Annotated in this window: 53 protein-coding genes (1 of these 53 running past the window's edge); 29 read left to right on the top strand and 24 right to left on the bottom strand. The window is 69.5% G+C overall.

The genetic code is table 11. The annotated features are described in order from the left end of the window. The 6 genes from nrfD to FL344_RS12745 all read left to right on the top strand — a co-directional run. A protein-coding gene (gene nrfD, locus FL344_RS12770; protein ID WP_141618713.1) for an NrfD/PsrC family molybdoenzyme membrane anchor subunit crosses the window boundary here: on the top strand, nt 1-1,122 show its 3' portion. The gene continues 357 nt to the left of window position 1, outside the view; 1,122 of the gene's 1,479 nt are visible here — the last part of the coding sequence; its start codon lies beyond the left edge, outside the window; the stop codon is at nt 1,120-1,122. Continuing rightward, nucleotides 1,119-1,643, top strand: a complete 525-nt coding sequence (locus FL344_RS12765) for a DUF3341 domain-containing protein (RefSeq protein WP_011555509.1) — start codon at nt 1,119-1,121, stop codon at nt 1,641-1,643. Before nrfD ends, FL344_RS12765 begins: the two co-directional genes overlap by 4 nt. Beyond that, on the top strand, nt 1,640-2,209 hold the full coding sequence (locus FL344_RS12760) for a cytochrome c (protein ID WP_141591094.1): 570 nt from the start codon (nt 1,640-1,642) through the stop codon (nt 2,207-2,209). The genes FL344_RS12765 and FL344_RS12760 overlap by 4 nt, the downstream gene beginning before the upstream one ends. Further along, the gene (locus FL344_RS12755; RefSeq protein ID WP_141618712.1) at nt 2,206-3,402 is read left to right on the top strand and encodes a hypothetical protein; all 1,197 of its coding nucleotides are present in this window, start codon (nt 2,206-2,208) and stop codon (nt 3,400-3,402) included. The genes FL344_RS12760 and FL344_RS12755 overlap by 4 nt, the downstream gene beginning before the upstream one ends. Nucleotides 3,403-3,529: 127 nt before the next feature. Next, nucleotides 3,530-4,603 carry an oxidoreductase gene (locus FL344_RS12750; RefSeq protein WP_141618711.1) on the top strand — a complete coding sequence of 358 codons (1,074 nt, stop codon included), beginning with the start codon at nt 3,530-3,532 and terminating at the stop codon, nt 4,601-4,603. 77 nt (nt 4,604-4,680) lie between these two features. Then, nucleotides 4,681-5,976, top strand: coding sequence for a YecA family protein (locus tag FL344_RS12745; RefSeq protein WP_228564987.1), 1,296 nt, complete (start codon nt 4,681-4,683; stop codon nt 5,974-5,976). 12 nt (nt 5,977-5,988) lie between these two features. Here the strand turns inward: FL344_RS12745 and FL344_RS38495 are convergent, their stop codons facing one another. From FL344_RS38495 to FL344_RS12725, 5 genes are all read right to left on the bottom strand, one after another. Beyond that, entirely contained in the window at nt 5,989-6,288 is a 300-nt protein-coding gene (locus FL344_RS38495; protein ID WP_141618709.1) for a hypothetical protein, read from the bottom strand. Between the two features lie 21 nt (nt 6,289-6,309). Beyond that, a complete protein-coding gene (locus FL344_RS12740; protein ID WP_141255272.1) occupies nt 6,310-7,089 on the bottom strand; it encodes a crotonase/enoyl-CoA hydratase family protein in 780 nt (259 codons plus the stop codon). 23 nt (nt 7,090-7,112) lie between these two features. Then, nucleotides 7,113-8,006 carry an alpha/beta fold hydrolase gene (locus FL344_RS12735; protein ID WP_228564986.1) on the bottom strand — a complete coding sequence of 298 codons (894 nt, stop codon included), beginning with the start codon at nt 8,004-8,006 and terminating at the stop codon, nt 7,113-7,115. Continuing rightward, nucleotides 8,003-8,626 carry a TetR/AcrR family transcriptional regulator gene (locus tag FL344_RS12730; protein ID WP_141618708.1) on the bottom strand — a complete coding sequence of 208 codons (624 nt, stop codon included), beginning with the start codon at nt 8,624-8,626 and terminating at the stop codon, nt 8,003-8,005. The genes FL344_RS12735 and FL344_RS12730 overlap by 4 nt, the downstream gene beginning before the upstream one ends. A 99-nt stretch (nt 8,627-8,725) precedes the next feature. Beyond that, nucleotides 8,726-9,310, bottom strand: a complete 585-nt coding sequence (locus FL344_RS12725) for a hemolysin III family protein (RefSeq protein ID WP_255508191.1) — start codon at nt 9,308-9,310, stop codon at nt 8,726-8,728. 234 nt (nt 9,311-9,544) lie between these two features. Between FL344_RS12725 and FL344_RS12720 the strand changes: the two genes are divergently transcribed. From FL344_RS12720 to FL344_RS12710, 3 genes are all read left to right on the top strand, one after another. Further along, entirely contained in the window at nt 9,545-10,186 is a 642-nt protein-coding gene (locus tag FL344_RS12720; RefSeq protein ID WP_225909458.1) for a TetR/AcrR family transcriptional regulator, read from the top strand. Between the two features lie 84 nt (nt 10,187-10,270). Next, nucleotides 10,271-11,677: a TrkH family potassium uptake protein gene (locus tag FL344_RS12715; RefSeq protein WP_228564985.1), complete on the top strand. Its 1,407-nt coding sequence runs from the start codon at nt 10,271-10,273 to the stop codon at nt 11,675-11,677. A gap of 9 nt (nt 11,678-11,686) precedes the next feature. Then, nucleotides 11,687-12,343, top strand: a complete 657-nt coding sequence (locus tag FL344_RS12710; RefSeq protein WP_141591112.1) for a TrkA family potassium uptake protein — start codon at nt 11,687-11,689, stop codon at nt 12,341-12,343. A 51-nt stretch (nt 12,344-12,394) separates the two neighbouring features. On the opposite strand, the gene FL344_RS12705 is transcribed toward FL344_RS12710, so the two are convergent. Continuing rightward, on the bottom strand, nt 12,395-13,108 hold the full coding sequence (locus FL344_RS12705) for a sulfite exporter TauE/SafE family protein (RefSeq protein WP_141618706.1): 714 nt from the start codon (nt 13,106-13,108) through the stop codon (nt 12,395-12,397). 49 nt (nt 13,109-13,157) lie between these two features. Here FL344_RS12705 and FL344_RS12700 point away from each other — a divergent pair, with 49 nt between their 5' ends. The 8 genes from FL344_RS12700 to FL344_RS12665 all read left to right on the top strand — a co-directional run bounded on the left by FL344_RS12700 (nt 13,158) and on the right by FL344_RS12665 (nt 23,234). Continuing rightward, entirely contained in the window at nt 13,158-15,692 is a 2,535-nt protein-coding gene (locus FL344_RS12700) for a heavy metal translocating P-type ATPase (protein ID WP_141618705.1), read from the top strand. Further along, a complete protein-coding gene (locus tag FL344_RS12695) occupies nt 15,689-15,880 on the top strand; it encodes a cytochrome oxidase (protein ID WP_141591119.1) in 192 nt (63 codons plus the stop codon). Before FL344_RS12700 ends, FL344_RS12695 begins: the two co-directional genes overlap by 4 nt. Nucleotides 15,881-15,884: 4 nt before the next feature. Next, nucleotides 15,885-18,266, top strand: coding sequence for a cytochrome-c oxidase, cbb3-type subunit I (gene ccoN, locus FL344_RS12690; protein ID WP_141618704.1), 2,382 nt, complete (start codon nt 15,885-15,887; stop codon nt 18,264-18,266). After that, nucleotides 18,266-18,448 carry a cbb3-type cytochrome c oxidase subunit 3 gene (locus tag FL344_RS12685; RefSeq protein ID WP_141591124.1) on the top strand — a complete coding sequence of 61 codons (183 nt, stop codon included), beginning with the start codon at nt 18,266-18,268 and terminating at the stop codon, nt 18,446-18,448. The genes ccoN and FL344_RS12685 overlap by 1 nt, the downstream gene beginning before the upstream one ends. Then, nucleotides 18,438-18,989 (top strand): c-type cytochrome, encoded by a 552-nt coding sequence (locus FL344_RS12680; protein ID WP_141618703.1) that lies wholly within the window; start codon nt 18,438-18,440, stop codon nt 18,987-18,989. Before FL344_RS12685 ends, FL344_RS12680 begins: the two co-directional genes overlap by 11 nt. A gap of 20 nt (nt 18,990-19,009) precedes the next feature. After that, on the top strand, nt 19,010-20,431 hold the full coding sequence (gene ccoG / locus FL344_RS12675) for a cytochrome c oxidase accessory protein CcoG (protein WP_141618702.1): 1,422 nt from the start codon (nt 19,010-19,012) through the stop codon (nt 20,429-20,431). Between the two features lie 839 nt (nt 20,432-21,270). Then, nucleotides 21,271-22,644, top strand: a complete 1,374-nt coding sequence (gene hemN / locus FL344_RS12670; protein ID WP_141618701.1) for an oxygen-independent coproporphyrinogen III oxidase — start codon at nt 21,271-21,273, stop codon at nt 22,642-22,644. Nucleotides 22,645-22,655: 11 nt separating this feature from the next. Continuing rightward, complete coding sequence (locus FL344_RS12665) at nt 22,656-23,234, top strand: hemerythrin domain-containing protein (RefSeq protein WP_194858421.1); 579 nt, start codon at nt 22,656-22,658, stop codon at nt 23,232-23,234. Between the two features lie 73 nt (nt 23,235-23,307). On the opposite strand, the gene FL344_RS12660 is transcribed toward FL344_RS12665, so the two are convergent. Next, nucleotides 23,308-23,976: a DUF4476 domain-containing protein gene (locus FL344_RS12660; protein ID WP_228564984.1), complete on the bottom strand. Its 669-nt coding sequence runs from the start codon at nt 23,974-23,976 to the stop codon at nt 23,308-23,310. 193 nt (nt 23,977-24,169) lie between these two features. After that, entirely contained in the window at nt 24,170-24,778 is a 609-nt protein-coding gene (locus FL344_RS12655) for a 2,3-diphosphoglycerate-dependent phosphoglycerate mutase (protein ID WP_141618699.1), read from the bottom strand. Between the two features lie 169 nt (nt 24,779-24,947). Here FL344_RS12655 and FL344_RS12650 point away from each other — a divergent pair, with 169 nt between their 5' ends. Continuing rightward, nucleotides 24,948-26,216: a crosslink repair DNA glycosylase YcaQ family protein gene (locus FL344_RS12650; protein ID WP_141618698.1), complete on the top strand. Its 1,269-nt coding sequence runs from the start codon at nt 24,948-24,950 to the stop codon at nt 26,214-26,216. 9 nt (nt 26,217-26,225) lie between these two features. Here FL344_RS12650 and FL344_RS12645 read toward each other — a convergent pair whose 3' ends face one another. Both FL344_RS12645 and FL344_RS12640 read right to left on the bottom strand, forming a co-directional pair. Then, nucleotides 26,226-26,705, bottom strand: coding sequence for a VOC family protein (locus tag FL344_RS12645; RefSeq protein ID WP_141618697.1), 480 nt, complete (start codon nt 26,703-26,705; stop codon nt 26,226-26,228). A 70-nt stretch (nt 26,706-26,775) separates the two neighbouring features. Then, on the bottom strand, nt 26,776-27,237 hold the full coding sequence (locus FL344_RS12640) for a YaiI/YqxD family protein (RefSeq protein ID WP_141591139.1): 462 nt from the start codon (nt 27,235-27,237) through the stop codon (nt 26,776-26,778). Nucleotides 27,238-27,604: 367 nt separating this feature from the next. On the opposite strand from FL344_RS12640, the gene FL344_RS12635 reads away from it, so the two are divergent. Beyond that, on the top strand, nt 27,605-28,177 hold the full coding sequence (locus tag FL344_RS12635) for a hypothetical protein (RefSeq protein WP_141591187.1): 573 nt from the start codon (nt 27,605-27,607) through the stop codon (nt 28,175-28,177). Nucleotides 28,178-28,230: 53 nt separating this feature from the next. Continuing rightward, a complete protein-coding gene (locus tag FL344_RS12630; protein ID WP_141618695.1) occupies nt 28,231-28,629 on the top strand; it encodes a GFA family protein in 399 nt (132 codons plus the stop codon). Nucleotides 28,630-28,663: 34 nt separating this feature from the next. Here FL344_RS12630 and FL344_RS12625 read toward each other — a convergent pair whose 3' ends face one another. The 3 genes from FL344_RS12625 to FL344_RS12615 all read right to left on the bottom strand — a co-directional run bounded on the left by FL344_RS12625 (nt 28,664) and on the right by FL344_RS12615 (nt 31,563). Further along, nucleotides 28,664-29,716 (bottom strand): lipase secretion chaperone, encoded by a 1,053-nt coding sequence (locus tag FL344_RS12625; protein ID WP_141618694.1) that lies wholly within the window; start codon nt 29,714-29,716, stop codon nt 28,664-28,666. Nucleotides 29,717-29,739: 23 nt separating this feature from the next. Then, entirely contained in the window at nt 29,740-30,666 is a 927-nt protein-coding gene (locus FL344_RS12620; RefSeq protein WP_194863089.1) for a triacylglycerol lipase, read from the bottom strand. A gap of 258 nt (nt 30,667-30,924) precedes the next feature. Beyond that, nucleotides 30,925-31,563, bottom strand: coding sequence for a hypothetical protein (locus FL344_RS12615; protein WP_141618692.1), 639 nt, complete (start codon nt 31,561-31,563; stop codon nt 30,925-30,927). Between the two features lie 235 nt (nt 31,564-31,798). On the opposite strand from FL344_RS12615, the gene FL344_RS12610 reads away from it, so the two are divergent. Continuing rightward, nucleotides 31,799-32,161: a DoxX family protein gene (locus tag FL344_RS12610; RefSeq protein ID WP_141591189.1), complete on the top strand. Its 363-nt coding sequence runs from the start codon at nt 31,799-31,801 to the stop codon at nt 32,159-32,161. A 173-nt stretch (nt 32,162-32,334) separates the two neighbouring features. Here FL344_RS12610 and FL344_RS12605 read toward each other — a convergent pair whose 3' ends face one another. Continuing rightward, nucleotides 32,335-33,375, bottom strand: coding sequence for a serine hydrolase (locus FL344_RS12605; protein ID WP_228564982.1), 1,041 nt, complete (start codon nt 33,373-33,375; stop codon nt 32,335-32,337). Between the two features lie 173 nt (nt 33,376-33,548). On the opposite strand from FL344_RS12605, the gene FL344_RS12600 reads away from it, so the two are divergent. Then, nucleotides 33,549-33,917 carry a hypothetical protein gene (locus FL344_RS12600; protein WP_141591150.1) on the top strand — a complete coding sequence of 123 codons (369 nt, stop codon included), beginning with the start codon at nt 33,549-33,551 and terminating at the stop codon, nt 33,915-33,917. 11 nt (nt 33,918-33,928) lie between these two features. Here FL344_RS12600 and FL344_RS12595 read toward each other — a convergent pair whose 3' ends face one another. Continuing rightward, nucleotides 33,929-34,843, bottom strand: a complete 915-nt coding sequence (locus FL344_RS12595; RefSeq protein ID WP_141618690.1) for a serine/threonine-protein kinase — start codon at nt 34,841-34,843, stop codon at nt 33,929-33,931. 134 nt (nt 34,844-34,977) lie between these two features. Here FL344_RS12595 and FL344_RS12590 point away from each other — a divergent pair, with 134 nt between their 5' ends. Continuing rightward, the gene (locus FL344_RS12590; protein WP_141618689.1) at nt 34,978-35,898 is read left to right on the top strand and encodes an RluA family pseudouridine synthase; all 921 of its coding nucleotides are present in this window, start codon (nt 34,978-34,980) and stop codon (nt 35,896-35,898) included. Nucleotides 35,899-35,910: 12 nt separating this feature from the next. Here the strand turns inward: FL344_RS12590 and FL344_RS12585 are convergent, their stop codons facing one another. Together FL344_RS12585 and FL344_RS12580 are read right to left on the bottom strand one after the other, a co-directional pair. After that, nucleotides 35,911-37,341, bottom strand: a complete 1,431-nt coding sequence (locus FL344_RS12585) for a hypothetical protein (protein ID WP_141618688.1) — start codon at nt 37,339-37,341, stop codon at nt 35,911-35,913. A 62-nt stretch (nt 37,342-37,403) separates the two neighbouring features. Continuing rightward, nucleotides 37,404-38,414 carry a ChaN family lipoprotein gene (locus FL344_RS12580; RefSeq protein WP_141618736.1) on the bottom strand — a complete coding sequence of 337 codons (1,011 nt, stop codon included), beginning with the start codon at nt 38,412-38,414 and terminating at the stop codon, nt 37,404-37,406. A gap of 218 nt (nt 38,415-38,632) precedes the next feature. Between FL344_RS12580 and FL344_RS12575 the strand changes: the two genes are divergently transcribed. Next, nucleotides 38,633-40,255 carry a hypothetical protein gene (locus FL344_RS12575; protein ID WP_228564981.1) on the top strand — a complete coding sequence of 541 codons (1,623 nt, stop codon included), beginning with the start codon at nt 38,633-38,635 and terminating at the stop codon, nt 40,253-40,255. 51 nt (nt 40,256-40,306) lie between these two features. On the opposite strand, the gene FL344_RS12570 is transcribed toward FL344_RS12575, so the two are convergent. The 3 genes from FL344_RS12570 to FL344_RS12560 all read right to left on the bottom strand — a co-directional run bounded on the left by FL344_RS12570 (nt 40,307) and on the right by FL344_RS12560 (nt 43,663). After that, entirely contained in the window at nt 40,307-40,813 is a 507-nt protein-coding gene (locus FL344_RS12570) for a hypothetical protein (RefSeq protein WP_194858423.1), read from the bottom strand. Between the two features lie 143 nt (nt 40,814-40,956). Next, nucleotides 40,957-41,577: a hypothetical protein gene (locus tag FL344_RS12565; protein ID WP_141618687.1), complete on the bottom strand. Its 621-nt coding sequence runs from the start codon at nt 41,575-41,577 to the stop codon at nt 40,957-40,959. A 70-nt stretch (nt 41,578-41,647) separates the two neighbouring features. After that, nucleotides 41,648-43,663, bottom strand: a complete 2,016-nt coding sequence (locus tag FL344_RS12560) for a YgiQ family radical SAM protein (RefSeq protein ID WP_141618686.1) — start codon at nt 43,661-43,663, stop codon at nt 41,648-41,650. A 333-nt stretch (nt 43,664-43,996) separates the two neighbouring features. Between FL344_RS12560 and FL344_RS12555 the strand changes: the two genes are divergently transcribed. After that, entirely contained in the window at nt 43,997-47,641 is a 3,645-nt protein-coding gene (locus FL344_RS12555) for an AAA family ATPase (RefSeq protein WP_141618685.1), read from the top strand. A gap of 172 nt (nt 47,642-47,813) precedes the next feature. Here the strand turns inward: FL344_RS12555 and FL344_RS12550 are convergent, their stop codons facing one another. Both FL344_RS12550 and FL344_RS12545 read right to left on the bottom strand, forming a co-directional pair. After that, nucleotides 47,814-48,509, bottom strand: a complete 696-nt coding sequence (locus FL344_RS12550; protein WP_141618684.1) for a response regulator — start codon at nt 48,507-48,509, stop codon at nt 47,814-47,816. A gap of 136 nt (nt 48,510-48,645) precedes the next feature. Next, on the bottom strand, nt 48,646-49,062 hold the full coding sequence (locus tag FL344_RS12545) for an EamA family transporter (protein ID WP_141618683.1): 417 nt from the start codon (nt 49,060-49,062) through the stop codon (nt 48,646-48,648). 185 nt (nt 49,063-49,247) lie between these two features. Between FL344_RS12545 and FL344_RS12540 the strand changes: the two genes are divergently transcribed. The 4 genes from FL344_RS12540 to FL344_RS12525 all read left to right on the top strand — a co-directional run bounded on the left by FL344_RS12540 (nt 49,248) and on the right by FL344_RS12525 (nt 53,230). Beyond that, on the top strand, nt 49,248-50,693 hold the full coding sequence (locus tag FL344_RS12540; RefSeq protein ID WP_141618682.1) for an ABC transporter substrate-binding protein/permease: 1,446 nt from the start codon (nt 49,248-49,250) through the stop codon (nt 50,691-50,693). Next, nucleotides 50,690-51,454: an amino acid ABC transporter ATP-binding protein gene (locus tag FL344_RS12535; protein WP_141591172.1), complete on the top strand. Its 765-nt coding sequence runs from the start codon at nt 50,690-50,692 to the stop codon at nt 51,452-51,454. Before FL344_RS12540 ends, FL344_RS12535 begins: the two co-directional genes overlap by 4 nt. Nucleotides 51,455-51,559: 105 nt before the next feature. After that, the gene (locus FL344_RS12530) at nt 51,560-52,327 is read left to right on the top strand and encodes an alpha/beta fold hydrolase (protein WP_141591174.1); all 768 of its coding nucleotides are present in this window, start codon (nt 51,560-51,562) and stop codon (nt 52,325-52,327) included. An 18-nt stretch (nt 52,328-52,345) separates the two neighbouring features. Further along, complete coding sequence (locus FL344_RS12525) at nt 52,346-53,230, top strand: SGNH family hydrolase (protein WP_141618681.1); 885 nt, start codon at nt 52,346-52,348, stop codon at nt 53,228-53,230. Between the two features lie 19 nt (nt 53,231-53,249). On the opposite strand, the gene FL344_RS12520 is transcribed toward FL344_RS12525, so the two are convergent. Together FL344_RS12520 and FL344_RS12515 are read right to left on the bottom strand one after the other, a co-directional pair. Then, nucleotides 53,250-54,422, bottom strand: coding sequence for a tetratricopeptide repeat protein (locus FL344_RS12520; RefSeq protein ID WP_141618680.1), 1,173 nt, complete (start codon nt 54,420-54,422; stop codon nt 53,250-53,252). A 40-nt stretch (nt 54,423-54,462) separates the two neighbouring features. Next, a partial coding sequence (locus FL344_RS12515; RefSeq protein WP_141618679.1) for a Circumsporozoite protein occupies nt 54,463-55,331 on the bottom strand: 869 nt, incomplete at its 5' end.

Here is a 55,331-nt window from a genome sequence, read left to right as displayed (position 1 = left end):
CTGTTCGCCGTGATGTGCGCGGCGCTCTTCCCCCTCATCCACATGGGCCGGCCGTGGCTGGCCTTCTGGGTGATGCCGTATCCGAACGACCGCGGCAGCCTGTGGGTGAACTTCCGCTCGCCGCTCTTGTGGGACGTGTTCGCCATCTCCACGTACTTCACCGTGTCGGCGGTGTTCTGGTACGTGGGCCTGATTCCGGACCTGGCCACCGTGCGCGACAGGGCGAAGGCGGGGATTCGCAAGGCCGTCTTCAAGGTGATGTCGCTGGGGTGGACGGGCTCGAACCGGACGTGGAGCCGCTACGAGACGGTGTACCTGCTGCTGGCGGGTCTGGCGACGCCGCTGGTGCTCAGCGTGCACACCATCGTCTCCATGGACTTCGCCACGTCGGTCATCCCCGGCTGGCACACCACCATCTTCCCGCCGTACTTCGTCGCGGGCGCGGTGTTCAGCGGCTTCGCCATGGTGCTGACGCTGATGATCATCACCCGCGTGGTGCTGGGCTACGAGCACCTCATCACCCTGCGCCACCTGGAGAACATGACGAAAATCATCATCGTCACGGGTGGCCTGGTGTCGCTGGCGTACGCGACGGAGTTCTTCATCGCCTGGTACTCGGGCAACCCCTACGAGCGCTTCGCCTTCATGAACCGCGCCTTCGGTCCCTACGCCTGGGCGTACTGGATCATGGTGACGTGCAACGTGGTGTCGCCGCACCTCTTCTGGTTCAAGAAGATTCGCACCTCGCCCGCAGCCATCTTCGTCCTGTCGCTGGTCATCAACGTGGGCATGTGGTTCGAGCGCTTCGTCATCATCGTCACCAGCCTCCACCGCGACTTCCTGCCGTCGAGCTGGGCCATGTACACGCCGACGATGGTGGAGGTGGGGACCTTCATCGGCACCTTCGGTCTCTTCTTCACGCTGTTCCTGCTCTTCGTCCGCGTGCTGCCCATCATCTCCATCGGCGAGGTGAAGAGCGTGCTGGGCTTCGCGCGTGACGGCCATGCGGCGCAGCCACACCCGCCCGCGAAGCCCGTCGCCGAGGAGCCGCACCCCGTGGCCCACCGGCCCGCGTCGCCGGTGCCGCTGGCCATCGCCACCCGAAAGGATGCACCTGTATGAGTGCCCCGGTTCTCATCGGCTACTTCGACAGTGAGGCGCAGGTGCTCGACGCCACCCGGGCGGTGCGGGAGGCGGGCTTCGTCCTCCACGACGTGTACACGCCGTATGCGGTGCACGGGCTGGATGACGCCATGGGCCTCAAGCCCAGCCGCCTCACCTGGGTGTGCTTCGGCGCGGGCCTGCTGGGCTGCACGCTGGCGCTGTCGCTCCAGTACTACACCAGCGTCGTGAGCTGGCCGCTCAACGTGGGCGGCAAGCCCTTCAACTCCTTCCCCGCGTTCATCCCGGTGACCTTCGAGCTGACGGTGCTGTTCGCGGCGCTGGCGACGGTGGCGGCCTTCCTGGCGCGGGCGAAGCTCTTCCCCGGGAGCCGCCGCTCGGTGCTCCCGCGTGTCACGGATGACCGGTTCGCCATCGCGGTGACGCCGCGCGAGGCCCCCTCGGAGCTGGACGCGGCCGAGGACCTGATGCGCCGCCACGGCGCGGTGGCGACGGACCTGCTGGAGGAGGTGGCGTCGTGAGAAGGCTGCACCTGGGCGTGGTGGTCCTGAGTCTGACCGTCGCGGGCTGCGAGCAGGACGAGACGCGGCCCAACTTCGAATACGCGCCGGACATGGTGTCGTCCGTGCCGTTTGACACCTTCGCGGCCAACCCCGTCACCGTGGACGGCAAGACGTTGCTGGCGCCGGTGAAGGGGACGGTGCCGCGTGGGTATCAGCCGCTGCACCTGGCCGCGGGCGCCGAGGAGGCGGCGCGCGCGGGGCGGGAGCTCCAGAATCCGTACCCGGCCTCTCCGGAGGTCCTGGCGCGGGGCAAGGTGACCTTCTCGCGCTACTGCGGGCCGTGCCACGGCCCGGAGGGCCTGGGAGACGGGCTCGTCACCGCCCGCTTCCCCATGCCGCCGTCGCTGCTGGCGGAGCGCGCGAAGCAGCTCCCCGACGGGCAGGTGTTCCACATCATCACCCATGGGCAGGGGCTGATGCCGGCCCATGGCTCGCAGGTGGCTCCAGAGGACCGGTGGAAGATCGTCCACTATGTCCGGACCTTGCAGGACCCCGCGCGGACGGCGCGGAAGGACGTGCCATGAGCGCTTCGACGCATGAGGCCGCCGCTGTTTCGACCAGTGGCTTCGAGGTTCCTCCCGCCGTGCACCGCGCGGCGCAGGTGTTGGCCGGCGTGGGCCTGGGCATCCTGGTGGCGGGGTTGGCCATCGCGCGTGAGCGTGCCCTGACGAGCCTGCTCACCAGCGGCTTCTACTTCCTCTGCCTGGGCCTGGGCGGCGCGGTGTTCCTGGCGCTGATGTACGTGGCCAACGCGGGCTGGTTCACCGTGTTCAAGCGCATCCCCGAGGCCTTCGCGGCCTACGTGCCCTGGGGGGCCGTGACGATTCTGGCGTTGCTGCCCTTCGTGTCCACGCTGTATCCGTGGGCGAAGCCAGGTGTCATGGAGACGGACCACCTGCTGCACGAGAAGGCAGCCTTCCTCAACGTGCCCTTCTTCGCGGTCCGCATGGTGGTGATGCTGGCGCTGTGGGTGGGCTTCACGTGGATGCTGCGGCGCATCTCCCTGCGGCAGGACGCGGAGCGCTCCCTGGAGCTGGCCGGGCGCAACGTGACGGTGTCGGCGGTGTTCCTGGTGCTCTTCTCGCTGACCTTCTGTCTGGCCGCGTTCGACTGGTTGATGACCCTGGAGCCGCACTGGTTCAGCACCATCTACGCGCTCTACAACATCGCGGGCCTGCTCAGTTCCACGGTGTGCGCCATCACCGTGACGGCGATCCTGCTCCACCGCGCGGGCGCGCTGCCGCAGCTCAACACCAGCCACCTTCACGATTTGGGCAAGCTGATGTTCGGCTTCGCCACGCTGTGGGCCTATTTGTGGTTCTCGCAGTTCCTGCTCATCTGGTACGCGAACATCCCTGAGGAGACGGTCTACTTCGTCACCCGGCTGCACGGCACCTGGGCGGTGGCGTTCTACGTGAACGTGGCGCTCAACTGGGCGCTGCCCTTCGTGCTGCTGCTGCCGAGGCCCGCGAAGCGCAATCCGTCGCACCTGCTGCGGGTGGCCGCCATCCTCCTGGTAGGCCGCTGGCTGGACCTGTACCTGATGGTGGTGCCTGGCGGTCAGCCTGACGGTGTCGCCCTGGGAGTGTTCGAGCTCGCCGGCTTCGTGGGAATGGCGGCGCTCTTCACATTGGCGGTGACGCGCACCGTGCGCTCCACGCCCATGGTGCCGGTGGGTGACCCGTACCTGGTGGAGAGCCTGCACCACCACACCTGAGCCTGTTCCAGAGAAAGGGAGCGGTGGAAGCCTCGGCGCCGAGGCCTCCCCGGAAGCCCGCTCCCGACCGCGACGCCGCCCGTCCTCCTCGGCGGGCGGCGTTGCCCTTTCCAGGGTAGGGTGCGACATGGCCTTCTCCCCTCCTGGACGAGCCCCCCTCCGAGTGGCCTTGCTGGGCTACGGCATCGCGGGCAGGTCCATCCACGCTCCGCTGATTCAAGGTGTGGACGGGCTGGTGCTCCAGGTCGTCGCCTCGCGCCAGGAAGCGGCGGTGCGGTCCACGCTGCCACACGTCACCCTCTGCGGCTCCCACGAGGACGGAGCCACACATGCCGACGTGGACCTGGTTGTCATCGCCACGGCGAATGACCGACACGCCCCGCTGGCCGAGGCCGCGCTCCGGGCGGGAAAGCACGTCGTCGTCGACAAGCCCTTCACCATCACCCTGGCCGAGGCCCGCGCGTTGCGGGCCCTGGCGGAGTCGCGTGGCCTGCTGCTCTCGGTGTTCCACAACCGGCGTTGGGACACCGACTTCCTGGCGTTGAAGGCGCTGCTGGCGGAAGGCACCCTGGGCCACGTTGCTCACGTCGAGTCGCGCTTCGACCGGTTCCGCCCGGAGGTCCGCACCCAGTGGCGGGAACAGATGGTTCCGGGCGCGGGCGTGTGGTTCGACCTGGGGCCGCACCTCGTCGATCAGGCGCTGCAACTGTTTGGACTGCCGGAGTCGGTGTCCGGTACGCGTGAGGTCTTGCGCGAGGGCGCCTTCGTCGATGACTGGTTCCAGTACACACTCGTCTATCCACGGCGGCAGGTGGTGCTCCAAGCCTCCATGCTCATCGCGGCCCTGATGCCTCGCTTCGCCGTACATGGCTCACGGGGCTCGTGGCTCACTTTGGGCAGGGAGCCGCAGGTGCCACGTCTGGTGATGGGTGAGTCTCCAGAAGGCGCGGAGTGGGGCGAGGCCCCGGCGCCTGGACGGGATGGCGCGCCTACCGTCGCTTCGGCAGGGGACTACCGCCAGTACTATGCGGGCATCCGGGATGCCCTGCTGGGAGGGGCGCCCAACCCCGTGACGCCCATCCAGGCTGTGGCCGTCCAGGCCGTGCTGGAGGCGGGCATCCGGGCGCAAGAGCGTGGCGGCGCACAGGGCCTGGACCTCTCGGAGGCGGAGCGTGCCGCCTTCGACGCAGGCGCTGCTTGATTCCCGCCCGGTGGGATGCCTACTCCTAGCCCCGTCGTGGACTCTCCTTGTCGCCTGCGCGACCCCCTGAGGACCTCTTGAGCTCGAAGAAGCCCGGCCGAAACGACCCGTGTCCCTGTGGCAGTGGCAAGAAGTACAAGGTCTGCCATGCCGCCGAGGACCGGGCACGCGCCGCGCCGCCCGCCGCCCCCGCCTCGTCTGCCAGGGCCGACCTCGAGGCGGCGATGGAAGTGCTGGGCGACCCCGATGTGTCCAAGCTGTCCGGTGCCCTGGAGCGGCTGGCGGAGTTGCTGACGGACTGGGGACCGGCGCCGGGCCTGCGCTTCGATGTGAAGGCCTTCTCCGAGCACGTGGGGAATGAACTGGCCCGCCTTTCGGAGAACACGGAGCAGGACGCCGCCAGCGCCCGTCGCGAGCTGTTGGTGGGAACGGTGCGCGCGCTCGGCACGCCTGCATTCCTGGAGGCGCTCGGCGCCGCGCTGATGTCCAAGATGTCCACGCCCGGCCTGTCCGCGGAGGACCGGCGCGCCATCGGCGTGGGTACACTGCTGGCCTCCGCGTCCAAGCGGATGGGCAAGGCCCGGCCGGAGGACATCCCCGTCCTGGACGTCGTCTTCGACGTGCAATTCCGCGAGTGGAGCGCCAGGCACAAGGAGCTGTCCCAGAAGTACGAGGCGCTGGTGAAGGGGCTCGAGGAGGAGTCCCTCTCCGACGAGGCGAAGGCCGCGCTCCAACAGGCTCGCGGCGGCGACGTGGGCGCGCTGCTCAAGTACGTGCAAGAGGACCCGGAGCTGGCCGAGCGCATCGCTCGCGAGGCCAAGGAGCGCGCCGCCCGCGTGGAGGCGTGGCTGCGGGCCTCGACGACGCCGGCCGTCTTCTCGCCCGAAGAGGAGCTGTGGCTCACGTGCGCGCTCTGGGACCCGATGCAGGCGCTGAAGGCCCTGCCCACGGGCACGGAGCCCTCGGTGCGCCGGGACGCGGTGACGGCGCTGATGCGCGCGGTGAAGGGCGCGCTCGACGAGGACTTCCTCGTGGGGCTGCTCGACCGGTTGCGGGAGAAGGCGAAGGATGCGGCCGCGGATGACGCCACCCGCACGGCGTACATGGATGCCGCCATCGCCTTCGAGGCGGAGCCCGCGCGGATGACGCTCGCCGCGCTGCTCACGGCACGGAAGGAAGCAGAGGGGCGCTCGCCCGAGGAGATGGTGGCGCTGGCCGACCTCAAGGCGCTCACCGCGTGGACGCCGGAGGCCTTCGAGCCCTACCGCGCGCTGCTGCTGAGCATGGGCCTGCCTGCCGCCGCCGCGCGCATCGAGCGCTGCCAGTCATGGCTCAAGGAGCATCCGGTGACGCTGCGCACCGAGCAGGCCTGAGCCGGGGCTGCATCAGGACGCATCGGGTCGATGACGGCGCGGGGCGTCCACGGGGCGCACGTTGTTCAGGCCGAGCATGTTGAATGAGCCCCAGCGCATGGCCGCCGCACGGGTGGGCGACGACGACGAGCGGCCAAGGCCTCGGTAGTCGAAGGCCAAGGTCTCGAAGCCGTTCCGGGCCGGTCGCGCCCGGGACGCGGATGCGTCCGCGAGGGGCGCTGTGGCGGCAAAGAGGCTCGCGCAGCGCGAGAATCCGTCGGACGCGCGGAGCGAGGTGGGCTCCCCGTGATGGGGCTCTGGATGCGCTGGCATGCTCCGGGTCTCCTGAGACAGTCATCGGCCTCGGAAGGTCGCGGGCCGGCGTTCGAAGTGGGCGGAGAGCGCCTCCTGCACGTCCTCGGTCGTCGCGAGCTGCTGGATGGCCGGCAGGAGCTTTGCCGCCGCGGCGCGCTCCCCTTCGAGGACCGCCGTCCGCGCGCTCTCGATGGTCGCCTTGATAGCGAGGGGCGGCTTCGACGCGATGCGGGCCGCGAGGCCCATCGCCGTCTCCATCAGCGCCTCGCGCGAGACGACACGCTGCACGAGCCCCAACCGGTGCGCTTCACGCGCGTCGAGCGCATCGCCCGTCAGCAGGTACTGCATCGCGTTGCCCCAACCCATGGTCCGCACCCACCGGGCCGTGCCCCCGCCGAAGGGGAAGATGCCTCGGTCGATTTCAATCTGCTCGAAGGTGGCGTCCTCGGAAGCCACCGTGATGTCGGCCGCGAGCATCAGTTCGATGCCGAGCGTGAGGCACTTGCCATGCACCGCGATGATGAGCGGCTTCGTTCTCGCGGGGCCATGCGTGGCCCACGGGTCGATGCCCGCCGCGCTGAACAGCGTCTGGGCGTCACCCAGCCTGGGAAACACATCCATGAGGTCCAGCCCCGCCGTGAACACGGTGCCGTGAGCGAAGAGCACGCACACCCGGACGTTCTCGTCGGCCTCGGCCCGCCCCAGCGCACCCGAGAGTTGCTCGATGAGCGCGATGTTCATCGCGTTCCGCTTCTCAGGGCGGTTCAGTCCAATCTTCCGCACGAACCCTTCGGTCTCTTCCGTGATGAAGTTGCTCATGAGTCCCTCATTGGGTGGTGGAGTCACTTCGTCTGTTCGAGCCAATCCGCCGCCTCCATCCAGACCGCCTCGGGCGTGCTGGAGCGGAACCAGCCGAAGTGGCCGATGCGCTTCATGCCGAGCTCCGCGGGCGTGCGGTGCAGGTGCTCGCGCGTCGCGTTCGGGTAGTAGTCGAGCAACGCACGCGCTGCGGCCTCCGGCGCGATGGCGTCGTCGGAGAAGCTGTAGAGCCGTATGCGTGCCCGGACCCGGTCGTTGTATGGCCTCAGCGGCCCGCCGTTGTCATCGGAGACGTAGTGTGGGTTGCGGCACCAGCGCGCCCACTGCTTCGCGATGCCTCCTGGCAGGTCTTCCGAGCCCACGGCGCGGCCAGGGAAGTAGCCCAGCAGCGCGACGGAGACGGGCAGCGCGACGTACCAGATGGCGGCCAAAGCCAGCCTCTGGCGGAGCGGCCAGTGCCGCCACCAGCCGTGCTGTGAGCCAATCATCAGCACGGACTGGATGCGCGAGGCGTTCTCCGCCAGCCCCAGCATCTGACCGCCCGCCGAGTGGCCCACGACGGCCAGCCGGTGCGAGGGGAACCGCGCCGTCACCCAGTCCAGCACAGCGGGCGTGTCCAGCTCGCCCCAGTCCTGGAAGCGGGCCTGGTTGCGCAGGGACGCGTCGACGACCGAGTCCCCCATGGTCCGGTAGTCATACGTGACGACCGTGAAGCCTCGGCCCGAGAGGAACCGGGCGAAGGCGTCGTAGTACCTGCGCGGCACGGCCGTCGCGGGATTGATCTGGACGACCACGCCATTGTCCTGGAGCCCCGGGTACACCGTCGCGGCCAGTGGGAGCCCATCTCGGGCGGGAATCCGGACGACCTCCGGTGAGGCGGTCGCGACGGGAGAGGGCAGGGCGTCATCCTGCATCATGGCACCTTCCTGGAGGGGGCTGTCTCCGGACGCAGGCATCGCCAGGCGGCATCTGCGAGGACCTTCTCGATGCCGGCCTTGAGCTCCACGTGACCGTTGGCCCAGGCGCGCAGCAATTCCTGGGCGGGGCCGAGCATCAGCGGCATGTAGACGGCCGGAGGCAGTGGCAGCAGCTCGCCCGCCTGGGCATGGGCCTTCATCCGGCTGAAGCCTTCCCGGATGAAGTCGCCCGTCGCGGTTTGGATTTCCTGTTCGGCCGCGGCCACGGCTTCCTCACGGCGCATGCGCAGGAGATAGCGGGCGGCCTCCGGGTGCTCCCGGGACCAGGCGATGTGGTGGGTGACGATGGTGCGCACGAAGGCTTCCGCGTCGTGCTTCCGCTCCAGCCGCCCCCGCAACGACTCCTGATGGAGGCGCAGGCAGTCGATGTAGAGCGCCACCGCGATGCCTTCCTTCGCACCGAAGTGGTGGTAGACGCTGCCCACGCTGGCGCCGCTGACCTTGCGGATGTCCTCGATGGTCGTCGCCGCCCAGCCCAGCCGGGAGAAGCAATCCAGCGCGGCATCCAGGATGGCACGACGGCTCTGTTCGCCAGTCGCGCTGCGACGTTTACGCTCCATGACTAGAATCTGATTCTAGAGCTAGATTCTAGTCAAGCGGCCGGCCGGGCCGGCCCATGTTGTCTGGAGGTCAGAACGCTGACCCTGGCATTCCTGTGTCTACAGGGTCGCGGCGCGGACGAGCCGCAGGACGACCGTGAAGTGGAGCCCCGCACCGACGAGCGTCAGGGCGTGGAACAGCTCGTGGTAGCCAAAGACGCCGGGCCGGAGGTTCGGCCGCTTCAGGGCATAGGCGAGGGCGCCCGCCGTGTAGGCGACGCCCCCCGCGAGGATGAGCGCCAGGTTGCTGCCCGTGAGGGCTTGCCGTGCTTCATCGAAGTACGGCACCAGCGTCCAGCCGACCGCGACGGCCAACGCCGCCGTCACCACCTTGGGCGCCTGTATCCAGAACAGCGACTGCAGGACTCCAGCGAGCGCGCCTGCCCAGATGAGGAGCAGCAGGCGGTTGCCCGCGGCCCCGGAGATGCCCAGCAGCGCGACGGGCGTATAGGTGCCCGCGATGAGGATGAAGATGGAGGCGTGGTCCATGCGCCGCATCCACGTCCTCCCTCGCGTGGACCAGTTCACCCGGTGGTAGGTCGCGCTGACCGAGAACAACACCACCAGGCTGACGGCGAACACGGCGGCGGCCGCCGCGGCCCGGTCGGTCGGGGCCATCAAGACGAGCACCAGGCCCGCTCCCAGCGCACCCGTGGCGGCGAACTGATGCAGGACCCCCCGCAGTTTCGGCTTCTCCGCGGCCTGGGCGCTCAGGACCGGCCCCCCGATTCGAGGACGGCGAGGACGTTGAGCTCGGCTGTGTCGGACAAGACGGCTCGGCGAGAGACGGGATACATGAGGGGCTCCAACTCCACCGGAGAGTTACCAGTTGGTAGGTTCCGGTTGGGTAACTTACTGTTGGGTAGGTTAGAGGTCAACGTGGCGACGAAGAAGCGACTCTCGGGTGCCGACCGCCGGGTCCAGTTGATGGCGGTGGGGCGAGGCGTGTTTGCCTCGAAGGGTTACGAGGCGACCTCCATTGAGGAGGTGGCCCATCAGGCGGGCGTGTCGAAGCCCATCGTCTACGAACACTTCGGCGCGAAGGAGGGGCTCTACGCGGCCATCGTGGACCGGGAGATGGATGACCTGGTGACGCGCGTGTCGGAGAGCATCGCCTCGGGCACGCCCCGCGAACGGTTCGAGCGGGCGGTGCTGGCCTTCATGACGTACGCCAAGGAGGAGCCCGCGGGCTTCGCGGTGATGACGCGCGATTCACCGCTGGCGGCTGGACGGCGAGGCCTGACGCGCGTCATCGACGATCTCGCGCTGCGCGTCTCGGACATCTTCAAGAGCGAGTTCGAGCACGCTGGCTACAACCCCAAGGTCGCGCCCATCTATGCGAACGCGCTGGTGGGCATGGTGACGCAGGTGGGGCAGTGGTGGGCGGAGGATGGGCGCTCCTTCTCGATTGACCACGTCGCGCGCCACGTCGCGGCGCTCGGGTGGATGGGATTGCGGCACCTGCCGAAGGAACCGGCTGCTTCGAACGGGCGGCGTGGCGCGAAGCGACGCGGCGGTTGAGCCCCGCGGCGCGCCTCCGAGGCCCGGTTCGAGCATGGGAAACTGGTGGAACGCCCCGACTTGGTGGATGGTCTCCCCAGCTCCGTGGACTCCTTCCTTCGTTCACCCCTCCGCTGGCTCTGGCTGCGCTGGTTCTCCATCTCACCGGCGACGCTGCTGGCGCTCTCCTTCGCGGTCCTCATCGCGGTGGGGACGGCGGGGTTGCTCTGGCTCCCGGCGTTGTATACGGGCCCGCGCCTGGGCTTTCTCGACGCGCTCTTCACCATGACGAGCGCGGTGTGTGTGACGGGGCTCTCCGTGGTGAACGCCGCGACGGCCTTCACCCGCTGGGGGCAACTGTGGTTGCTCGTCTTCATCCAGTTGGGGGGCCTGGGGCTGGTCACCCTCACCACGCTCGTCATCGGCGCGTTGGGCCGGCGGCTCTCCCTCCGCAGCGAGGTCATCGTCGGTGCGCCCATGGACTACACGCACCGGCAGAACGTGGTGTCGCTGACGCTGCGGGTCGCGCGCTTCACCTTCGGGGTGGAGGCGCTGGGGGCGTTGTTGCTGTGGCTGCTGTGGCTGCCGCGCTTCGGCTGGAAGGAGGCGGCCTGGCACGCCGTCTTCCATTCGGTCAGCGCCTTCTGCAACGCCGGGTTCTCGACGTTCAGTGATTCGCTGGTGGGCTTCAACCGGGAGCCCCTCACGCTCCTCGTCATCTCCTTCCTCATCATCATGGGGAGCCTGGGCTATCTGTCGAGCGAGGAGGCGCTGCGTTGGTGGCGCAGCCGCGACCAGCGCTCCCGGCGGATGAGTGTGCACACCTTCGCGGCGCTGCTCGTCACCGGGGTGTTGCTGGTGGGCGGCACCGTGCTCTTCGCGCTCTTCGAGTGGCGGGGAACGCTGGCGCCCCTGGGCTACGTGGACCGGGTGGCCAACGCCTGGTTCATGTCCGCCACGGCGCGCACGGCGGGCTTCAACAGCGTGAGCTACTCCGAGGTGAGCAACGCGAGCGGCTTCTTCACCATCCTGCTGATGGTGGTGGGGGGCAGTCCTGGCTCCACGGCCGGGGGCTTGAAGACGACGACGCTGGCGGTGCTGGGCGCGCTCGCCTTCACGCGCATCCGGGGCCGCCGGCACGCCGAGTTGCATGGGCGCGCCATCCCGGAGGGGACCATCGAACGCACGGTGTCGCTGGCCCTCATCGCCTTCGGGGTGATGACGGCGGCCGTCTTCGTGCTCTCCTTCACGGAGGGGCGCGGAGCGGAGTCGGTGCAGGCCGCGCGCGCCAGCTTCCTGCCCGTCTTCTTCGAGGTGGTCAGCGCCTTCTGCACGGTGGGGCTGACCATGGATATGTCGCCCAGCCTGAGCGTGGCGGGCAAGCTGCTAATCATCGGGCTGATGTTCGTGGGACGGCTGGGGCCGCTGTCCTTCTTCGCCGCCCTCAGCCTCCGAGCCCGGACGCACCTGCGGCACGTGCGCCCCGCGCAAGAGGACCTCATCGTTGGTTAAGGAGCACGGATGAAGCGCATCATCGTGGTGGGTCTGGGCAACTTCGGCTCGGTCATCGCCGCGCGCCTACATGAGCAGGGGCATGACGTCATCGCCATCGACCCGCGCCCGACGGTGGTTGACGCCCTGGGCGCGCGCGTATCCAAGGCCATGGTGGGAGACGCCACGCAGCGCCAGGTGTTGGAGGAAGTGGGCGCGCGGGGGGCGGACGCCGCCATCATCTCCACGGGAGAGGACCTTTCGGCCAGCATCCTCGCGCTGCTCGCCCTGCGGGACACGGGCATCCAGGACATCTACGTGAAGGTCCGGTCGGATGACCATGCGCGCATCGCCAACGCGCTGGGGGCCACCGAGAGCATCTTCCCCGAGCGGGAGAGCGCCCTCGGGCTGGCCAGCCGCATCACCAGTGGCCGGCTCCTTCAGTACGTGCAGCTGGGAACGGAGTTCGGTCTTCAGGAGATGCCAGTGCCGGAGGCATGGTATGGCAAGAGCCTGCGCGTGCTCGCCCTGCCGCAGCGCTACCGCGTGCACGTGGTGGCCGTGCATGACGTGCTCCAGGACCGCATGCTCCCGGTGCCGGACCCGGACCGGCTGCTCACCCCTTCCGACGCGTTGCTCGTCGCGGGCGAGCCCTCCGCGCTCGAGGCCGTAGCCGCGCTGCGCTGAGCTCGTGGCGCGGACGGCTCGGTACTTTCGCCCGGAACGCCCGCGCCCTTCTCAGTGACAACTGGCTCCGCCGGCGTTCACGCTCACGGCGCGGTAGACGAGCACCGCCGCCGCCGCCAGCGGCACCGCCCGTTGGAGCAGCAGGGACATCCACTTCGGGCGGTGCTTCCACAGCGCCGCTTGAAGCTGCGCCCCCAGCAGGGCGGGCAGGCCGCCAAGCGCGAACGCGGCGAGCACCAGCGCTCCGCCTCCGAACGAACCGCTCGCCAGCGCCACCGCGAAGACGCCATAGAGGAGGCCACAGGGCAGCAGCGGTGTGACCGCACCCATTGCGCTCGCGCGGCCCGTCCACGAAAACTTTGCGCCCCAGCGCGTGACATGGCGCGCGAGGTTCGCCATGCCCGGCAGCGGGCGCAGGCGCTTGCCCAGCTCCAGCGCGGACGCGACCAGCGCCAGCGCCATCAGCCAGGGAAGGTAGGGGCGGGTGGAGACCGCCAGCGCCTGGGTGACGCCTCCACCCAGCATGCCCAGGGCGCCGCCCACGAGGGCATACGCGCCCAGGCGCGCTCCCTGGTAGGCGACGACGGCCCGGCGGCGCTCGGGGCCTGGCACGCTGGGGAGACCCGCGCAGGCCAGCGGTCCGCACATGAGGAGGCAATGCACGCTCCCTGTGAGCCCCACCACGAAGGCGCCCAGGGCGCCGGCGATGACGGTGGGTTCGGAGGTGTGCAGCAGCGAGGCGAGTGCGGCCGGTTCGGGCGACATGAACGCGGTGCATCGCAACAGGCATGCCGTTCGCAAGGTGACATCGTGAATGCCTGCCCCCACGACATCGGAGCCTGCTCCGGCCGCCTGTCTTCACTGCGGCAGCCCCGTTCCTCCTGGGGGCGCGGCGCGCGACTTCTGCTGTGTGGGGTGCGAGGCCGTGCACGGCCTGCTCGTGGAGCAGGGGCTCACGCGCTACTACCAGCTCGCGCAAGGAAAGACGGCGCCCGCGCCTGAGCCGCGCAAGGAACGCGCGTTCGCGTGGCTGGAGCCGCTCATGAGCCGCGCGGAGGCGACTCCTGGCCCCTTGTGCGCGCTCGAACTGGACGTGCAGGGCATCCACTGCGCCGCATGCGTGTGGCTGATGAACGAGCTGTTCCGCCGGCAGCCGGGCGGGGCGGGGCTGACGGTGGACCCGGCCCTGGGCAAGGTGCGGATGCTGTGGCGGCGCGGCGCCTTCGACGTGGCGGAGTTCCTCCGCGGCGTGGAGGGCTTTGGCTACCTCTTCGGACCCAGCCGCAAGCGCCCGGAGCGCACGAGCCTGGACCTGCCCATCCGCCTGGGCATCTGCGCCGCGCTGTCGATGAACGTGATGCTGTTCTCGGTGAGCTTCTACGTGGGGCTCACGCCGGAGGATGGCGATGTCTTCCGTCTCTTCACACGGCTGAGTCTGTGGCTGTCGTCCGCGGTCGTGGTGGTGGGCGGCTGGCCCTTCTTCCGCTCCGCGCTTCAGGGCTTGCGCCGCGGCGTGCTGCACCTGGACCTGCCCATTGCCCTGGGCATCCTGCTGGTGTTCGGCATGTCGCTGGCGCAGGCACGCGGAGGGCGCGGCGACCTGGCGTACTTCGACACGCTCAACACCTTCGTCACGCTGATGCTGGTGGGCCGGTGGCTCCAGCAACGTGTGTTGGAGCGCAACCGGCGCTTCCTGCTGGATGACGACGGGGCGGAGGGGCTCTTCGTGCGCAGGGAAGAGGGCGCACGCCTCGCCACCGTGCGCGCCGCCGAGGTGGCCGACGGCGACGTGCTGGTGATTGCGCCGGGGGACCTGGTGCCAGTGGACGCGGTGCTGCTCGATTCGGGGGCCCGCGTGTCCACGGATTGGATTACGGGCGAGCCCGGCGAGCGCGCGGTGGGGCAGGGCGGCGCGTTGCCCGCGGGCGCGTTCAACGCCGGGCGCGAGGCCGTGCGTGTCCAGGCGAAGCAGGCGTTCACCGACTCGCCGCTGGTGGCGTTGCTCCGCCGGGCGCCCACGGACGCGCGGGGCCCCGCGCTACACACCCGCTTCTGGGACCGCGTGTCGCGCCGCTGGGTCGTCACGGTGCTCTTCGTCTCCGCGTTGGGGCTCGCGCTGTGGTGGCCCGCCGGGCCGGACAAGGCATTGGAGGTGGCGGTGGCGCTGCTGGTGGTGACGTGCCCGTGCGCCATCGGCATCGCCACGCCGCTGGCCTACGAGTTGGTCCAGGCGCGCCTGCGCCGCGGCGGCTTCTTCATCCGGAGCACGGACCTGCTGGACCGGCTGCCGCGCGTGCGAAAGGTGCTCTTCGACAAGACGGGGACGCTGACGCTGGGGCGGCTGGAGCTGGTGGACCGCGCCGCGGTGGCGGGGTTGACGCCCGCGTCGCGCGACATCGCCTTCGACCTGGTGTCGCGCAGCAACCACCCCGCCAGTCGCTGCCTCGCTGCCGCGCTGGCTCGGGAAGGCGCGCGCTTCGACTCGGAGGCGCGTGTGTCGGAGCTCGCGGGCCAGGGGCTCGAGCTGAATCGAGAAGGCGTGCGCTGGCGGCTGGGCCGCGCGGACTGGGCCACCGAGGCGCGTGGGGTGGAGACAGGGCAGCCGGACCGCGAGCCTACGGATGGCGCGTCGCGTGCATGGGGCAGCCCCGCGAGCCGCCACTCCAGGCCGAGTGGGCGTGTGGAGGTCCTCCTCTCCGGTTCGGGCCTCGCCGCGGGCCCGGTGCTGACCCGTGACGGCGTGCCAGTGGCCTTCTTCCAGCTCCGGGAGTCGGTACGTCCCGACGCGCGCCGTGAGGTCCAGGCGCTCCAGGGAGAGGGCCGCGAGGTGTGGCTCATCTCCGGGGACAGCCAGGGCCGCGTGAGTGACATGGCCGCCGCGCTGGGCATCCCCACCCAGCGCACCCTGAGTGGCCAGCGTCCCGAGGACAAGGCGGAGGCCGTCGCGAAGCTGGACGCGGCGGACACGCTGTACCTGGGTGACGGCGTCAACGACAGCCTCGCCTTCGAGCGAGCCCTCTGCGCGGGTACACCCGCCATCGACCGGCCGGTGATGCCCGGCAAGAGCGACTTCTTCCTCCTGGGCGAAGGTCTGGGCGCCATCCGCGAGGCACTGCGGTTGTCGGCCCGGTTGCGCCAGGTGGTGCGCCGGCTGCTGGTCCTGGCGGTGAGCTACAACGTGGTGGCCGTCGCCGTGTGCCTCGCGGGTTGGATGACGCCCCTGCGCGCCGCCGTGGCCATGCCCGCCACCAGTCTGGCCACCGTGCTCCTTACGGTGTGGTGGCTGTCCGCCTCACGCGAGCGCGCTGCCGCCTCGCCCACGCCGCCGCTTCGGGAGGTGCCGGCATGAACGTCCTCATCCTCCAGGTCTTCGTGAGCCTGATGCTCGTCGCCAGTTCGGTGCTGCTGTTCGTCTACAGCGTGCGCCACCGCGACCACGAGCACGCCGATCGGCTCTCGCTCTTCCCGCTCGAAGACGACAGCGCCCGTCCGGCGCCTGGCGCCCCCGAGCCCCCGTCCTCCGCTTCCCAGGAGTGAAGCCGTGCATCAGCAACGAATCATCTATGACGACACCACGGTCCGGCGCTTCATCATCGCGTCGGTGCTGTTCGGCATCGTGGGAATGGCCGTAGGGGCGCTGGCGGCCAGTCAGCTCGCCTGGTGGCAGGCGAACCTGGGCATCCCCTACACGACCTACTCCCGCCTGCGCCCGCTGCACACGAACGCGGTCATCTTCGCCTTCGTGGGCAACATGATGTTCGCGGGCATCTACTACTCCACGCAGCGTCTGTTGAAGACGCGCATGGCGTCGGACCTGCTCTCGAAAATCCACTTCTGGGGCTGGCAGCTCATCATCGTCGCGGCGGCGATTTCGCTGCCCCTGGGCTTCACCACCTCCAAGGAGTATGCGGAGCTGGAGTGGCCCATCGACGTGGCCATCGCCGTCATCTGGGTCGTCTTCGCCATCAACTTCTTCTGGACGCTGGCGAAGCGCCACGAGAAGAACCTCTACGTCGCCATCTGGTTCTACATCGCGACCATCGTCACGGTGGCGGTGCTGCACATCGTCAACAGCCTGGCGCTGCCGCTGTCGGGGATGAAGAGCTACTCCGTCTTCGCGGGCGTCCAGGACGCGCTGGTGCAGTGGTGGTACGGCCACAACGCCGTCGCCTTCTTCCTCACCACGCCCATCCTGGGCATCATGTATTACTTCCTGCCCAAGGCGGCGGAGCGGCCGGTGTACTCGTACCGGCTGTCCATCATCCACTTCTGGGCCCTGGTCTTCATCTACATCTGGGCCGGTCCGCACCACCTGCTCTACACGGCGCTGCCGGACTGGGCGCAGTCGCTGGGCATGATTTTCAGCGTCATGCTGTGGGCGCCGTCGTGGGGCGGCATGCTCAACGGCCTGCTCACGCTGAAGGGCGCCTGGTACAAGCTGCGTGAGGACCCCGTCCTCAAGTTCCTCATCGCGGGCGTCACCTTCTACGGCATGGCCACCTTCGAAGGGCCGCTGCTGTCCATCAAGTCGGTGAGCGCGCTGGGCCACTACACGGACTGGATTGTCGGCCACGTCCACAGCGGCGCGCTGGGCTGGAACGGCTTCATGGCGGCCGGCATGTTCTACTGGCTGGTGCCCAGGCTGTACGGCACGAAGCTGCACTCGCCCAAGGCGGCGGACGCGCACTTCTGGCTCGGGACGGTGGGCATCCTCCTCTACATGGTGTCGATGTGGATCAGCGGCGTCACGCAGGGCCTCATGTGGCAAGCGGCGAACCCTGACGGCACGCTGCTCTACCCGAACTTCGTGGAGACGCTGCTGGCCATCCGGCCCATGTACATCGTCCGCTTCGTCGGCGGGTCCATGTACCTGGTGGGCTTCATCATGATGGCGTGGAACCTGTGGAAGACGGCCCGCGCCGGCAAGGCCGTGGACGGGGAGACCACCGTCGTCGTGGAGCCGCCCACGCCCGTCGCCGAGCCCGTCCCCGCCAAGGCCCCGACGCCTGGCTGGGTGCAGGTCGTCACGGGCCGGCCGTTGGTGTTCGCCATCGCCATCCTCACCGTGACGATGTTCCTCGGCTGGGCGAAGCCGGTCCGCGCGGTGGTGCTGATGGGCGCCATCATCGCGTTGGGCGAGTTCGCCTGGATTGTCACCCGCAGGGACCGTGAAGCAGGCCGTCCGTCGTGGTTCGGCCTCATTGAGGGCAAGCCGCTGGCCTTCACCGTGCTCACGCTCATCGCCATCCTGATTGGCGGTGTGGCGGAGCTGCTGCCCACCATCATGCTCAAGCAGGCGGTGCCGGCGCACGGCCAGGCGCAGGAGCCGTACTCGCCGCTGGAGCTCCAGGGGCGCGACCTCTACGTCCGCGAGGGTTGCTACACCTGCCACTCGCAGATGATTCGCCCCTTCGTGGCGGAGACGCAGCGCTACGGCGACGTGTCCCGCGCGGAGGAGTTCATCTACGACCACCCCTTCCAGTGGGGCAGCAAGCGCACGGGCCCGGACCTGCACCGGCTGGGCGGCAAGTACCCGAACCTCTGGCACTACACGCACATGATGGACCCTCGGGCGACGAGCCCCGGTTCCAACATGCCGCCGTACCCGTGGCTGGCCGAGCAGCGCATCGTCGTGAAGGACGCGCCGAAGAAGCTCGCGCTGATGCAGCGGCTGGGCGTGCCGTACAGCAACGCGGACGTGGACAGCGCCGAGGCGCGACAGAAGTCCCAGGCGGAGGGCATCACCGCGGACCTGGCGGCGCAGGGCGTCCAGGTGGCGTGGGATTCGGAGATGGTGGCCATCATCTCCTACCTCCAGCGCCTGGGCCGTGGGCCGCAGGACCTGCCCGCGCCGCCGGAGAAGGCTCCCGCGCCGCCGGACCGTTTGCCTGCCGCCACCATCGCCAGTGAGGAGGGCCGCTGATGTACAAGCAATTCTATCAAGGGATGTCGCTCACCGAGCTGCCCCTCTTCGCCTTGGTCCTGTTCATCGCGGTGTTCCTCGGCGTCGTCGCCTGGGTGTTCATGGCGCGGCGCAGCGGGGACTTCGACGCGCTCGCGCGGATGCCGCTGAGCGAGCAGGGGGAGGGCCGCCATGAGCAGTGACAAGCCGCTGGTGCACTCCGTCTATGACGGCATCGAGGAACACGACAACCACCTGCCCAACTGGTGGCTGTTCATCCTCTGGACGTCCATCATCTTCAGCGCGGGGTACTGGTTCTGGTACCACATCGCCGAGGTGGGGCCTGGACAGCTCGGTGAGTACGCCGCTGAGTCCGCGGAGGTGGCGAAGCGCGCGTCCGGAAACGCGCCGGCGTCGGACAGCATGCTGCTCGCGCTGGCCAAGGACCCGGCCTCCCTGGAGAGCGGCAAGCAGGTGTTCCAGGCGAACTGCGCGGCCTGTCACGGCGTGCAGGGGCAGGGCTCCATCGGCCCCAACCTGACGGACGCGTATTGGATGCACGGTGGCGGCCCCATGGCCATCCACAAGGTCGTGGCGGACGGCGTGGTGGCCAAGGGCATGCCCGCGTGGGAGCGCACCCTGGGCGCCGAGCGCGTCAAGGCCGTCACCGCCTATTTGCTCACGCTCAAGGGCACCAACGCGCCTGGCGGCAAGGAGCCGCAGGGCGAACCCGAGCAGCCGTAGCTCACGGAGAGGAAGCAGCCATGTCGGCGGCACCGCAGCGGGATGGCCCGCGCATCGACCAGCTCACGTCCATCCACGCGGATGGTTCGAGGCTGGCGCTCCACCCGGCGGACGTGCACGGCCGGTTCATCAATCGGCGGCGGGTGGGCTTCGCGGTCCTCATCGCCATCTACCTGGCCCTTCCACTGGTGGAGGTGGGGGGCCACCCGGCGGTGCACCTGGACGTGGCGGCGCGCCGCTTCTACCTCTTCGGGGGCACGTACAACGCGCAGGACTTCTGGCGCGTCCTGTTCCTGCTGACGTCGGTGGGCTTCGGCCTGCTGTTCTTCACCGCGTGGCTGGGGCGCGTGTGGTGCGGCTGGGCGTGTCCCCAGACGGTGTTCCTGGAGGCGCTCTATCGTCCCATCGAGCGGTTCATAGACGGGCCCCGGGAGCGGCGGCTGAAGGCCGCGAAGGAGCCGTGGACGCCCGTGCGAGTGGCGCGGGCGGTGCTCAAGCATGGCGCGTACGTCGCGGTGTCGCTGCTCATCTCCCACGCGGCGTTGAGCCTCTTTGTCTCGGCGGGAGGGCTCGTCGCGATGGTCGCCGACGGCCCGGTGGCTTCGCCGGTGGCCTTCACCTGGGCCATGGCCGTGACGGGCTCGCTGTACTTCAACTTCGCGTGGTTCCGTGAGCAGCTCTGCGTGGTGGTGTGCCCGTATGGCCGCCTCCAGTCGGCGATGCAGGACCGGGACTCGCTCATCGTCGGCTATGACACGCGGCGCGGAGAGCCCCGGGGCCGTCTCATCAAGGCCGCTCCGGGTGTCCCGGCCCCACCTCCGCGCGGCGACTGCGTGGACTGCTTCAAGTGCGTGGCCGTGTGCCCTACGGGCATCGACATCCGCAATGGCTTGCAGATGGACTGCCTCGCGTGCACGCAGTGCGTGGATGCGTGCGACGGCGTCATGGACAAGCTGGGCCGGCCGCGTGGGCTCATCCGCTATGACTCGCTCAACGGATTGGACGGGCAGCCACGGCGGGTGCTCCGGCCCCGCTTGTTCATCTACGGCGCGTTGATGCTGGTGGCGGTGGTGGGCTTCACGCTGAGTCTGGTGCGGCGCGTGCCCTTCGAGGCGAACCTGCTGCGCTTCCAGGGCATGCCCTACGTCGTCGAGCAGGGCACGGTACGGAACCAGTTCGAGCTGCACCTCGTGAACAAGAACCCCTCCGAGACGGTGCTCACCATCCGCGTGGACAGTCCCGTGCCCGCGAAGGTGGTGGTGCCACAGGCGCAGGTGACGCTCGCCTCGCTGGAGAGCTTCCGAGTGCCGCTGTTCATCACCGTGGAGCGCAGCGGGACGGAGCTCCCATTCCACTTCACCGTCGAGGTGGCCGACGCGGCCTCAGGTGAAGTGAAGCGCATGGAGGCCCGCTTCCTAGGGCCTGCCGCCAAGGGCGGTTGACATGATTTGATAGAGAAATGCCAGGTGACGTCGATGAAGAACGTCACCTGGCTCGGCTTCTCACGGTGGACAGTGGTTCATCCGGTCCTGGGCAAACCGCTCATGGCGGCTGAAAGCCCAGTGGCAATCAGGTGTCCGTGTCCGTGTCCGTGGCCACACAAGTCGCGGTGCAGTAGCTCTCGCAGGCAGTTCGCATATAGGCCTTCGTCTTCGTGGCCGGGACCAAGCACGTTTCGGAGTCCCATGGGAACTCGGTGCCATCGTCTGGGCACGTCCACCATCCGTGCAGGGAGCAGGCCTGGGCGCTTACTTCGTTCGACTCAGTCGAAGTTTCCGGCGTTCCCTCCGGGGCGGAACCTGGGCCACACGCCGTCATGCCGAGTGCAATGCAAAATGCTGCTGCCAACGTAGTTGACGCACGCTTCATGTTGGGTCTCGTTTCGCTAGTGGATGATGGTTTCTGCTTCCGGGCCCGTCTTGGCAGGCAATTCTTGTCTATTGGTTTTTGTTTGAATTGTCGAATGATGGTTGCGTGTGGGAAGGATTTGAATTGAGTCTTGATGGATTGAGCGAGGTGTGGACTGTGTTTGTTGTTGCGGCGGTTTAAAGATCCAGTTTGGGTGTGCTGTGAACCTGGCTCCTGTTGTGGCAGGTGGTACGTCCCAATTGGGAAGCCGATGCGTCCTTCGTGGCGCTGAAGTTCGGGACATCCGTTTGTTTGTGCAGGACTTGCACAGGGCCTGGGGGGAGTCGCAAATCGTGCGCGATCCTCGCCGGTTCCCGTCCCCGTCCCGCCTTGGATGCTCCTGGCACGAGGCTTGGAATGGTGAAGCGGTGAGATGGAGCCCCCCCGCCAGGAAGTCCCCACGCCACCCGAAGCCCTGCTGAGCCGGTACGACGTCTCCGGCCCTCGCTACACCAGCTACCCCACGGCGCCCGAGTGGCGGAAGGACTTCGGTCCGGAGCATCTGGTGGAGCGGCTCGAGCGTGCAGGCTCCCGGGAGCACGCCGAGCCGCTGTCGCTCTACGTGCACTTGCCCTTCTGCCGCAGCCTCTGCTGGTACTGCGGCTGCAACGTCGTCATCAGCCGGGACCGGGCCGCGGCGGACCAGTACATCGACCATCTGGAGATGGAGTTGGACCTGGTGGTGCAGCGGCTCGGCTGCCGACGCTCCTTGTCCCAGATTCACTGGGGTGGGGGTACACCCACCTTCCTGGATGAGCGGCAGCTCGAACGGCTGTGGACGGCGCTCACCCGTCGCTTCCGCATCGCGTCGGATGCGGAGGTGGCCATCGAAATCCACCCGGCCGTGACGACGCCCGGCCAGCTCACGCTGCTGCGGAGCCTGGGCTTCAACCGCGTGTCCATGGGCCTGCAGGACTTCGACGCGCGCGTGCAGGAGGCCACCAACCGCATCCAGTCCCCAGAGGAGACGCGGGCGCTGCTGGAGCACGCGCGGCTGCTGGGCTTCAAGGGCGTGAACTTCGACCTCATCTACGGCCTGCCACACCAGGACGCCGAGGGGTGGGCCCGCACGCTGGACACGGTGTTGTCGATGCGGCCGGACCGGCTGGCCGTCTACTCCTTCGCGTTCATGCCCGAGGTGCTGAAGCACCAGCGGCGCATGCCCGCGGAGGCCATTCCCAGCGGGCGCGCCAAGCTGGAGTTGTTCCGTTCCGCCTACTCGGCCTTTGTGTCCGCGGGCTACCGGCCCATCGGCATGGACCACTTCGCGGTGCCCGAGGACGAGCTGGCGCGCGCGCAGGCCGAGCGCCGGCTGGGCCGCAACTTCCAGGGCTACACCGTCAAGGCCGCGTCGGACGTGGTAGCCATTGGCAGCACCGGCATCAGCGATGTGGATGGCGCGTATGCGCAGAATGTCCGCGCGCTGCCGCGCTACTACGAGCGCGTCTCCCAGGGCTGCCTGGCCACGGAGCGGGGCTTGTCCCTGACGGCGGACGACCAGCGCCGCCGCGCTGTCATCACCCGGCTCATGTGCAACTTCTGGGTGGACCTGGGGGCGGACGGCGCCGACTACTTCGCGCCGGAGCTGGAGCGGCTGCGCGCGTTCGAGGCCGATGGCCTGGTGACGCGCACCGGCTCGCAGTTGGAGCTGACGCCCATGGGGCGGCTCTTCGTCCGCAACGTGGCCATGGTGTTCGACGCGTATCTCGCGGGGACGGAGCGCCCCCGCTTTTCCCGCACGGTGTGAAGGGGTCGGTCATGGATGCATTGGACGTGTTGAACCAGGAGCACCGCCACATCCAGCGCGTGCTGGTCGTCCTGGAGCGGGCGGTGGCGAAGGGCCGCGATGGGGAGTTCGTCTCGGCCTCCCTCTTCCTTCGCGCCGCGAACTTCTTCCTCACCTTCGTGGACGGCAGCCACCACGCGAAGGAGATGGTGCTCTTCCAGACGATGGTGGCGCACCGGCTGCCGCTGGCGCCCGGGCTGTTGGCCCAGGTGTCCGGCGAGCACGGCACCGGCAGCGAGCACGCGGTGGCCATGCTCTGCGCGGCGGAGGCGATGCTGCGGGGCGGGGAGACGGACCCCGCGCGCATGCTCGACGCGGCGGATGACTGGTTGCGCCTGTACCGGGGGCACACCGCGGTGGAGGAAGCGCAGGTGTTCCCCATGGCGCGGCGGCTGTTGCCCGCGGGAATCCTGGACCGGATGCGGACGCGCTTCGCCCGGATCGAGGCGTCGCATGGCTCGCTGGCGGAGGCCGCGGAGGCCATGGAGCGCGCCTTCACGCCCGTCCCGGCGGGGCGTCTCTTCCCGCGCGGGCCGGTGTGCTCGTTCTAGAACGCGACGGGCGCTGCGGAAGCACTTCCCGCGACGCCCGGAGTCCTGCTGTCTGCCTGTCAGCCCGCGCGGCTCATCGCTGCGAGAGAATGTCGTCCAGCCGCTTCTTGTCGCTGGAGAAGGTGAAGTGGCTGTAGAGCGTGTGGCTGTTCTGCGGGTCCAGGATGTACGGCTTCAGCTCGCGCACCACGGCCAGCTTGTCCTGGGTGAACTGGAAGTTGCCCAGGAGCTGGCCCACCTGGGAGACCAGGAAGTAGTGGTGCTGGGCCGCCGAGACGAGCACGCGCATCTTGTCCTCGGCGAAGGTCTGCAGGGAGATGGAAGAGTGGATGCGGCGCAGCTCGCTGTCCGAGATGGGCCGCACCACCGGCTGCGGGGGCGGCATCGGCGCCGGCGGCGGGAGGACGGTGGCCAGCAGCGGCGCCCTGTTCACCAGGTCCTGCACGGAGTTCAGCGTCTCCTTGGCGTTGCGGAACTTGTTGCGCTCCTGCCGGTTCATCCGCTGCTCGGCTTCCTTCAGCAGCTTCTCCAGCCGGTCCAGGCGCTCGTTCAACTCCCGCCGGTCCACCACCACCTGGCTGCCGCTGTGCTGCGGCGGGTAGTTGGGCTGGTGCGGATGGTGCGGCTGCGGCATCTGCTGCCCCGGCGGCGGGCTGGGCGGACGGCGCATTTCCGCCTGGGCGTGGGCATCCAGAGAGGGAAGGGCGAAGAGGAGAGCGAGGGAGGTGATCAGGGCCTTCATGGGGAGCGTCCTTTCATGTGCTCGAAGCATCTGACGCGCCGGGGCCGGTTCCATTCAACCGGACGCGGTAGGGCGTGCAGCCTGCCTCCGGACCACGGAAGTTCCCCCTGGAGCGGCCTGAGCCGTCCTCGCGCCGCCGTGCGTATCCCATGACTCCAGGGGGATGGATAGTCCCCCTGTGCCTTCACCTGAATCAGGGGGACGCGGTGCGCTTTGACAGCACCTCGCCGTCCGGCGACATCTCGTAGACGAGCGGCACCCCGGTGGCCAGCTCCAGCCCCACCACCTGCTCTCCCGTGAGTTTGTCCAGCTTCATCACCAGGGAACGGTTGGAGTTGCCGTGGGCCACCACCAGCACGTTCTTCCCCAGGCGCAGGTCCCCGGCGATGGCGCGCTCATAGAACGGCAACACGCGCTCCGCCGTCATCTCCAGGGACTCGCCGTTGGGGGGCGGCACGTCGAAGGAGCGGCGCCACACCTTGATTTGCGCGTCCCCCCAACGCTTCGCGGCGTCCGCCTTGTTGAGCCCCTGCAGGTCGCCGTAGTTGCGCTCGTTGAGGGCGGCGTCCCGGATGGTGGGGATCTGCTGTCCCAACGAGTCCAGGAGGATGGACAGCGTCTCCTGCGCCCGGATGAGCGCTGACGTATAGGCGACGTCGAACGTCATCCCTTTCAGCGCCTCCGCCGCGCGCCGGGCCTCCTGGCGCCCCTGGTCGGTGAGGGGGACGTCGACGAGGCCGGTGAAGCGGTTCTCTTGATTCCACAGCGACTGACCGTGTCGGACCAGGACGAGGGTAGGCATGGTCTCCAGGTAATCCAGAAGCCCTGGGGCGGCCAGGGGTGTACGCGTCCACCCGGGGCCGGGCGTTCCAGGCTCCACAGTCTCGCGCTCCGTTCAGGCTGCTTTCTCACGCGGTGCCCCTGGTGGAGCCGGGGCCCGTCGCACTAGAGGGAGCGGAGGAGGAGACACCATGGCTCGCAAGGTCGCCGCATCCGCTGATTCCGCGCTGAGCATCACCCTGGCCCGCGCCCGTGCGCACTGGCTGCGGACGCAGGGGCTCGCGGAGCCGCTGAAGGGGAGCCTGGAAGAGGTGGTCGCCGCGACGGGCTGGGTGCGGACGCTGGGTGGCGTGGACGTGTACCTGGCGGTGCGGGCCCGAGTGCCGGGGCTGCGGCGGGCGGACCTGGATGCGGCGGCGGAGGCGTCCCAGCTCCAGGTGATTCCCGCGGTGCGTGGCTGCATCTACCTGGTGCCTCGCGTCCACGTGCCCCTGGTGATGCGAGTGGCCGAGGAGGCGTACCGCAAGCGGGCCGACCGCGAGCACGAGAAGGTGGGCCTGGACGCGAAGGAGCTGGCGGACGTGGCCGAGGCCGCGCTGGTGGCGCTGCGCAAGGGGCCGCTGTCCACGGACGCGCTGCGCAAGGCGATGCCTGCGGGCGTGGTGCGCAGCCTGGGCGAGGTGGGCAAGAAGGTGGGCCTGTCCTCGACGCTGCCGCCCGCGCTGCGCCACCTGGAGTTCGAGGGCAAGGTGGAGCGCCGCACCGAAGGCGGGCGGCTGGATACGGAGCGCTACCTGTGGCGGCTGACGGCTCGCAACCCCTTCATCGGGGCCAAGGTGCCCGCCGCGGCGGAGGAGCGCAACGCGCGGCTGGCGGCCCTCTTCTTCCGCCAGTTCGGTCCGGCGACGGTGGAGGACTTCGCGGCGTGGTCGGCCTTCTCGCAGCGGGACGCGAAGGCAGCCGTGGCGCGGGCGGGGCTGGTGCCGGTGGCCGTGGAGGGGTACTCGGAGGCGGCCTATGTGCCCGAGGACGCCCTCGCTGAGTTGCGAAAAAAGGTCCCCGCGGCCACGTCCGTGTCCCTGCTGCCCGCGCATGACCTGTATGTCTCGTCGCATGGCGGGCCCGCCTGGGTGACGGACCCCAAGCACCATGGCATCGCGGTTCCGACGTGGGGTTCCGCCAAGGGCGGCACCCTGGGCGAGGCCGCCCACATCTTCGTCCGCCCCGTGCTGGATGCGGAGCGGCTGGTGGGGCTGTGGGAGTTCGACCCGAAGGCGGACGACGTGGTGTTCCACACCTTCGAGCCGCTGGCGCCCAAGCGGCGCAAGGCCGTGCAGGCCCTGGCCGAGGACACGGCCACGTTCCTTCGAGAGGACTTCAGCCTCGCGCGCAGCTTCAGCCTGGACAGCGAGGACTCCGTGCAGAAGCGCGCGGACTTCGTGAAGTCACTGGGGAAGTAGGCCGGAGCCTCAGCCCTGGAGCATCCGCGTGAAGCGGCGCTGCATCTCCTCGGGGGACACGTTCTCGATGCGGGCGTTGAGGGCCCAGCGATGGCCGAACGGATCTCTTAGGTGCGCCGAGCGTTCGCCGTAGAACTCGTCCTGGATGGGGCGCTCCAGGGTGGCGCCCGCGTCGATGGCACGCTGGGCGGCGGCGTCCACGTCATCCACCCGGAGGTTCAGCGAGCACGTCGTGCCCCCGCGGCTTTGGGGGCTCAGGATGTCGTACTCCGGGTATTCGTCCGCGAGCATCAGCGTCACGCCGCCCAGGTCCATCTCCGCGTGGCCCACGCGCCCGCTCGGCTCGGTGAGCCGGTACTTCTCCTTCGCGCCGAAGGCCCTTGTGTAGAAGTCGAGCGCCGCGGGCGCGTCCTTCGTCACCAGGGCCAGGGAGAGGCGGGGGCCCTCGGGGAGCGTCGCGGCGGAGGAGGACGGGTTCTTGTTGTTCATGGAGCACCTTCCTGGGTGGGGGGGATGCCGGGAGGATGCCTCCGGCGCGCTCGGGAGGATTGGACGAGTTCTACTTGGGCTCCGCCTTCACCAGCCGGGTCAGCTCCCGGTCCAGGGCGCCTGCGAACTGCTGCCGGTCCTGTGCCGAGTAGCCGTCCGGGCCTCCGGTCGTCACGCCGCTCTCCCGAAGCTCCTGCATGAAGTTCCGGACGGAGAGCCGCTCGGCGACGTTCTCCTCGGTGAAGACCTCTCCGCGCGGGTCCAGCACCACGACGCCCTTGGGCACCAGCAGGGCGGCGAGCGGGATGTCCTGGGTGACGGCCAGGTCTCCCGGCTGTGCCTGCTGGGCGATGTGCCGGTCGGCGACGTCGAGGCCCGCGCCCACCTGCACGCTGGAGACATAGGCCAGCCGGGGCAGGGAGATCGCGTGGTTGGCCACGAAGACGGTGTGAACCTTCACGCGCTGGCCAGCGCGCAGGATGATGTCCCGGACGGGGCCCGGGCAGGCATCGGCATCGACCCAGATTTTCATACGGGGACGACTATCTCAGGATCCGCGCGCGGACTCACCCACTGCGCGATGAGCCACCGTGCCTTCCGGCCCATGGCCGAGCGCGGACTCACGCGGGCGCGGTGGCTGCTCCCAGTCCGCACGGCCCTTCTGTCGGTGCCCAGGACCCGCAGGTACTCTCCCTGTGACAGTGTCTCCAGCTGGCGACAGGGATGCCCTGCACGCGGGTGGGGACGAACGGCCCGGGGGCGGGGGACACAAACCGTGAGAGGCAATCCCTTGCGGTCGTCATGACGCGACGTGTTGTCCAAGATGGAGGACGTCGGCTGTGGGCTTTGTGGAAGGACTGGCGGTCGCATCTATGATGACGCCCATGCCTCTATTTTCAATGCGTGTCGTGATTCCAATCATTGCCATCGCCCTGCTCACCTCGGCTTGCGGTACCGACGCCACGGGGGAATGCCAAGGCACCCTCCTGGGCACCCGAGTGAAATGGCCCATCGATGGTGAAATGTCCCGGTGGATCCGCAATGGCTCCGGCGGGAATGGGCAGCACGGCACCTGGATTGACCTGAGCTACGACCCCAAGGGTACCGCGGGTATGACGAGGTTCGGCGTGGACATCCGGCTCGTGAATGGGGCCGTCGTCAGCGGCGGGCCGGTGACGGTGGCGTTGTCCAACGAGGATGGGCAGCGGCTGGTGCCAGCGGCGGACTCGCTGGTGGTGGACTGGCTCGCCAGCGTGGCGACACACTCGACGACGGGCTTTCCCGAAACGACGGGCATGCCGGTGGCGGGCTCGGTGACCCTGGACGCGGTGAATGATGACCTGGCCGCGGGCCGCTTCGTTTACCGTTACAGGGACGGCAGTGAGCTGACCTGCACCTTCAACGTGCCGTCGCCGGAGCGGGCCGCTGGCTTTTTGGACGGGGACTACGAAGACGATGATGATGACGATTGAACCCTGTTCATGAATTTCGCACTCGCTCGTGGTGTGTGTTGTAGAACGAGCGCATGAACAAGAACACGGGTGGCTGCTTTTGCGGAGCGGTGCGGTATGAGGTGAACGCGCCGCTGACGGCGGTGACGTACTGTCATTGCTCGAAGTGCCGCAAATGGCATGGGCACGTCGGGGCCTACGCGGCCGTGGACCGGGATGGCTTCCGGCTCACGGAGGAGCACGGCCTCAAATGGCACACCGTCTCGCCCACGGTGCGGCGCGGCTTCTGCGTCGAGTGCGGTTCCAGTGTGCTGTTTGATGAAGCGCCTTCCGCGAAGATGTCGATTTGCGCCGGGACGTTGGAGTCGCCCACCGGCATCCGCGAGAAGGCGCACATCTATCTGGGCAGCAAGGGGGACTACTACGACATCACTCCGGGCCTCGTGGAGTACGACACCTTCCCTGGGAAGTGAGCACCCGCTTGCTCACGCCCCGGTGCTGTGAGGCTCAGGGAGCTCTGGCCGCCGCGTCGATGGCGTCCAGGGCCTCCACCCGCAAGCGCTCCTCCGGGGTGAAGGAGTCGAACAGCAGCCGCTGCACGGCGGCCTGACGCGCGGCGGGGTTCGGCTCGGACTGGCCTAGCGCCTCCCGGCGGGAACGGAACTCCGCCAGCCGCCGCTTCCACTCGGCCTCCTCGCGGTCCATGGCCTCCAGCCGCTCGGTGGCCTCCGCGCCCACGGTGGTCAGCCGGTGCTGGCGCAGGTCCTCGGCCGACGCACCGGATTCCACCAGCTCGCGTTCCACCGCCTGCTGCCGCAGGGGGCGCAGCGCCTCGTCGCGGCTGGCGCGGTATTCCGCGGGGAGTTGTTCATCCAGCGCGGCGATGCGGCGCTCGCGCTCCTCGGGCGACAGCGTGGTGTCCTGCTGGAGCTTCATCCGCTCCACTGACACCGCGTCCACCCGCTCCTCGTCACCGAAGAGTCCCTCCGCCCAGGGGCCCAGGTGCTCGCGGCGCAGCTCGCGCAGGGACTCCAGCCGCGCGCCCACGTCCAGCTCCGCGCCCCGTTGGTTCGCCGCGAAGGTGCGCGCCGCGTCGCGATACGCCAGGTAGTCATCCAGGACGCGCACGGCTTCCTCCATCGCAGCGGCTGGCAGATTCTTGGCCCGCAGCGAGGCGAGGATGCGCTCGCGGATGACGGGTAGCCCTTCCTCGCCCATCGCGGAAAGGTAGTAGTCGAACAGGCGCCGCAGGTCCGCCGACACCACCAGGTGACCCGACGCATCCACCTGCACCGAGCCATCCTCCTCCGTATCCTGGAGCGAGCCCGGCATGGGGGGCAGGGCGGGCGCGGCGGAGGTGGTGTCCGCGGGCGACGCGGTGGGCACGGCACGTTGCGGAGCCGGTGTACCCACGCGCAGCGCGGAGGGCATCGGCGGTGAGACAGCGGCGACAGCGGGCCCGGGCGGCGTGGGCGTCGCCCGGGCCTTCCACCATGAGAACACGCCCGCACCCAGCAGGGCGCACAGCGCGGCTACGGGAATGACGGCGCGGCTCTTCATGGCGGTCCTTCGCGCGCGGCCGTCTAGAGGCCGAGCCCCTTCAGGCGGTTGGCATGGTTGCGGAACACCGTCTTCGGGTTGGTGAAGAAGGCGGTGAGGCCCAGCACCTGGTTCACCTCGTCCAGGTGGTTCATGTCGTAGTTGTCACGCAGCACCGTGCCGAAGTGCGAGCTGCACCTGCCGACCAGGCCGTCGTTCGCCTCGCTGTAGAAGAACGAGCTCAGCTTCATCGGGTAGTCGGACGCGTCGAACAGGTTGGTGAAGGGGTCCGTGCCGGACCAGGAGTAGTAGCGCTGGCCCTGCGCCCCCGTCGCGGCGCCCTGGCCGCAGCTGCTGGAGGGGATGCCCGCCGGGTACTTCTGGTTGAACGCCGCCGTGCCGGACTTGCTGAGCGCCGCCAGCGCGCCAATGGCGTCCTGCGGGCTCGTCTTCCCCGACAGCAGCCCCAGGACGGTGCCCAGGTTGCTGGCGAAGTAGGCCAGCACGCTCTCCGTGAAGGAGCCGCCCCGGAGGTTGGCGCGCAGGTAGTCCGCCAGGTCCGCGCCCTTGTGCGGAGAGCCCACCGTCGTCACGGACGCCACCAGGTCCGGGCGCACCGCCGCCACGTAGCGCACGTCCAGGCCGCCGTGGCTGTGGCCAATGAGGTTCACCTTGCCCTTGCCCGAGCGCGCGACGATGTCCTTCACCTGCGCCAGCAGCGCCTCGCCACGCTGCTCCGTGGTGTTGAACTGCGGAACGCTCGTCACGTACACCGTCGCCCCGCCCGCGCGCAGGTCGGAGCCGATGCCATAGAAGTAGTCGTAGACGCCAAACAGCGAGTCGAAGCCCGCCATGCCGTGCGCCAGCACGATGGGATAGCGGGTCTGCGTTTGGGTATTCGCGAGCGCGGGTTGCGCCCACAAGCCAAGTGCCGCGACAGCCAGAACCAGTGTCCGGACAGCGTTTCGCATGAGGAGGGGCTCCTGTTCGGGGGACGGGTCCACTGCGGATTGACCCGCGAATCAACGCGTAGGCCAATCACAGACCAGAATCAAGGCGCCTCCTGCATTATCAGTAAACCGGGCGAGGCCAGTTGTCGCCTGTTTTTGCTGTGTTGCGTCAAGGGCTCGCGGCGCGGTGCGTTGAGCGGAGCCGGGGCTGCGCGAGCGCATCACGGCGCGGCGCGGACCGCGCGCAAGAAGACGACCTGACGCTGACGTTCGAAGGGCTTACGCCCCGGGCTGTGTGGAGGGATTTCCCGCGGGCGGGAGGAAGCCCGTTTCGTAGTCCGCGAGCAGCTCCGGGAAGACAATGCACTTCTGCGTTTCGGGATACACGCCGGTGGAGTAGCGGATGGCGGCATAGCCGAAGATTTCGGTGAACAGCGCCAGCTTCGCCTCCGCGGGGGCCCGGCGGACGTGGTCATGGAAGGCGAGCACTTCTCCCTCCAGCGAGAAGGGCCGCGCGTACATGGCATGGGGAATCACGTCATGGACGATGCGGAAGACGCAGTTCTCCTCCGGCGTCCACAAGGGATGCTCGCAGTGCTCGGTGTTGATTTCGAGCTGTCCCCGCTCCAGGTCCGCGACGATGTCCTCCGGGCCTGAGTAGACGGTGCGCGTCGAATAGCGGATGGACAGGCAGGGCCGGACGGCTTCGTAGACGTCGAAGGCGTGGGCCAGCAGGGCTCGCCAGGAGTCGCTGCATCCCTCATCAAGGTGCCGGGCGTCGGCCGCATAGGCATCCGTCACCCGGGTGGCGAACGCCAGCAGGGCGGCGGGTTGGAATGCGCGTGGCGCTGGGTCCGCATAGGCGGTGAGCGGAAAGCGTGAGTCAATGCGCTGGCGCAATTCGTTCAGCAACGTCATGGAACGACCCCCATGATGGCCATTGGAGCGCGCGGCCAACCTCTCCGTCAACAGCGCATCCTTTCCCGAATGGGTTTGTTCGCTGCGCCTCGTCCCTTGTGGAGAAGTGTGTGGGGTCGTTAGATCGGCGAGGCTTCCAGGTCCCACTTCCACCCAGGGCGTCTCTCTCATGTCGAGCACTTCCTCCGCCGCCTCCCCGGCCTCCACGCAGTCCGCCCCTGTCGCCAAGGGATGGATGCTCTGGCTGGGACGCATCTTCACCGGGCTCGTCGTCGCCACGCTGGTCTTCAGCGCGTCGAAGAAGCTGGGGCAGTCACCCGAAGCCATCCAGGGAATCGAGAAGTCTGGCTACCCTGGCTCGGTGTTGCTGGCCATTGGAATCACCGAGCTCCTCTGCATGGCGCTCTACGCGGTGCCGCGGACGGCTGTCTTGGGCGCCATCCTCGTTACGGGCTACCTCGGCGGCGCCACCTCGACGCACGTGCGTCTGTCCGAGCCGTTCATCGCCCCCATCCTCGTGGGCGTTTTCGCCTGGGCGGGGCTTTTTCTGCGGGACGCACGTCTCCGGGCCTTGCTGCCCCTGCGCCGCTCGCCCTGAGCACGCGCCACGGTTCCTCTCCTGGAGTCAGGCTTTCGTTGTCTGAGGACGGGCGCTCATTCTCCGGGCGCCCACGAAGTCCAGCACCGCGTTCCGCTTCGCCGCGTCCGACGAGGGAAAGACAATCGCGTGGGACGGACTCACCCCGGCATCGGGCGCCGAACCTGGGCCTCCTACGGGAGGAGGCGGGAAAGCAGCTCGAGCCCTGGGGCTTGCAGGGGGATGCGCCCACGGAGCGCGGAGAAGAAGGACCAGCCATGGTTCGCCAGCAGCACCACGCCCGCGTCTGCCCCGGCGGCGAAGCCCATGAAGCTGGTGTAGCCCCGGATGACGGAGGAGCGCCACACCACCGGCTGACCGCGCACCTGCGTCACGCTCCACCCGAGCCCCATCTTCCCAGGGTTCGCCTCCGCGCGCGGCACATGGGTTAGCTGCAGGGCACGCACGACGCCCGCGTCACCCCGTCCGAGGTTCGCATCGAGGAAGCGGAGCAGGTCGGGAGCGGTGGAGTAGGCGGCGCCAGCTCCCGGCAGTGCGGGGAAGGTCCATTGGGGGATTGGTTTGCCTCGCGCCGTGTGGCCGGGCGTCAGGCGCGGCTCCTGTTCCTCGGACAGGCGCAGCGTGGTGTCGGCCATGCCCAGGGGCTTGAAGAGCAGGTCCCTCAACGCGTGCCCGTAGTTGAGCCCCGCGCGCCGGGAGAGCGCGTGGCCCAGCACACCCATGCCCAGGATGGAGGGCGCATAGCGGCGCGGCGGCGGCCATTCCGGCTGATAGGTCTGGAGGAACGCTCCGAAGAGTCTCGCGTCGTAATGGCCGAAGGGGTCCTCCATCGTCTGGGCGTCCTGCTCCAGGTTGGGAGGCAGGTGGGGCATTCCCGAGGTGTGTGTCGCCAGTTGCTCCAGGGTGATGCGGCCCGCCGTGGCATCCGCGAGCAGCGACCGGGGAATCACCTCGGACAGGGGCATGTCGAGCCGTGCCTTGCCCTGGTCCACGAGCAACGCGAGGAGGGCCCCCGTGAAGACCTGGGTCAGCTCGCCCAGCGCGAAGAGGGCGCTTTCAGAGGGCGGCGCGCCTTTGCTCCGCAGCGCTTCGACGTGATGCACGCCTCCCTGGGTGATGCCGGCGCAGAGGGACGCCGTGCGATATCCGCGCACGTAGGCGCGGGTGGCATCCTGGAGCAATTCACCGGGGGGCGGCTTCGGCACGGAACGCATGGCGGGCCTTCTACACCATGTGTCCGGAGCGGCCAGGGAGGGCCGGCGTCGGGGCGTCCGCGCCTTGCTGTCACACGCCTGCACGGGAATTGACGGAATGTCATTCGTCCGTCGTGCCGGAGCCGACCAAGTGCGCGGAATCTTGGGAATGAGGCGTTGGAACGGCATGTGTAATGGCCTCCTGGCAACAGGAGGTCCACGCCATGCCCGTTTGCCGTCCGCCCGTTTCCCCTGGGTTTTCCGCCACGCGTCACTTCGTCGAGCGCAGCTCGCTTCGGCAGCTTCGTGACGATGTGCTCGACTTCATCCTGGAGTTTGGCATCCGGACCCGGGCGACGGGCATGACGCACGTCACGGTGCTGGAGCGGGAGCTGCCTTGGGCCTGGCGGAGCCTGGATGTGGCACGGCAGGCGCGGGGATGGATTGTCCTGCTCAATGACGAGGAGCGCCTCATCACCTGCTACCGGCGCGGCGATGCGAACCGCTTCATCCGCCGCAAGCCCAAGCACCGCATGTCCGGTGTCCAGCTCCAGGGCCTCTGAGCGGGAGGCGCTCACGCCGCGCGCAGCAGCAGGAACATCAGCATCGCCAGCAGCGCGGCGATGCCCACGGCCAAAGGGCCCAGCGGCGCACGCTGGGTCAGCAGTCGCCGCGCGGAGATGGCGCTGTCGGGGCGGTCCTGGATGGCTTCCGAGAGCAGGCTTTTCAGCAACCGGCGCAGGTGCCGGGGCACGCCCTGGGGAAGTGGCTGCGTCTCCGGCATGCCTCCCGTGAGCGCCTCGTGCAGGACGCGCCCCAGCGCATGCAGGTCCGACTGCGGGACGGCGCGGCCCCACTGTCGTTGCTCGGGGGCCTGGTAGCCATGGGCACCGGGAGGCACGAGCGACAGGCCGAAGTTCGTCAGCATCGCGCCGTCCTTCGCGAGCAGGATGTTCTGGGGCCGCACGTCACCGTGGACAAGCCCTGTGTCGTGCGCGGCGCCGAGCGCATCGAGCAGTCGCAGCGCCAGTTGCTCCACCTCTTGGAAGGGCAGTGCGTTCACCCGGTCCAGTCTCGTCCCCAGGTCGGGCGCAATCGCGGGCTCCAGGGCGTACCAGCAGTGGCCGCGCTCCTCGCCCACCGCCAGGACGCGGACGATGCCTGGGTGGCGGAGGCTCCGCAGTGTCTCCGCCTCCCGGTGGAAGCGCGCTCGCGCCTCCGCATCCGCGGTCACCGAGGAAGACATCACCTTCACCACGCACGGCCCCACATGGCCTTCCGCTGCGTAGAGCCAGCCCGTGGCGTCGGTGCCCAGGCGGGAGTTCAACTGGAAGCCCGCCAGGGATTCACCTGTGAGGTCCGGCTCCAGCGGTGTGCCTCGCGTCTGCGCGCCGTGCGCGAGGTCCGCACCGCAGGCGGCGCAGGTGCGTCGCGGGCCTGCCTCGGCGCCAGGGTGGGGCGTATGACATGTGGGGCAGGTCGGATTCACGGGGCCGGGCCGGGTCGATTCTTCGCCATCTTCCGGGCCGTCCTCGTCGTCCGCAAGCCATGCTCCCGTGTGGCGTGGCGGGGACGGTGCCCAAGGCCGTTGACTCGCCCCTCGCGTTGAGGGACGGGAAGCGCATGGCACAGCAGAAGGTCCAGGTTCCTCGTGAGGCCGCCGGTGAGCGGCTCGACCGCTTCCTGTCGAAGCAGGTCCCAGGCATCAACCTGGAGCGGGCCCGTGCCCTGATTGATTCGGGAGCGGTTCGCATCCGAGGCAAGAAGTGCCAGCCCACGCGCAAGCTGTGGGGTGGTGAGGAGATTGAGCTCGAAAGGCCCGAGCCTCGCGCCGCGCCGGTGGCCTCTTCTGAAGGGCCGGTGCTGCCAGTGCTTCATGACGATGAGGCCCTGGTCATCGTGAACAAGCCTCCGGGCATCGTGGTGGAGCCGGAAGGGCGCGCGGCCTCCGTGGTGGGGTTGCTCGCCGCGCAGCGGCCGCCCTTCGATGTGGAGGGCCTGGCCCAGCCCGGGGTGGTGCACCGCCTGGACCGGGAGACGAGTGGCTGTCTGGCCTTCGCACGCACGGATACGGCCGCCGCCGCGCTTCTGCGCTCCTTCCAGGAGAAGCGCGTGGACAAGCGCTACTGGACGCTGGTGCTGGGGCAGCCGCCCGCGCGGGGCCGCCTGGAGGGGCCCTATTCCAGAGATCCGGCGGACCCTCGGCGCTTCACCACCCGCGTTCCCTCCGCGCGTCGTGCGGCGCTCTCCTTCGAGGTTCGCGAGCGCTTCGCGGATGCAGCGTTGCTGGAGGTCGACCTGGACACGGGCCGCACGCACCAGGTTCGCGTGCAGCTCTCCGAGGCCGGGTTCCCCGTGCTGGCGGATTCACTCTACGGTCCGCCGGAGGCACGCGCGCATGTCGCGGCACGGGCGTTGGGCCGGCAGGCGTTGCATGCCTTCACCTTGGAGCTGCCGAGCCCTGCTACGGGTCAGCCCGTCCGCGTCGAGGCGCCATTGCCCGAGGACTTCCAGCGCGCTCTCACGGTGCTGCGGGGTGGGTGAGCGCGGTCGTCCCTAGAAGCGCACCTGGAGCAACAGGTTGCCGCCCACGATGTCCGGCGAATCCCAGACGACCACTGCTGCGCCCGTGTCGCCATCCGCGTAGGTGGTCTGGTTCGGATCGCGTGTGTAGAAGAGCTCGGCCAGGACACCTGCGACCTCGCCCAGGTCCCACCGGGCGGTGGCCTTCGCGGTGAGGATGGGGCTCCGGTCTTCGCCCTCCGGCAAATAGGAATACAAGGTGGTGCCTCGAACGATGAGGGGGTTGATGCGTGGCCACATTGGCAGTGGAACCATCGACTTCAGTGTGGCCGGGGCGGTGACGCGGACGAGGAAGCCGGGCGTGAGCCCCCAGTCTTGGAGGAAGTAATCCGCCCCCACCGTCGCGGACAGCTCGGCCAGCGCCTCCATCTGTTCGAACAGGGCGCCGCCCGTCGGGAAGAAGCCCGGGTAAGAAAGCACCATGAACGAGGGCGTCCTGTAGTACGCGAGCGCGTGAAGCCGGAGCTGGTCCCACTTGAACCGAGTCACCAGCGCCGCGGCGTGCGCTGCTTGCTTTCGCATGGCACCCGGCACGGTCGACTCACTGTCGATGAGCCGCTGGGAGACGTAGCTCCCTTCCAGTGCGACATGGGCTCCAAAGCCACCGGGATAGACGTCGGGGGCGAAGAAGCGCTCGAAGAAGGTCGGGTCTCCCTCGTAGAGCGCCAGGTCGACGTTCGCTCCGACGGGGACGCCATGGCGCCACATCACTCGCCCGGACACGCCGCGCGTGTAGATGTCGCCCTCCGAGCCGCTGATGTAGGGCAAGCTCCCGGGGCCCAGGTCGAGGTTCGCGGCCCCGGCTTCCACCCGGAAGGCCGGGGAGAGGTTCACCCCTGCACCCACCAGGAGCATGAGGCGCCGCTCCAGTTCCTGGGTCACGCCGTTCTGCATGCTGGGGAGCTTGGCGGCGACGAATGCATCCCATCTCCGCCGCGACAGGCGCAGCTCCACGGCGGGTTCGCCGTCATCTCCCGAGCGCGTGATTGACGAGATGCGTGCCCATGCCACCGGGTTCTCGTAGCCCATGTGCAGCCGGGTGGCGCTCACCGGGAACACCGTCAATGCCAGGCGCTCATCGGGCGCCCAGGAGGAAGGCCGGTACCGGAGGCCGAAGAAGCTGGCGTTGTCCTGAAGAATGGTACCGGAGACGGCGACCGGATTGATGAACAGCGACAGCCTTGCTTCGGCGCGCAGGCCGGACGCCAGCTCCGCCGTGCGCGCGTCCAGCGCGACGTGGAACCGCGTGGTGGCATCAGGGGCGCCGAAGTCGGTGTCTCCTGCGAGGAAGGACAGGCGCGTCTGGAGGAAGGAGCCTTTTGACGCAGCGGGCTCCGTGGAGACGGACTCCGGGCTCTGTCCCAGAGCGATGATGAGCGAGGCGGCGAGGAGCGAGGGCGTCATGGGCGCGCCGACATAGCCCAATTGCTGACGTGTTGGCTATGTCACTCCACGCGCCCCGGGAGTTACTTTTTGGAGCGCTTGAGGAGCGCCGCGCACGGGTCCTCCATGGGCATCGCCGGCGTGAACCAGACGTAGTCGAAGGGCAGGGATTGCGCGCCGAAATAGGCCGCGTAGTCCGCCGGCTCGGGCAGCTTCGGGTCGACCTCCAGCAATCCCACGGAGCGCACGTCCTTGCCGGGCGCACGGGCCGCGAGCTGCGCGGGAACGCCCCGGTCCGTCCGTGCATGGCCGTTGCCGGTGATGAGCACGCCGCCCTGGCCCGTGTCCGCGTTCGACAGCCGGTCCGCCAGGTGCGCGTCCCGTGCACGCTGGGCCTGCACCATGGGACCGAGCATCTCCTGGGGCAGATGACCGCAATGCGCCTCGTCCTGCTCCTGGCGCATCGCCTGCTCCACCGGCTCGGGCAGCGGCGTGTCCAGGGACAGGCGCTGGCGCAGTTCGGGGGGCAGTGCCTCCGGGCCGCGCATCACCAAATCCCGCACCTGCGAGCGCGGCAGGTTGGCAGCGACGATGGGAAGCCCCGCCTCCAGCCCGGCCGCGAACACGGGCCGATACAGTGCCCAGTCCGGCCAGCCACTGCCCGCCCAGTTGACCGCGAGCGCGAGCGCCTCCGCGTCCCGCGGGGCCTGGGCCCGTGACGCGTCCACCGCCGCCTGTTGCCCCACGTCGAGCATCTCGAAGGCCAACGCGGGCTTCCGGCCTCCCTCGGTCAGGGCATGGACGAGCCACGCCTGGAGCTGGTGGTGGTCGGGCTGGTCATGCCGCTCTCCCAGCACCACGAAGCGGGCCTGGGCGAGCGAGCGGCGCAGGGTGTCCGCATCCACGAAGCGGGCCGCTTTCACGTCCCAGATGCGGCCCGTGAGCGGATGCTCTCGGTGCAGAGGAGAGGACCACTCGATGGGAAGCGGCGCCTGGACGCCAGGCTGCTCCACGGCGGAATCAGGACGCGTGGCGCTGGCGCGCGAGCAGGCGGTGGCGACCAGCAGGACGGAGGCGATGAGGAGCGTGCGCATCACGCGCGCCATTCATCCACAAGGCAGGCCTCGTGGACCACTTCCGGGTTGGCGAGGTGGTGGGCCGGTGACAACCGCTGGCGCGAGGGCGCCCCGGAAGGGACCCGACGGGATGGAGAGGGCGCCGTGACGGATGCGTTTCCCTCCCCACCGGGCGGATTGTTGCGTCACCGCGCGCGCCTGAGGTTGCCGCCTGTCGAACCAGAGGGGAGCAACGTATGCGTCAGGGGAAGTGGAAGCCTGTGCGAGTGGCGCGGTGGAGCAGCATGTTGCTGGGAGTGCTGCTGTCCGCCTGCGGTATGCCCTTGGACGACGCGCCTGAGGGCGTGCCGGAGGCGGTCTGGGAGGCGTTGGACGGGCGGGCCGGACCGTCCGAGATGGGAAGGAACATCGGGACGCGTCCGCCCACGGGGCGTCCGGGAGAAGGCGTGGCCTTTGATGGAAAACAGTTCCTGGTCGTCTGGCAGGACGAACGCGAGGGGGGCGTCTTCGGCGCGCGGGTGACACCCAAGGGGAAGGTGCTGGACCCGGGGGGCTTTCCCATCAACGCGGGCAGCGGGTTGGATGGCGGGCAGCCTCGAGTGGCCTGGGACGGAAAGTTCTTCCTGGTCACCTGGGTCAGCGCTTCCGGTCTGGTTGCCGCCCATGTGGAGCGCGACGGAGATGTGCGCCGCCGGTTCGTCGTCTTCGGCTCCGATGAGGTGCGAGGGCCTCCAGGCATCGCCTGCGCGCACGAGCTGTGTCTGCTCGCCTTCCCCTTCGTCGGCGATGTGGAGAGCATCATCAACGCCATCCGTGTGACGTCCGACGGAGACGTGTCCGAGCGCACGCAACTCTCCGTCTCCGCCTCCAACATGGCCATCAGCCCGGCCGTGGCCTGGGACGGCAAGGAGTTCCTGGTCGTCTGGAGTGACGAGCGGGGTGGGACCCTCACGCCGGACCTCTTTGGGAACCGGGTGACGAAAGATGGCATCCGGCTGGATGGGGCTGGCGGTGTCCCGCTCGTCGTCCGTGAGGGCGCTCAAACCGTCCCCGACGTGACGTGGACGGGCAACCACTTCTTCGTCGTGTGGCAGGACGACAAGAACGGCACCGCCGATGTCTACGGCGCTCGTTTCCGAAGGAACCTCGCGTTGGACGGGCCCGCGGCCTTCGGAATCGCCACGGGCGCGGACGAGCAGACGCTGCCTCGGGTGGCGCCCAGTGGCAACAAGTCGCTCGTCGTCTGGGATGCCACCCGGCAGGGTATCCACCGCGTGCGCGGTGTCCGGGTGGGGGACAACGGAAGCATCCTGGGATCGAGCTTCACCATCTCCACGGGGGACTTCCAGCAGGAGATCGCGCCCGCCGTGGCGGCCGGAGACCACAAGTTCCTCGTCACCTACGCGGGCACGACGACAGGCACGGATGAATTCGGCCCGCACGAAATCCTGGCGACCCGTGTGACGCACGATGACACGGTGAAGGACAGGCCGGCGCTGCGCCTCACGCGCCCGTGGGGCCACAAGCCTCCGGTCGCCGCCGCGCGGGGCACCGATGCCTATCTGGCGGTCTGGAGTGAGAATCTCTCCGGCACGCCGGGCATGCTGGCCGCTCGGGTGAGCCTGGATGGACAGTTGCTCGATGTGCCCGTCGTGTTGCCCGCCGGGGCGACGTCACGCGCGCCCGTGGTGGTGTGGGACGGGGCGGCCTGGTTCGTGGCGTGGGAAGAGGGCACCGCTGACACCACGGGATTCCAGGGGGCGCGCGTGAGTGGAGCGGGCCCGGCGCTGGAGGTGAGCCGCCTGTCCCATTCCGCGCTGCTTCCTCTGGAGCTGCTGGCGCCGTCCGCCGAGCGCTGACGGCGCGCCTCCCAGCCAGGCGGGCACTCCGCCTGGCCCGGGACGGTCCTGCTACTTCGCGTCCACCACGACGACCATCCACCGGTCCGTGGCGTGGTCGATGCGGATGTTGGCGGCGCCGGCCTCCTGGAACTGCTGGATGATGCCCTCCAGGAAGGTGAGGTGCTCCTTGGGCGCGTCCACGAAGATGTTCTTCGGGCCGTTGCCCTTCGCCTTGGCCTTCTTGGCGGGGGCGCCGGCCGCGCCGTTGATGGCCTCGGGGGCCGCGGCGGCGGCCTTCAGGCGGGCGGCGGCGTCGTCCACCGTCGCCTCGGTCTCCTCGGCCTCGGGCTCGGGCTCCACTTCCGGGGCGGGAGCGGGCGCGGCGGCGGCGGCCGACGCGGCTTCGTCCTCGGCCTGCTCGCGGAGCTGGTTGAACGTCTTCATGTTGATGGTGCCGCCAAACTTATCCTTGAAGGACTCCAGCGCCTCCTTGCTGCTGATGTCCGGCTGCTGGCGGAAGAGCTCGAGCAGAAACGCGTGGCGCTCCTGGGTCTGCTCCTGGGTTGTCCTGGCCATCGTCTTCGTGCTCCTGGGTGTGTCGCGATGTCGCGAAAGGCGGCGCACCCTATCCGGAGCCGTGTAGCGCCGCAAAGGGGGCCTGGGCCTCTCCTTCGCGGGCATGACTCGCGTGCCGAGCCACACGCGCTGGACGTGTGGTCTCAGTGCCGGGGCGGCGGCGGCGCGCTGTGGTCGCAGTGCAGCAGCGACGGCGGGTCGAAGCAGGTGAAGCGCTGGTTGTCGAGCCGGCACACGCCGTCCGGCGTGTTGGCGCACTGCACCTCGGTGCGCGTGGCCTTGCAGTCATAGCCGCAGGCCATGTCCTCGGAGGCGTTGAGGCAGCGGGGCGCGGGCGTCTCCGCGCCGTACTGGTGGATGACGGCGTCCGGCGGGTCCCAACAGGTCAGCGTGTTGAAGTTCGTGGAGCAGACGCCGTAGGGCGTCCGGTTGCAGGCCACCTCGCCGTTGAACTGACGGCAGTTGTAGCCGCAGGCCACCTGGCCCCGGCTCTCCTTGCACTCCGGCTTCGCGCTCGTGGTGGGCGGGTGCTGGATGGCGACCAGGGGCGGGTCCCAACAGTGCACGCCTCCCACCAGGACCTCACAGATGCCGTAGGGCGTCCGGGCACAGGCTGTTTGTGTTCCGGTCGTCTTGCACTGGTAGCCGCACACCGAGCGTCCCTGGGAGAACACGCACTGCGGAGGCGGGGGGCGGACCACGGGCTGTTCCGAGGTCGTCACGGGAGCCGTGGCGAGCCACAACGCGGAGAGGAGGCTGAGCATGGTGGGAGGCCCGACGAAAATCGCGGCGGTTTATTCAACCGCGCGTTCGGGCCCCCAGGTCCCAGGGCGCTCAGCGGGCGCGAGGTCCACCGGGACGGCGCGCCCGGGGACGCGCGGTTCCATTCGGACCGGGCCGGGGCGCGGCCTCCTGACGCGGCGCGGATGCACCGGCGCCGGTGTCGCGCTCGGCACGCTGCCGGCGCGCGGCCTCCCCGGGCGACTCCGGCGGGACGAGCGCATGGGGCCCGCGGCCGATGAGGTCCTCGCGGCCGGCCAGCTTCAGCGCCTCTCGCGCCAGCGGCCACTGCTCCGGGTTCCAATAGAGCAGCAGCGCCTTCTGGAGCCGCTTCTCGCGCAGGCCCTGGGCCGTGTAGACGGGCTCCATCTTCAGCGGGTCCAGGCCCGTGAAGTACATGGCGGTGGCCATGGCCATGGGGGTGGGGATGAAGTCCTGCACCTGCCGGGGCCGCTTGCCGTTCTGCTTCAGCCACAGCGCCAGCTCCACCATGTCCTCCAGCGTGGAGCCCGGGTGGCCGCTGATGAAGTAGGGGATGTCGTACTGCTCCTTGCCGGCTTCTTCGCTGGCGCACGCGAACATCTGCTGGAAGCGCTCGAAGCTCTCGATGCCGGGCTTCTTCATCTTCTCCAGCACGCGCGGGGAGACGTGCTCCGGCGCCACGGACAGCTGCCCACCCACGTGGTGCGCGGCCAGCTCCTTCACGTACTCCGGCGAGCGCTCCGCCAGGTCGTAGCGCACGCCGCTGGCGATGAAGACGTGCTTGACGCCGTCCTCCTTGCGCACGTCCTGCATGAGGCTGATGAGGGGGCCGTGGTCCGTCTGGAGGTTCTCACACACGCCCGGGTGGACGCAGGACAGCTTGCGGCACCGCTTCTCGATGTCCTCGCTCTTGCACTTGAGCTTGTACATGTTGGCGGTGGGGCCACCCAGGTCGGTGATGGTGCCCCGGAAGTCGCCCATGCGGCGCAGGGCGCGGACCTCGCGCAGCACGCTCTCCGCGGAGCGGCTCTGGATGACGCGGCCCTCGTGCTCAGTGATGGAGCAGAAGGTGCAGCCGCCGAAGCACCCGCGCATGAGGACGATGGAGTGCTTCACCGTCTCGTAGGCGGGGATGCGCTCCCGGTACATCGGGTGCGGCACGCGGTTGAAGGGCAGGTCATACAGCTCGTCCATGGCCACGGACTTGCCTTCGGCGCCCGCGGTGCCCACGCCGTCCTCCAGCGGGAGCGCGGGCGAGTTCATGTAGATGGCGCGGTTGCCGTGGCGCTGCGCCAGCGGACGCGCGTTGCCCGGGTTGGTCTCCATCTGGAAGTCGCGGCTCATCACCGCGAAGGCGTGCTTGTCCTCGATGACCTGCTCGTAGGACGGCAGCACCACCGTCTTGCGGTCCGCGGCGCGCCTGGCCGGGTCCGCCTCCAGGGCGCGCATCTCCTCGTCGTTGATGATGTACGCGGTGCCGCGCACGTCGCGGATGTCCTGGATGCGCTCGCCCTGGCGCATGCGGTCCGCGACTTCCATGATGGGGCGCTCGCCCATGCCGAAGACGAGCAGGTCCGCCTTGGCGTCGAAGAGGATGGAGCGGCGCACCTTCTCGCTCCAGTAGTCGAAGTGGGCGATGCGGCGGAGGCTGGCCTCGATGCCACCCAGGATGATGGGGACGTCGGGGTACGCCTCACGGCAGCGCTGCGCGTAGACGATGGTTGCCCGGTCCGGCCGGCAGTTCGTCTGCCCGCCGGGGCTGTACTGGTCCTCCGAGCGGTTCTTCTTCTGGGCCGTCAGCCGGTTGAGCATCGAGTCCAGGTTGCCCGCGGCCACGCCGAAGAACAGGCGCGGCGGCCCCAGCGCCTTGAAGGGCTCGGCCGAGTGCCAGTCCGGCTGGGGGAGGAGGCCCACCTTGAAGCCGCGACCCTCCAGGAAGCGCGCGATGAGCACCGGCCCGAAGGCCGGGTGGTCCACGTACGCGTCCCCCGTCACGATGATGATGTCGCACTGCTCCCAGCCGCGCGCCTGCATGTCGGCACGGGTGGTGGGCAGGAAGGGATGGGCGTAGCGCGTCGAATAGGCCATGTCGGTGGGGGGCGGGGGGCTTCCACCCAGAACATCGGGAGAACGCGGAAGCAAGCCCGGCTGGAGAGGGTGTACACCGGGGCGGCCTGCCTTCCTACCCACCGCGCATGCACCCTGGGTGTGGCGCATTGACGGCGATCCAAGCCTCCCCTACCTTGGCCGGCCTCTTACATGTGGCGACCTGTTCGGGTGGGCAGGTCATGAAGTGTAGGTTTCGCGAGTGTTCGCCATGGCAGCCGCAGCGTCTTCTCCAGTCCTGCCGGATGTAACGGCCCCGCGTGGCACCGGTGGCCCAGGGCCGGTGCGCGGCGAGGTGTGGAGGCCGCGCGTCCGATGATGCGGGGGCCGGAGGCGGGACGTGCGGGCGAGGCGGCGGAGCCCGGAGACGGGGGCTCACAGGCGCCTGCGTCCACGCGCGAGCTGCATGTCGAATACGACGATGCGCCGCCGCCCGAAGCCGCTCCGCCCCGGCGGGTGGGGGCAGTGCCGCGCTGGCGCAACACGTTCCAGGCACCCGAGTCTCCACGTGAGGAGGACGTGGCGCTGCGGCGCACCGAGAACGCGGTGCGTGTGGAGCCTCCCCAGGCCCCCGAGCCCACCGAGGCGAAGTCGGACGTGGCCCGGGCGCCCAATCCGTTGCTGCTCGTCTCGCGGATGGCGCGGGGGCGGGAAGGCGGAGAGGACGTTCCGTCCCGCGATGTCTCCGCGCCCGAGGACGTCAGCCCCGCGGAGCGCGAGGCGATGCGCGCCGCGGTGGCCACCGGGAAGCGCCGCGAGCTCTGGGCTCCGCCCGCGTATCTGCCGGAGGACCTGCGGGAGGCGCTGCTGTCCGAGCGCAGCCAGTACCGCGCGCAGCTGCTGCAGGACGTGCGCGAGGTCAGCCTCCAGGGGCCAGGGGTGCTGTCGCTCATCCCGCGTCCGGCGGCGGACCCGGACTGGTCGGGAGGTTCGGTGCTCGGCTTCCTGGGGGAGGAGTGCGTCTTCGGCGGAGACGTCGTCCACCTGGACTTCGAATCGGGGCGTGTGTTCGCCGCGCCCAGCCACGGTGATGACGTGGACCGTCGCGCGCTGTCCGCGGACCGTTGGTGCTATCGGCCCTACGACTTCGCCGAGGCCCTGTGCGCGGCGGCCTCTGCTTACGAAGAGCGGCAGGATGCCCTCGCCGAGTCCCTTCGCCGCGCCTGTGGGGAGGCGCCTCCGGCCACGCTGACGCCTCAGGACGAGGCCCTGATTCCGGCCGACCGGCTGTGGCGCCAGCCCTGGGGCTGCATCTGGGGACCTCCCGGTACGGGCAAGACGACGGCCGTGGCGGACCTCATCGCGCGGGCGCTGCGCGCCTTCCCGGGCGAGCGCATCCTCGCGGTGGCGCCCACCAACCGCGCCGCGGACGAGCTGGTCCTCCGCGTCAGCGCGCTGCTGGAGCGCGAGCCCATTCCGCTGCGGCCCCTGGCGCGCAGCATCTTCCGGGGTGGCACCGGCGCGAGCGAGGCGCTGGTGAAGCTGCCCACCGTCATGCTGGAGGACACCAAGGGTGGCAAGCTGCGCGCCAGCATCGAGGAGCGGGAGCGGGAGCTCATCCTCCAGCGGGTGCGAGGCGGCCCCGCCCATGAGCTGGCCAAGCTCCAGGCGGAGCTGCGCGGACTGCGCGGCAAGGTGAAGGACCCCACGCTCAAGGAAGTGGAGAAGGGGGACTGCCCGCTGGTGGTGGTCACCGTGCACCGCGCGTTGCGTCTGGTGTCGGAGCTGGAGGGGAAGCGGCACTTCGCGCGGTTGGTGGTGGACGAGGCCGGCATGGTGACTCGCGCGGCCACCGCGTTGATGGGGCCGCTGGCGGAGCGAGTGACGCTGGCGGGAGACCCGAAGCAGATTGGCCCGGTGAGCCGCGCCGCGGAGGGCGCGGGCAAGGGCACGCAGAAGTGGCTTCGCGGCAGCGGGCTGTCGCACCTGGAAGACGCGGTGAAGGACGCGGCGCGCGCGGATGTGTTGTTGCTGCGCACCCAGCACCGCATGCACCCGGACATCGCGAAGGTGGTGAGCCACTTCTGCTACGGCGGCGCGCTGGAGGACGGCGACGTCGTCAAGCAGCGCGCGGAGCGGCCCGCTCCGGTGGCCGCGTTCCCCTCGGTGCGCGCGGGCTGGGTGGTGCTGGACGGCCTCACGCGAGATTCAAAGCGCCTCACGCACGGCCGCGGGGAGACGGGCTCTGGCTACCAGCGCGAGCTGTCCGCCAACCTCGCCGTGTCCCTGGCGCGCGAGGCGGTGCGCTCTGGCCTGAGCGTCTTGTGTGTCACGCCCTACCGCGCGCAGGCCGCGCTGCTGCGCCGGCTGGGCAATGCCGCGGGCCTGCGCGGGGACGTCTTCAGCGCGTCCACCATCCATCGCCAGCAGGGCACCCAGTATGACGTGGTGCTGGTGGACACCGTCGCTGGAGGCAGGCCCTTTCCGCCTCACACGCTGGTGCCCATGCTCAACGTGGCCGCCAGCCGCGCGAAGGATTACCTGCTGGTGCTGGCCTCCCGCGACGAGGCGCGCGCCGCCACCATCCCCCAGCGCTTCCTGTCACTGCTGCCGCGTCTTCGTGTGCACCCCGGAGAGCCGCTGCGCCTGGAGCCATTGCCCGTGCCGCAGCGCGCGCCGCCACCGCCACCCCCGCCGGTGCCGGTGGACCTGGGCGCGGAAATCTCGGGCGCGCGGCCCGGCAAGCCCCTCTTCACGCACGAGCAGGTATCCCTCTTCGAGCGCCGTTTCGACGACGGGCACCACCTGGTGCGCGGCGTGGCGGGAAGCGGCAAGACGTACGTGCTGGCGCACTGGGTGGCGCGCTACCTGCTGGAGCACTCCGAGGCGCAGGTGCTGGTGTCCTTCTTCAACCGTGCGCTGGCCCCGCTGGTGGACAAGTTGTTGGTGGAGGCGTTGGCCCAGCGCGCGGGCCGCCTGCGGGTTCGTGAGCTGCGCGCGCGGGTGACGGTGCGGCACGTGGGGGCGCTGCGTCGCCATGCCCCCGCCTCCTTCGACGGCGTCTTCGTGGACGAGGCCCAGGACATGGACGCCAAGGCGCTGGCCATGCTCCACACGCTGGTGCGTCCGGACACGTTGCCGGACGGGCGCGAGGTGCGCTGCTTCCAGCTCTTCATGGACGACTCGCAGAACGTCTACGGCCAAGTGCCTATCGACGCGCTCAAGGAGCAACTGCCCGAGGGGCTGTCGTTCCGTGGCCGCACCCGCGTCCTCAAGGAGACGTTCCGTGCCACGCGGGACATCCTCGACGTGGCCTTCAACGTGGTGCTGGACCCGCTGCGCCAGCACGCCGCGGCCGAGCCCGGCATGCGCGAATACATGAAGGTGGGCGAGCTTGCGCGAGAGGGGCTCGTCTGGCTTCCGGAGGAGACGCTGGAGGGCCTCTTCCGCGTGCAGTCCACCGAGCGCGGCGGCGTGCTGCCCCAGGTGCGCGGCTTCGCTTCCAGTGCCAGTGAGGCGCGGCAGGTCGCTCGTGAGGTGGCCCGCCTCATCCGCGAGGAGGGCGTCCACCCCAGTGACATCCTCGTGGTGGCCCCCGTCATGCCCTCCCAGTACACGGAGGCGCTCAGGCGCGCGGGCGTGCCCGCGGAGGCCTACGGAGGCAAGGGCGGGCGCAACGTGACGGACTTCCGCGTCAGCGGCGTGGACCACGTGCGCGCCACGACGGTGTTCTCCTGCAAGGGACACGAATGCCCCATCGTCTTCTTCGCGGGCCTGGATGCGCTGGACACCGCGGAGCAGTGGATGGCCGGTGCCCGCGAGCGCTCGGCCCGGGAGAACGAGCGCATCCGCCGCGCCATGTTCTACGTGGGCGCGACGCGCGCGATGAAGCGGCAGTACCTCACCGGTGTGAAGGGCGCGCGCTTTCTTCGCGTGGCCGCCACCTACGTGGAGACGCTGAGCGGGCTCGTGCCGGCGGCTCCAGGCCCCGAGGGCGCCTCGGGGGCGGACGCGCGGTAGTTCGCTGGCCGGGTTCCACGCGCGCAGCGTGGGCAGGTGCAGCGACGCGGGCGCCAGCTGCCCCCTGCGCACGGTGAGAACGGGCCGGGGAAATTCCCTTCGGTGAAATCGGACCGCGCGATGCGTTGTCAGGCGGGGGTGGTGCGCTGATGTGGGGCGGCCTGTGTCGCTGTCAGGCGTCGCTCGCGCCTGGGCGGAGGGCGTTGACGGTTTCCAGGGTGGGCATCGGCACCTCCAGCCGGAGCCGCTGGGGGCCACCGACGTCCGCCATGAAGGACAGGCGCCCGCCGTAGCGCTCGAGCAATCCGCCTACCACCTTGAGGCGGTCGTCGGCCAGCAGGCCCGCGAAGCGCTCGATGAGCGCAACGGCCTGGTCCGCCGGGAAGGACGGGTCGGCCACCTGAACCTTGAGCACCATGGACGCGGCCGACATGCCCACTTCCGCGTTCACGCCGTCCGGCGCTCCCCGGAAGGGGGCGTAGAGGCACGCCATCGTCTCGCGGTGCCGCAGCAGGCCCTTGAGGTACGTCACCAGCTCCGCGTCGTCCCAGGGCTTGCTGATGAACCGGCAGATTTCGCCCTCGTTCACGGAGGCCACCACGGACTTGAAGTCCGCATAGCCGGAGATGATGAGGCGCAGGGCCAGCGGATGGCTGCGTTTGATGCGCTGGAGCAGCTCGCTGCCCGTCATTCCTGGCATCCGGAAATCCGTCAGGACGATGTCCGGGCTGAACCCTTCCAGCCGCTCCAGCGCCTCGTTGCCGTTGAAGGCAATCTGGACCTCGAATCCCTCTCGCTTCAACAGACGCTGCAGCGCGCGTGCGATGGGCTGCTCATCGTCGACCACCAGAACCTTGAACGCATCCATGACAACGTCGCTCCTCGGGCGCGCACTCTAGACCGGGCACCTACGGAAAATCCCAGAGTCTGGAAAATGAATGCCGGGTCATGCTCGCACCTGCGACAGGGTGGGTGGGATTGCTTCATCCCATTGCACCTAGGGTTCATTTCAACGTCAGCAATGCACCCACGGCCATGAGCGTCACGCCCACACCCATCCGCCAGGTGAGGGGTTCGTGGAGGATGAGGAACGCCAGCAGGAGGGTGAGCGGCAGGCTGAGCTTGTCCAGGGGCGCCACGCGGGAGGCGGGCCCGAGTTGGAGCGCGCGGAAGTAGGCCAGCCACGACAGGCCCGTGGCCACGCCGGAGAGCACCAGGAAGAGGAGTGTCTTGCGGCTGATGGCAGGCAGGGCGTGATGCTCCCCGCGCGCCAGGGAGATGCTCCAGGCGAACACCAGAATCACGACCGTGCGGATGGCGGTGGCGAGCGTGGAGGGAATACCTTCCACGCCCATCTTCGCCAGCACCGCCGTCAGTGCCGCGAAGCCCGTGGAGAGCAGTGCATAGACCCACCACGGCATCGAAATCCCCAGGTTCTGGAGCCGGCGGAATGCCGCTCAGGGTCATCGGCCTACCAGTGCGGGGCGGCGCTGTCAGGAGCGACTGGCGGTGGGGCGGCTCCTGGCATATGGCGGGGGGCCTCGCACACGCCAGAAGGAGCCCGTCACTGTCCCAGGCAATCAGGCCTTCATTCCTCCTGCCCTCCGTGCTGGCGCTGCTGGCGCTGCTGAGCGCGTGTGGCGCGGATCAGGACTCGGGACTGGCGCAGGTGCGCCGCACGGGGGAGCTGCGTTGGGGCGCGGATGCCCAGGGTGGAGAGCCCTACGCCATGGAGGACCCGGACGCACCCGGGGGCATGCGAGGCTTCGAGGTGGAATTGGCGGGAGCCCTGGCGCGTGAGCTGGGGGTTCGGGCCCGGTTCGTCCAGAACGACTGGTCCAGCCTGGTCCCCTCGTTGGAGCGCGGCTCGTTCGACGTGGCGCTCAACGGTCTCGAAGTCACGCCGTCGCGCTCCGGGCGCATCCTCTTCACGCGGCCCTACTACGTCTTCCACCTGCGCTTGCTGGCGCGGCGGGACGATGCGGCCGTCACCGGGCTGGATGCGCTGAAGGGCCAGCGGGTGGGGACGCTGGCCAACTCCCTGGCGTGGGACCTGCTCCAGCGCAGCGGCGTGGAGGCGGTTCCTTACGAAGGCGTGGAGGAGCCCTACATCGACCTGGAGCAGGGGCGGGTGCGCGCCGTGTTGATGGACGACATCATCGCGCAGCGCTACGGGCAGCCACGCCCAGGGCTCCGAGTGGTGGGCGACATGGGGGACGGCTACTACGCCATCGCCGTGCGGCCCGGTGAGGAGGACCTGCGGGAGGCGCTGGATACGGCGCTGGGGAACATCGCTCGCTCGGGCGAGCTGCGCGCCATCTTCCAGCGCTGGGGCATCGACAACGCCGAGCAGCAGCGCATGGTCGACTGGACGGACGCGCAGTCCCGCGAGGTGCTGGCGCCTACGCAGACGGCGCGCATGGGCTGGGGACAACTGGTGCTGTTCCTCCAGGCCGCGGGCGTGACGCTGCTGGTGTCCGTGGGCGCCATGGCGCTGGCCATTCCCCTGGGCGTGGGGCTGGCGCTGACGCGGCTGTACGGGCCTGGCTGGGCGGCCCGGCTGTCCACCGGCTACGTGGAATTGTTTCGCGGCACGCCGGTGCTGCTTCAGCTCTACGTCCTCTACTACGGGCTGGCCGGCGTGCTCCGGTTGGACCCCATCAGCGCGGCCATCCTCGGGCTGGGCCTGAACTACGCGGCCTACGAGTCGGAGGTCTACCGCGCGGGCGTGCTGGCCGTGCCGCGAGGGCAGCTCGAGGCGGCGATGGCACTGGGCATGCCCCTGCGGCTGGCGCTGCGGCGGGTCATCCTCCCCCAGGCCTTCCGCGTGGCGCTGCCGGGTGTGGCGAACGACTTCATCGCGCTGCTCAAGGACAGCTCCTTGGTATCCGTCATCTCCGTGGTGGAGCTCACGAAGCGGATGACGATTACCGCGGTGGATGTTCGAAGCTGGCTGATACCTGGCGCGTTGTGCGCATTGATGTACCTGGCAATGAGCTATCCCTTGTCCCGGCTGGCGAGGCACCTGGAAGCAAGGCTGGAGCGCGGATGATTGAAGTCGAGAAGCTGAGCAAGCGCTACGAGGGGCGGCCGGTGCTGGAGGGCATCAACGCCGTCTTCTCCCCGGGCGAGGTGACTGCGTTGGTGGGCCCCTCCGGCGGAGGCAAGAGCACGCTGCTGCGGTGCCTCAACGGGCTGGAGTCCTTCGACGGGGGCGTGGTGCGCGTGGGGCCGGACACGCTGGCGCCGGGCGATGTCCGCGCGCAGGGCGAGAAGGTGCGCCGCATCCGCCGCCGCGTCGGCTTCGTCTTCCAACAGTGGCATCTGTTCGCGCATCGCACGGCGTTGGGCAATGTGACGGAGGCCCCCATGCACGTGAAGGGCGTGGGCCGGCAAGAGGCCAACGAGCGGGGCCGGGCGTTGTTGGCGAAGGTCGGCCTGTCCCACCGCGAGGACGCGTACCCCTCCGAACTCTCCGGCGGCGAGCAGCAGCGGGTGGCCATTGCCCGGGCCCTGGCCATGGAGCCGGAGGTGCTGCTGATGGACGAGCCCACCAGCGCGTTGGATCCGGAGCGGGTGGGGTCGCTGATTGACCTGTTGGAGCAACTGCTCGCGGACGGCCTCACCCTGGTGGCGGTGACCCACGAGATGCGCTTCGCGTACGAGCTGGCCTCGCGCGTGTTGGTGCTGCACGGCGGGCACATCATCGAAGAGGGCCCGCCCGCCCGGGTGCTCGCCAATCCACACCATGAGCGCACGCGTGCCTTCCTGGGCCTGGGCCGCGTCCCCGCGCTGCGCACCCTGGGGGCCTGAGCGACTCACTGGCCTCGCGGCCCGCCCGCTAGGCATGCTGACGGACGGGCCGGGCAGAACCGGCGCACTGGCGGTGTTCCTCGCCGCGTCCCGCGAAGGAGAGGCATGCGTCGAGAGGTCCAGTGGATGGAGTGGGGGCAGGGGCGGGGGCCTCGGGTGCTGCTGCTGCCCGGACTGGGCGCGCGTGGCTCCGGCTTCCAGGCGCTGGCCCACCAGTTGTTGCCCTGGGCCCGTCCCATCCTGGTGGAGTACCCCGAAGGTGAGGCGGCCGCGTGCGGCGCGGGCGCCTTGGCGCGGCAGGTGCTGCGGGCCGTGGGGGATGTGGACGCGGTGGTGGCCAGCTCCTTCGGAGGCATGGTGGCCGCGCACCTGGCGGCGGCTGGCGCGGCGCGAGGCGTGGCCTTCCTGGGCGCCTTTACCCGCACCGAACACCTGGGCGTGCGCGGGCTCGCCATTGGCATGATGGGCCCCATCGCCCGGTGGGCCCGGCCGGGCGCGGTGGCGGCGGGGCTCGCGGCCTGGACGCCGGTGTCTTTCTCCCGTGTGCCCGAAGTCGTGCCCACCACGGCGCTGGAGCGCAGCTCCACCTGGCATCGCGCCCTGGCCATCCGGGGCGAGGCGCCCCCACCGGAGCTGCGCAGGCTGCCCGTGTCCTGCGTCTGTATCCAGGGGACGCGGGACGTGCTGGTGCCGCCGTCCACGGTGGAGCGCCTGGCCGCGTCGCTGCCGCCGGGAACGCCCCGGCACCTGCTGCGGGGCGCGGGGCATGTGCCCTACTTCACGCACCCGGAGGCGTGCGCGGGGCTCCTGCGGCCCTGGTTGGCGGCCCTGGACGCGCCGGCGGCGCCCGAAATGGAGAGCAGCGCCGCCTGACGCAGCCCGGCAGGGGCGGTGCGGGGCTCCATCGGGTCGACAGGGGGATGTACGGATGGCGCGGGGATCGCTACCTTTCGGGCGCCAATGCAGAACCGTCTCACGCGATTGCTCGTCACCCTCTTCGTTGTCTCCGCGACGCCCGCGCCCGCTGCTTCCGTGCAGGAGCCGTCGCCCTCCACCGTGGCGCCCACGGCCGCGCCTCCGCCCGCCGCGGCACCGAAGGCTCCCGCTCCGGCGCCCGAAGTGGCGCGCAAGCACAAGGTGCTGCTGCTGGGGGACAGCCTCATCGCCACCGGCTTCGGGGAGTACCTCCAGGCCCAGTTGGACGCGCACCCGCGCATCCAGTCGGCCCGCCGCGCCAAGTCCTCCACGGGCCTGGCCCGTCCGGACTTCTTCGACTGGATGGACGTGGGTCGCGAGGAGGTGGATCGTCACCAGCCGGACGTCGTCGTCGTCATCCTCGGGGGCAACGACGGGCAGTCGCTCCAGGACACCCAGGGTGGCAAGGCCATCCACTGGGGACATGCGGAGTGGGAGGCCGCCTACCGTCAGCGCATCAATGACTTCCTGACCGTGCTCTCCTCACCCGGCCGGAAGATTGTGTGGTTGGAGCTGCCGGCTACGGGGCTCAAGCGCTTCGAGCAGAAGCTGCGCATCATCCGCGCCCTCCAGCGCGAGGTCATCTCCTCCCGGGAGGATGCGGTGCACCTGGACACGCGCCCCTTCTTCACCGACGCGAAGGGGCGAGCGCTGAGTCAGGCCCGGGTGGATGGCTTCCGCAAGCCCATGCGCCTGCGCATGGCGGACGGCGTGCACTTCACCGTCGCGGGCGGCCGTTACTTCGCCAACAAGGTGTACCCCGAGGTGCTGGGCGTGCTGGGCCTGCTCCAGCAGGGCTAGTCGCGCGCCGAAGGCCGCGTCAGTGAGGGCTCAGGGCGGTGACGAGCCGCTCGGCCTGCTCGCGGATGTCGCGGTGGGTGCTCGCCTGGGCGCGTTTGGCGTGCGTGAGCGCCTGGGCCTTGTCGCTGTCCGCTAGGGCCAGCGCCAGGTTGAGGTGGACGCCCGCGTCATCCGGGTGATGCTTCAAGGCCTCGGTGAGGATGGCGCGCGCGGCGGCGGCACCACCGGTACGTGACAGGTGCAGCACCGCCAAATCGTTGGCGGCGCCGGCCTCGGACGGGTCCGTCGCCACGGCGGCCTCAAGCAGTGTCTGGGCCTCCGCGTCGTCACCCAGCTTGCGGCGCACCTTGGCCAGCGCCACGCGCACGGGCGCGGACTCCGGAGCCTTGGCCAGCGCCTCGCGGAGGATGCGGTCCGCGTCCTCGTCCTTGCCGGCCACGAAGGCGGAGATGCCGTGCAGATAGATGGCGTCCGCGCTGTCGGGGAGCTGGAGGCGCAGCTCGATGGCGGCGCGCATCGCCGCTTCGGGGGCGCCGGCCATCAAGCACAGTGAAGCGAACTCCCGGAAGAGGGCCGTCTCGCGAGGGCTGCGCAGGATTGCCTGCCGAAGCGTGACGATGGCCGCGCCCACGTGCCCTTGCAGCAACTGCACACGCGCGGCGAGCTGGAGCGGCAGGTGTTCCGTCTTGTTGGCCTCCGCGGCCTCTTGATAGCGCCGCAGTGCCCGGTCCAACTGCTTGTCACCCTGGAGGGCCATGCCCAGGTACGTCAGCGTCTGGGCATTGCCGGGCTGCAGCGCCAGCGCGCGCTCCAGCTCCGGGATGGCGGCGGCGTACCGGTCATGCCCCAGCAGGGCGCGGCCGTAGTTGATGACCTCGAAGAAGCCCGCCTTGGGCTGCGCGGCGAGCGCGGCCAGCAAGTCCAACTGGCGCGCATCACCCTTCTCCGCGTCCAGCCGGGCCAGGTGGCTCAGCGCCTCCGGGTGGGTGGGGTGCAGCGCCACCAGCCGTTGAAGCACCGCGCGGGCCGCCGTTTCGTCGTGCTGGGCCAGCCGCAACCGGGCCAGCCCCAGCAACGCGCTGGCATCCTTCGGGTCCTGTTCGATGGCGCGCTCGAAGTCTCGGGCCGCCTCCTTCAGCAGACCCTGCTTCATGAGACGCGCGGCGGAGGATGCCAGCTTGGAGACGGCCATGGGCACCGATTCTAGCGGCGGGGGCGTGAGGTGGGTACCTCTAGAAGACCTTATCCCAGGCGTTCTTGATGCCGTTGCCCACGTCGCCCGCGAAGTCCGTCACGGCGTCCGCCGCGTTGGTGAAGACCTTGCCCGCCGCGTCGGCCACCGCGCCGCCGGCGTTGATGGCGCCGTCGACCACGTTCTCCAGGATTTCGCCACCGGCGGCGGCGGCCGTCTCACCCACGGCCTTCAGCACGTTGCCGGCATTGACGGAGCCCTCGACTTCCACGCCCAGGCCCAGGCCCGCGGTGGCCTCCACGCCAACGTCGAACTCCAGGTTGCCGTTCTCGATGCCGATGTTGGCGTGCGCGTCGCCGCTGACACCCGCGCTGGCGCTGGCGGTGATGCTGCCGGACGCGAGCGTGTTGTCCTCGTGCTTCAGTTCGATGGAGCCCGTGAGGCTCGCCTGCGCACCCGCGAAGCCGGAGGCCGCGGCGTTGATGGACACGTTGCCGTCGGTGCCCACGTGCAGGTCCAGTTCGATGCTGCCCTCGGCGCCAATCTTGCCCAGCGCCTCCAGGTCCAGCTCGACGGAGTACTCCTCGCCGGCAATCTCGAACTCGACCGTCTTGGAGGCCCCGGCGCCCGCCTCGATGAGGTTGGCCTCGATGTCGATGTCGACGCTCACGTCGATGCCGGACAGGCCGATGTCCGCGTCCACCTGCGCATCCGCGGAGAACGTGGGACCCTGGACGTGGGCGCGCGTGTCGATGCCACCGGGACCGGTGCCGCTCACATCGGCGCGGGCTCCGCCGGCCGTGAAGCTGGACTGGCCGCTCAGCGCGCTGTGCCGCGGCTGCTCCACCGAACCGGACGCGGAGGCCTGGGTGTCAACCCGCGGGCCGTTACGTCCACTCTGGGCAGGGG

Source organism: Myxococcus sp. AB036A (genome assembly GCF_006547355.1).
GTDB lineage: Bacteria > Myxococcota > Myxococcia > Myxococcales > Myxococcaceae > Myxococcus > Myxococcus virescens.
The sequence above is the reverse complement of the archived record's forward strand: the minus strand, read 5'-3'. Positions and strand labels throughout refer to the sequence as shown.

Coding starts and splice junctions, on each gene's coding strand:
- FL344_RS12685 (WP_141591124.1), top strand. CDS start 18,266: ATGTACAAGCAATTCTATCAAGGGATGTCGCTCACCGAGCTGCCCCTC.
- FL344_RS12660 (WP_228564984.1), bottom strand. CDS start 23,976: ATGAAGGCCCTGATCACCTCCCTCGCTCTCCTCTTCGCCCTTCCCTCT.
- FL344_RS12550 (WP_141618684.1), bottom strand. CDS start 48,509: ATGGATGCGTTCAAGGTTCTGGTGGTCGACGATGAGCAGCCCATCGCA.
- FL344_RS12625 (WP_141618694.1), bottom strand. CDS start 29,716: ATGAAGAGCCGCGCCGTCATTCCCGTAGCCGCGCTGTGCGCCCTGCTG.
- FL344_RS12710 (WP_141591112.1), top strand. CDS start 11,687: ATGAAGCGCATCATCGTGGTGGGTCTGGGCAACTTCGGCTCGGTCATC.
- hemN (WP_141618701.1), top strand. CDS start 21,271: ATGGAGCCCCCCCGCCAGGAAGTCCCCACGCCACCCGAAGCCCTGCTG.
- FL344_RS12565 (WP_141618687.1), bottom strand. CDS start 41,577: ATGCTCAGCCTCCTCTCCGCGTTGTGGCTCGCCACGGCTCCCGTGACG.
- FL344_RS12640 (WP_141591139.1), bottom strand. CDS start 27,237: ATGAAAATCTGGGTCGATGCCGATGCCTGCCCGGGCCCCGTCCGGGAC.
- FL344_RS12555 (WP_141618685.1), top strand. CDS start 43,997: ATGATGCGGGGGCCGGAGGCGGGACGTGCGGGCGAGGCGGCGGAGCCC.
- FL344_RS12735 (WP_228564986.1), bottom strand. CDS start 8,006: ATGATGCAGGATGACGCCCTGCCCTCTCCCGTCGCGACCGCCTCACCG.
- FL344_RS12765 (WP_011555509.1), top strand. CDS start 1,119: ATGAGTGCCCCGGTTCTCATCGGCTACTTCGACAGTGAGGCGCAGGTG.
- FL344_RS12585 (WP_141618688.1), bottom strand. CDS start 37,341: ATGACGCCCTCGCTCCTCGCCGCCTCGCTCATCATCGCTCTGGGACAG.
- FL344_RS38495 (WP_141618709.1), bottom strand. CDS start 6,288: ATGCCAGCGCATCCAGAGCCCCATCACGGGGAGCCCACCTCGCTCCGC.
- FL344_RS12695 (WP_141591119.1), top strand. CDS start 15,689: ATGAACGTCCTCATCCTCCAGGTCTTCGTGAGCCTGATGCTCGTCGCC.
- ccoG (WP_141618702.1), top strand. CDS start 19,010: ATGTCGGCGGCACCGCAGCGGGATGGCCCGCGCATCGACCAGCTCACG.
- FL344_RS12580 (WP_141618736.1), bottom strand. CDS start 38,414: ATGCGCACGCTCCTCATCGCCTCCGTCCTGCTGGTCGCCACCGCCTGC.
- FL344_RS12730 (WP_141618708.1), bottom strand. CDS start 8,626: ATGGAGCGTAAACGTCGCAGCGCGACTGGCGAACAGAGCCGTCGTGCC.
- FL344_RS12650 (WP_141618698.1), top strand. CDS start 24,948: ATGGCTCGCAAGGTCGCCGCATCCGCTGATTCCGCGCTGAGCATCACC.
- FL344_RS12530 (WP_141591174.1), top strand. CDS start 51,560: ATGCGTCGAGAGGTCCAGTGGATGGAGTGGGGGCAGGGGCGGGGGCCT.
- FL344_RS12630 (WP_141618695.1), top strand. CDS start 28,231: ATGAACAAGAACACGGGTGGCTGCTTTTGCGGAGCGGTGCGGTATGAG.
- FL344_RS12600 (WP_141591150.1), top strand. CDS start 33,549: ATGGCCTCCTGGCAACAGGAGGTCCACGCCATGCCCGTTTGCCGTCCG.
- FL344_RS12535 (WP_141591172.1), top strand. CDS start 50,690: ATGATTGAAGTCGAGAAGCTGAGCAAGCGCTACGAGGGGCGGCCGGTG.
- FL344_RS12575 (WP_228564981.1), top strand. CDS start 38,633: ATGCGTCAGGGGAAGTGGAAGCCTGTGCGAGTGGCGCGGTGGAGCAGC.
- FL344_RS12620 (WP_194863089.1), bottom strand. CDS start 30,666: ATGCGAAACGCTGTCCGGACACTGGTTCTGGCTGTCGCGGCACTTGGC.
- FL344_RS12560 (WP_141618686.1), bottom strand. CDS start 43,663: ATGGCCTATTCGACGCGCTACGCCCATCCCTTCCTGCCCACCACCCGT.
- FL344_RS12705 (WP_141618706.1), bottom strand. CDS start 13,108: ATGTCGCCCGAACCGGCCGCACTCGCCTCGCTGCTGCACACCTCCGAA.
- FL344_RS12750 (WP_141618711.1), top strand. CDS start 3,530: ATGGCCTTCTCCCCTCCTGGACGAGCCCCCCTCCGAGTGGCCTTGCTG.
- FL344_RS12590 (WP_141618689.1), top strand. CDS start 34,978: ATGGCACAGCAGAAGGTCCAGGTTCCTCGTGAGGCCGCCGGTGAGCGG.
- FL344_RS12520 (WP_141618680.1), bottom strand. CDS start 54,422: ATGGCCGTCTCCAAGCTGGCATCCTCCGCCGCGCGTCTCATGAAGCAG.
- FL344_RS12635 (WP_141591187.1), top strand. CDS start 27,605: ATGCGTGTCGTGATTCCAATCATTGCCATCGCCCTGCTCACCTCGGCT.
- FL344_RS12740 (WP_141255272.1), bottom strand. CDS start 7,089: ATGAGCAACTTCATCACGGAAGAGACCGAAGGGTTCGTGCGGAAGATT.
- FL344_RS12655 (WP_141618699.1), bottom strand. CDS start 24,778: ATGCCTACCCTCGTCCTGGTCCGACACGGTCAGTCGCTGTGGAATCAA.
- FL344_RS12700 (WP_141618705.1), top strand. CDS start 13,158: ATGCCTGCCCCCACGACATCGGAGCCTGCTCCGGCCGCCTGTCTTCAC.
- FL344_RS12615 (WP_141618692.1), bottom strand. CDS start 31,563: ATGACGTTGCTGAACGAATTGCGCCAGCGCATTGACTCACGCTTTCCG.
- FL344_RS12755 (WP_141618712.1), top strand. CDS start 2,206: ATGAGCGCTTCGACGCATGAGGCCGCCGCTGTTTCGACCAGTGGCTTC.
- FL344_RS12605 (WP_228564982.1), bottom strand. CDS start 33,375: ATGCGTTCCGTGCCGAAGCCGCCCCCCGGTGAATTGCTCCAGGATGCC.
- FL344_RS12570 (WP_194858423.1), bottom strand. CDS start 40,813: ATGGCCAGGACAACCCAGGAGCAGACCCAGGAGCGCCACGCGTTTCTG.
- FL344_RS12645 (WP_141618697.1), bottom strand. CDS start 26,705: ATGAACAACAAGAACCCGTCCTCCTCCGCCGCGACGCTCCCCGAGGGC.
- FL344_RS12545 (WP_141618683.1), bottom strand. CDS start 49,062: ATGCCGTGGTGGGTCTATGCACTGCTCTCCACGGGCTTCGCGGCACTG.
- FL344_RS12610 (WP_141591189.1), top strand. CDS start 31,799: ATGCTCTGGCTGGGACGCATCTTCACCGGGCTCGTCGTCGCCACGCTG.
- FL344_RS12665 (WP_194858421.1), top strand. CDS start 22,656: ATGGATGCATTGGACGTGTTGAACCAGGAGCACCGCCACATCCAGCGC.
- FL344_RS12680 (WP_141618703.1), top strand. CDS start 18,438: ATGAGCAGTGACAAGCCGCTGGTGCACTCCGTCTATGACGGCATCGAG.